Below are 57,671 nucleotides of genomic sequence, written 5' to 3'. Positions count from 1 at the left end.
TTCTTGTAGGGGACTTTGTAATTGTTATTTTTGCGAAATGCTTAAGCACCAAAAAAATACGCTTTTCATCCTTTGTGTTTTGACCTCAATATTACTTACTTCTTGCGAGGGCATGTTCAACAAGGTAGAAGAAAAGGAGCCATTGGCAAGGGTTGGGGACACGTTTTTGTACAAAGAGGACATTGCTTCTTTGATTCGAAATGACATGTCCGCCGAGGACAGTACGGTTTTTGTGACCAATTACATTAATAACTGGGCGTCGAAACAGTTGTTATTGTCCAAATCAAAGATCAACCTCCCTGAAGAAAAGCTGGCGGAGTATGATCGCTTGGTGGCTGATTACCGCGCTGACCTATACACACGGGCCTATATTGAAGCTTTGGTGAACCAATCCCAGGATACCGCCGTTACCAAGAATCAGCTCGAGGAATTCTACGAACGAGAAAAGGAAAATTTTAAACTGAACGAAAAACTGGTACAGCTGAGATTTGTGGGCATGTCGAACCAGTTTTTGGATCGTGATGGGGTGGAGGCCAAAATCAAAAATTGGGACGATTTGGACAAAACTTATTTGGACTCCATAGCAGTACAGTTCAAAAAAATACATTTTAACGATTCCATATGGGTGAGCGCATCACGTGTAATTGAAGAAATTCCACCCCTGACACAGGCAAATGAAGATGAGCACTTAAAAAAATCACAATTTTTTGAGCTACAAGATTCGTTAGAAGTATATTTGGGCTGGGTGACCAATGTGTTGGAAGTCAACGAAACAGCACCATTTGATTATGTTGAGCCGGATATTCGGCAATTGATTTTGAACAGGCGACGGTTGAACTACGTAAAAAGACTGGAAACCGAAATTATAGATGAAGCTATTAAGAAGAATGAATTTGAGGTTTATGACAAAGAAAATTAAAGGACTTTCCATTGCATTTTTTGCGATGTTGGGAATGGTCCAAGCACAAGAAGCGGACCAAGCATTGAGTGTGGATACGACCAGCAATACCAAAAAAGTGAAATTGGACGGGATTGCTGCAGTGGTAGGGGATTATGTGATCTTGGAATCCGACATTGATAAAACATTGATCGATCTTAAAAACCAGGGCGCATCCACCGAGGATGTTACCCGTTGTGGCCTTTTGGGCAAACTAATGGAAGACAGACTCTATGCCCACCAAGCCGTACAGGACAGTTTATTGGTGTCCGATGACATGGTGAATGCCCAAAGTGATAGACAAATCCAACAGCTGACACAACAGATCGGTAGTGTTGAAAAGATGCTCAGCTATTATAAAAAACCCGATATGGAAAGCTTTAGGGAAGAGCTTTTCGAAATCAATAAATTGAGAATGCTTTCCGAGAAAATGCAGAGCAAAATTGTGGAAGAAATTGAAGTGACCCCAGAAGAGGTGCGTCAATTTTTCTACAAAATACCTGAGGATGAAAGACCGGTTTTTGGAGCAGAGCTGGAAATTGCACAAATTGTGAAGCAGCCCGAGGCCCCAGAGGAGGAAAAGCAAAAGGTGATCAACCAGTTAAAGGAGATCCGTCAAGATGTTTTGGAGAACGATGCCAGTTTTAAGGTAAAGGCCATCCTGTACACTCAAGACGGCGCATCCAGGGCAAACGGTGGTCTGTATAGCATGACCAAGGAAACGCAATTTGTAAAAGAATTTAAAGATGTGGCTTTCAGTCTTCAGGAAGGTGAGATATCGGAGCCATTTGAGACCATTTTTGGTTATCATATCATTTTTGTGGAAAAAGTGAGAGGGCAGGAAAGAGATATCCGTCATATTCTTATGACTCCCGAGATTCCAAAAAGTTCGATTGATAAGGCGGTAAGCGAATTGGATACCATCCGTCAGCAAATATTGGATGGGAAATATACTTTCGCAGAGGCAGCATTGAATTTTTCTGAAGAAAAAGAAACAAAGTTTGACGGTGGATTGCTTCGAAATCCTGTAAATTTCGATTCCCGTTTTGAATTGACCAAAATGGACCCAACGCTTTACAATCAGGTTAGAGATTTAAAAGATGGCGAAATATCCAGACCGGTTCGTGAAGATGACCAAAGGGGGGGGGCTCCTAAATTCAAAATCATGAAAATTTCCAATCGTTACGATGAACATGTGGCCGACTTTGCGAAAGACTACATGAAAATCCAAGAACTTGCGTTGAGAGAAAAACAGTTCAGGGCCATAAAAGAATGGATGAACGAGCATATTGATGACACCTATATTCACGTAGATCCAGAAAATAGAGGCTGCAATTTTGCTAATAACTGGGTAAAGCAATAATTGTATGTCGGATGTAGTTGCGGTAGAAAATCTGGTAAAAAAACACCAAGAGTTAAAAAAGGAGATTGCCAAGGTCATTGTGGGCCAAGAAGAAGTGATCGAACAAATACTGCTATCCATTTACACTGGTGGCCATTCGCTTTTAATAGGGGTTCCCGGCTTGGCAAAGACCTTAATGGTGAACACTATTGCACAAACCTTGGGATTGGATTTTAAAAGAATTCAGTTTACACCCGATTTAATGCCCAGCGATATTTTGGGAAGCGAAGTACTGGACCAAAACCGAAACTTCAAATTTATCAAGGGCCCTGTTTTTGGGAACATTATTTTGGCGGACGAGATCAATAGGACTCCACCAAAAACACAGGCAGCTTTACTGGAAGCCATGCAGGAAAGAGCGGTCACCATTGCTGGAAAGCAATACAAGCTTGATCGACCCTATTTTGTTCTGGCTACCCAGAACCCAATTGAGCAAGAAGGAACCTATCCGTTACCAGAGGCCCAATTGGATCGCTTTATGTTTGCCATACAACTAAAATATCCCTCGATAGAAGAAGAAATACAAGTTGTTAAATCCACTACAACCGACGATGAAGTTCAAATAAAGTCACTCTTCAATGCCGATGAAATTATCGAAGTACAACACTTGATCAGGCGTATACCCGTGCCCGACAATGTTGTGGATTATGCCGTGCGGTTGGTCAACAGGACCAGACCGGGGCAAGAAGGCGCATCCGATTACGTGAAAAATTATATAGATTGGGGAGCTGGACCCAGGGCATCACAGAACCTCGTCTTGGCCGCTAAGGCCCATGCAGCCATTAATGGAAAGTTCTCTCCGGACATCGAGGATGTCAAAGCAGTTTCCTTGGGAATACTTCGTCACAGGATACTAAAAAACTATAAAGCTGAGGCAGAAGGCATCACCGAGGAAAAAATTATCACGGAATTGTTATAAAAAATAAGAAAGTCAACACTTATTTAATGCGATTCTAATTCCAAAATACTTCACGATTTAGTAAATTTACCGAATTACGAAAATCTTAAAAAACTCAATTGTATAATGGCATTTGATATAGACATGATTAAGGGAGTCTACACCACCATAGAGGAGCGCGTAGAAAAAGCCCGCGAGTTGGTGGGCAAACCCCTGACACTTTCCGAAAAAATATTATACTCTCATCTTTGGGACGGTAAACCAGAAAAAGCTTTTGTTAGGGGTAAGGATTACGTTGACTTTGCTCCTGACAGGATTGCTTGTCAAGATGCAACGGCCCAAATGGCCTTGTTGCAGTTTATGCAGGCAGGTAAGGATAAAGTGGCCGTGCCAACAACCGTTCACTGTGACCACTTGATTCAAGCTAAGGATGGTGCCGCGACAGATTTGAAGCACGCCAACGAGACCAGTAAAGAGGTTTTTGATTTTTTGGGATCTGTATCCAATAAATATGGTATCGGGTTTTGGAAACCAGGTGCAGGAATTATACACCAAGTGGTTTTGGAAAACTATGCCTTCCCTGGAGGTATGATGATCGGAACCGATTCCCATACTGTTAATGCAGGTGGACTTGGAATGGTAGCCATTGGTGTAGGTGGAGCAGATGCTGTGGATGTAATGGCAGGAATGGCCTGGGAACTTAAATTTCCTAAGTTGATCGGTGTAAAATTGACCGGCAAGCTATCTGGTTGGACTGCTCCAAAAGACGTTATTTTGAAAGTGGCCGAGATTCTTACGGTAAAAGGTGGAACCGGAGCTATTGTTGAATACTTTGGCCCTGGAGCAACTTCCATGTCCTGTACCGGTAAGGGAACCATTTGTAATATGGGTGCCGAAATTGGAGCGACCACTTCAACTTTTGGTTACGACGAGTCCATGGAGCGTTACCTTAGAGCTACGGATAGATCGGATGTAGCGGATGAAGCCAACAAGGTAAAAGAGCATTTGACCGCTGATCCTGAGGTGTACGCCAATCCAGAGCAGTATTTCGACCAAGTGATTGAAATCAACCTATCAGAATTGATGCCTTTATTGAACGGACCATTTACCCCGGACTTGGCAACCGAAGTTGGTACCATGAGGGAAAAGGCAGAAAAGAATGATTGGCCTTTGGCCGTTGAGTGGGGATTGATCGGTTCCTGTACCAACTCTTCCTATGAAGACTTGTCGAGAGCATCATCCATTGCACAACAGGCTTTGGATAAAAAATTGAAGACAAAAGCTGAATTTGGTATCAACCCTGGTTCGGAACAAGTAAGATATACCACAGAGCGTGACGGTATCCTTGATATATTCGAAAAATTGGATGCCAAGATTTTCACCAATGCTTGTGGACCATGTATTGGTCAATGGGGACGTTACGAAGACCCAAAGAATGCACCAAAGAACAGTATCGTCCATTCCTTTAACCGAAACTTTGCAAAACGTGCCGATGGTAACCCAAATACCCATGCATTTGTTGCATCACCGGAAATGACGGCTGCAATAGCCATTGCCGGTCGCTTGGACTTTAATCCGTTGACCGATAAATTGATCAATGAGGATGGAGAAGAAGTGATGTTGGACGAGCCAACAGGATGGGAATTGCCACCAAAAGGTTTTGAAGTAAAGGAGAACGGTTATGTTGAGCCTCGTGAAGACGGAAGCGGCGTAGATGTGATCGTGGCCGAAGGTTCGGAGCGTTTGCAGTTGTTGACACCCTTTGAGCCCATTAAAGCCAGTGATCTTCAAGGAATGAAACTTTTGATCAAGGCATTTGGTAAATGTACTACGGATCACATTTCCATGGCAGGACCCTGGTTGCGTTTTAGAGGACATTTGGACAACATTGCCAATAACACATTGATTGGAGCCGTAAACGCCTTCAACCAAAAAACCAACTTGGTAAAGAGCCAATTGACAGGTGAGTACGGAGGAGTTCCGGATACACAGCGTGAATACAAGAAAAAAGGAATCATGACAGTTGTTGTGGGTGACCATAACTACGGAGAAGGTTCTTCACGTGAGCATGCGGCCATGCAGCCAAGACATTTGGGAGTTGCCGTTGTATTGGTAAAATCCTTTGCAAGGATTCACGAGACCAACTTGAAGAAACAAGGTATGTTGGCCCTGACCTTTGCCAATGAGGATGATTACGATTTGATTCAAGAAGACGATACGTTCAACATTGTCGATGCTGCTGAGTTTGCACCGGACAAACCTTTGACCATCGAAGTTGTACATGCCGATGGAAGCAAGGATACCATCAAGGCAAACCACTCGTATAACCATGCTCAGATCAAGTGGTTCAACGAAGGTTCAGCCTTGAACTTGATCAAGAAACAGAATGCTTAATTGTATCTAATATAATCTGTAAAAACTCCTGATGTTGTAATAGATATCAGGAGTTTTTAATTTTTGAGAAATAATTCATGAAGATTAGTAAAAAGACCGTTCTCAATATTGTTCTAATTCTTTTTGTGCTATCATTTTTTGTAACGCCAATAGGGTACTACGGAAAGATATGGTTGAATAGACTGTTTGCGTTTTCCCCTTCGGTAATTGAAAAATCGGAGCAACAAAAAATCACCGATTACGATTGGAGACTAAAGGATGGGGAATGGAACTTTTTCAATTTTGAAGAGTCCAAGGGAAATGTAATTTTTGTCAATTTTTGGGCTTCTTGGAGATTACCTTCCGAAGCTGAACTTGCAAGTATTCAAGAATTGTACGACAAATACAAAGGCAAGATGGATTTCTATATCATCACCAATGAGGAGCAGGAACCTGTTGAAGCTTTTATGGAAGAGCATGGATTTACTTTTCCCGTTACTTATTTGATCATTGGGGATAAAATGGCGGTGGACGCAAGTAAAGTGCCCTCATCTTATTTAATCGATAAATCAGGGAACATTGTCATTCATGAAGAGGGTATATCGGATTGGAGCAATGGAAAAGTATACAAGTTATTGGATGAATTAATTGCAGAATGAAGTTAACAAAGGAACAGATCAGCAATGGTATATGGATTTTGGCCATATTGCTTATTCTTTTTACCCCAATAGGTTTTCATGTAAGGGTTTGGGTGAATAAGGTAGTTGCTACAGTGATCAGTCCGAGTACCGTGGATGAAGAAGAGCAAGCCACTTTGAACAATTACAACTGGAACTTGGTTGATTTGGAAGGTAGTTCGACCAACCTTCAATCTAAAAAAGGAGAGGTCGTTCTGGTAAATGTATGGGCCACATGGTGCCCTCCATGCGTTGCAGAACTGCCCGGGTTTGTGGAGCTATATGGGGATTACAAGGATAAGGTCACTTTTGCCTTTGTGGCCAATGATGATAAGGAGAAGGTAGTTGCCTTTTTAGAGAAAAAAGAATATGAATTGCCTGTATACTTTCAAGCTTCTGCCACCCCAATGGAATTAGAAAGCAGTAGTATTCCCGTTACCTATATCATCGACAAGGCTGGACATATTGTGGTCGAGAAAACAGGAGCCGCCAATTGGAATTCTGATAAGACCCGTAGCTTGCTGGATAAGTTGATAGCTGATTAATATTTCTTCTTGAAATATTTAAAGGGAACCAACAGCATACCAAAGCATTCCCCATCTTCTTTACCTAAATGCTTGTGATGTATCTTGTGGGCCCTACGAACCCCGCGGGCATACCAATTATTGGCATTTCGGAACATTTTAAATCGTTGGTGGATAAAGATGTCGTGCACCATAAAATAAGCGATACCATAGGCTAAAATACCAAAGCCCAATGGCCAGCCGTACCAAAAAGAGGTGTAACTGCCCAAATAAAAGAGCGTCATGCTTACCACAGCATAAAAAATGAAAAAGGCATCATTTCGCTCAAACCAAGAATCATGGTCCTTTTTATGGTGGTCTTTATGTAAACTCCATAAAAAACCGTGCATTACATATTTGTGGGTAAACCATGCCATAAACTCCATAAAGCAAAAGGTTGCCAAAAAAATCAATATCCAAAGTGCTACTTTCATTGTACCAATTGTAGTTTATAATTTACATAAGATTGTGCCAACAAACCAAATTTTTGGTAGTTGGGTACACGAATCCTGGTGTTCTTTATTTCCAGAGGTGGTGTGCTTTGCAATTTTTGAAGCAGTTTTTTATAATAGCGATAAGCAGTATACACCCCAAATTTTGCTTGCTCGGGCAATTGTACAATTCCGGAATAGCCCAATGCAAAATCCGCCTTTATCTCGTTTACGATGCGTCTTTTGGATTCCTCGTCCAGTTCCAATAGGTTGGTGTTCGGGAAATACGTACGATTCAAATCTTCGTAATCCGCCTTTAAATCCCGAAGGAAGTTCACCTTTTGGAAAGCAGAACCCAGAGCCATGGCGGATTCTTTTAACTCCTCATATTTTTCTTTATCACCTTTAACAAACACGCATAGGCACATTAACCCCACCACATCGGCAGAACCGTAAATGTACTCGCGGTATTCATCAAAAGTTTCGTAATTTTTCTTGGTAAGGTCCATTCGCATACTCTTCATAAAAGACGCTACCAAGTGATGTGGTATGTCATATTTATGATAGGTGTATTGAAAGGAGTTCAAAATAGGGTTTAAGCTGATCTTGTCCTCAATGGCCTGTTCCATGTCCTTTTCAAAGGCATCGAACAATTTGGCCTTGTCATAATCATGAAAGGTATCTACAATTTCGTCGGCAAAACGGACAAAACCATAAATATTATAAATGTCCGCCCTGATCGACGGTGCCAACATTTTGGTTGCCAAGGAGAAAGAAGTGCTGTAAGATTTTGTTACAACCTTGCTGCAGTCATAAGATACGTCGTCAAAAATAGTTTTCATTTTTTTACTTCTTTAATGATTAAATCAGCCACCAGTTTACCGGAAATCAGGGATGGTGGGACCCCTGGGCCGGGTACGGTCAACTGACCGGTAAAGAACAAGTTTTTTACCTTGCTACTTTTGAGGTTAGGTCTTAAAAAAGCTGTCTGGCGCAACGTGTTTGCCAAACCATAGGCATTTCCTTTATAGGAATTGTATTGCTCTATAAAATCGTTAACACAAAAACTCTCTTTAAAAATTACTGAATTTTTTACAGATTGATGGGTCAATTTTTCAAATCGGTCCATCACAATATCAAAATATTGAGTCCTGAGTTGTGGAGTATCTTCCAATCCGGGAGCAATCGGAACCAAAAAGAACCCAGTTTCTTGATCTTTTGGTGCCATAGATGCATCCGTTACGGATGGAAAATTGGCATAGAACAATGGATTGCTGGGCCATTGCGGGTTGTCATAGATTTCTTGTGCATGTTTTTCAAAATCGGTGTCGAAGAACAGATTATGGTGTTCAATGTTTTTCAATTTCTTGTCAAAACCGATATAAAACAACAACGAGGAAGGAGCATAGGTTTTTTTGTCCCAGTATTCCTCGGAGTACTGTCTGTATTTTTTGTCCAATAAGGTCTCGGAATGATGGTAATCCGCTCCACTTACCACATAATCCGCCAAATGGTTGGCTCCTTTGCTTCGAATGCCCAGAACTTCACTGTCCGACACCAAAATATGGGTTGCAGGGCTATTGGTATGGATGGTGACCCCCAATTCTTCTGCTACACTTTTCATGGCTTTGATAATTTCATACATACCCCCTTTGGGATGCCATGTGCCCAAACCAAAATCGGCAAAGTTCATAAAGTTATAAAAGGATGGTGTTTTGCTCGGTTTAGCACCTAAAAAAAGGACGGGAAATTCCAAGGTCGAGACCAACTTTGGATTTTTGAACCGTTTGCGGACCTGTTGGCTGATGGTCTTAAAGAATTGGTCCACTTTTAATACTGTTTCCTTGGTCACAAGTTCCAGCGGTGAAAGCCCAGGTCTGAGCACCACTTTGTTAATGGCTATATCATAATTTTCTTGGGCCTCACTGATAAATTGTCTCAGGTGCTCGCTGCTCCCCGATTCGATTCGCTCGAATTCCGCACAAATATTGTCCATGCAATCGCCAATGGTGATCGTATCATCCTCAAAGAAGATTTTATAGGCAGGATTCAGTTTGTCCAGCTGGTAGTAATCTGAGGTTTTTTTGTTGAAATCGGCAAAGAACTTATCAAAAATATCGGGCATCCAATACCAGCTTGGACCAATATCAAAAGTAAAGCCATCTTTTACCAATTGTCTGGCCCTACCCCCAACAGTATCGTTCTTCTCGAACATTTCTACCTCATACCCGGCTTTTGCCAGATAACACGAAGCGGAAAGTGATGAAAAACCAGAACCAATAACAATTACTTTTTTCATTTTGGGGCTAAAGAAAATCTACTAATTGATTAATGGATTTAAATATCTTAATGGGACCAAGTTGCTTTTCTTCTCCTATCTCTTGTATTTGATAGCCCATTACATAAAGTTTTGATCCAGGTGATTTTTTCAGCACTTCACCGAATCGATCAAAATAATCATCGATCTCATCCTTGGTCGGCGAAACAGTGAAGTACGAAACAAACCTTATGTTGGTGTAATATTTGAGCAAATCTTCCAAGCTTTCTATGGGCATGGTTTGTCCTAGATAAATGGTTTTGTAGCCGTGCAAGGCCAATTGGTAATTGACATACAACAGCCCTAGTTCGTGGATTTCGTTCTCGGGCAAAAAGAGAACATATACTTCATCCTTTTTGGTAGGAGCCTCAAATTGAAGCTTTTCCGTATGGATATAGATTTTTTGTTTGATCAAGTTGGAAATAAAATGTTCGTGGGCAGGACTTATGGTATTGGTCTGCCACAACAATCCAAGTTCGTTCAGTAATGGAATGAACACGTCATTGAAAATTTGAGTGAACGACTTTTCTTCCATTAGCCCATTATAGGTCTTCAAGAATAGCGATTGATCAAAATTGAGCATGGCCAACTTTAAAGAATTCAGTGCATGGCTTTTCTCGCTTTTTTCTGAAATAATTTCATTGACCAAGGCGGGAATTTTTTCCTCGCCCATTTTGGCAATCTTGGAAATCTTATACCCATTATTATAAAGGAGGGTAACGTTCAACAGCTTTTGCAGGCTTTCAAGATTATATGTACGAATATTGGTGTCTGTTCGTTCAGGGCTGAACAAATTGTATCTCTTTTCCCAAATTCGGATGGTATGGGCCTTAATACCTGAAAGGTTTTCCATATCCCGAATACTAAAAAAAGTTTTTACGTTGTTCATCTTTTTTATTTAAACGTTAAACAAATTTACGATTAAATAGATGCCATCCTAGTATTTTATCATAAAATTTAGATTCTTCTTTATAAATATCAGTGTTTTGGGAAAAGGTTTGAGGATTTCTCAAGGGGTGTTTAAATAAAAAAACCGCAATTGCTTGCGGTTTTTTTGTGCCCACGACTGGAGTCGAACCAGCACGTCCTTACGAACACTACCCCCTCAAGGTAGCGTGTCTACCAATTCCACCACGTGGGCCTACGGAATTTTAGGTGTGCAAATATAATTTTTTTGTCTAAAAGGGCAGGATTTAAATCGCATTTTATGATTGGTCCAATAGCTTTGTTTTTTAATGGATCTTTTAAAGTTTACATCCATTGTTCCTTTTATAAAATGATGATTTCCTTGTATTGGGAGGTGGATTAAATCTTGTAATTTTGTTTTTATGTTTATTGAACTGCAAACTGTGGAAAAAGATCTAGGTCGCTTACTATATAATTATTTGATAGAAACAGGAATGGCAGAGGGTTTGGCCTCTTACATCAACTTGTTTGTATTGGTTGTTGTAGTTCTTGTACTTGTTTTTTTTCTGGATGTTCTTCTTTGGAAGATATTACGTGCATTGTCTATAAAGTTGGCTAGAAAATCAAAAAATAATTTTGACAATTTTTTGGTGGCCCACCGAGTACCACGTTTTGTGGCACATGTAGTTCCGCTTTTAATTTTACTTGAGTTTGTTCCCGTTGCCTTTTCAGATTTTGATTATGCCGGTGGTATTGTGCTGAAAATGATTAAAATACTGTTCGTTTTTTTAACATTGATCATTTTCCGAAAGTTTTTCAAAAGTGTGAACGGATATCTGAAAACCCTTCCAAAATTCAAGGATAAGCCTATAGATAGTTATGTTCAGGTATTCATGATCTTTGCTTGGGTGGTTGGTATCTTAACCATTTTTGCCATTGTAACAGATACCACGGTATGGAAGTTTTTTACGGCGCTCGGTGCTGCATCGGCAGTAGTGCTGCTCATATTTAAAGACTCTATTTTGGGCCTTGTGGCCAGTATACAGGTTACTATCAATGATATGGTACGGATAGGGGATTGGATAACTTTTGAGAAGTATGGTGCCGATGGTGACGTAGTGGAGATAAGTTTGGCTACGGTTAAAGTTCAGAATTTTGATATGACCATAACCACGATTCCGACATATGCCTTGATTTCCGATTCTTTTAAAAATTGGCGGGGCATGCAGGTGTCCGGAGGTCGTCGAATAAAGCGGTCATTGATCGTAAGTCAAAAGAGTATTCGGTTTTTAACACCCGAAGAAGTCGAAAAGCTAAAAAAGATTCAGTTGGTAGAAGCATATATTGCCAATAGGAACGAGCAAATAAAAAGCTATAACGAATCCAACCAAATAAACAAGGAACTTTTGGTCAATGGGCGCAACCTGACCAATTTTGGTGTTTTTAGAAAATACGTTACGGACTATATAGAGCACCATTCTGCAATCAATACAGGGATGACCCTTATGGTAAGGCAATTGCAACCTACCTCTCAAGGGATTCCGTTGGAAATTTATGCGTTTAGCTCCGATAAACGTTGGGAGAACTATGAATATGTGATGGCCGATATTTTTGACCACTTATTAGCTGCTCTACCCTATTTTTCCCTTGAGGTTTTTGAATTGCCGGTTTCGTTGGAACCTACACAAAAGGGCTAAAATAATTTTCTTAGATTATTTGTTGGTAACAGTAATATTCTAAGCGGCCAATTATTTATGTCCAGTATTCCGTTAAAAATCCAAAGAATTCCTTTTTAAGATCGGCATAAATTCGACGTTGAGTTTCCATTTTTTTTCTGAATTCCACATGTTTTTTAACTAAGGAGACGTCCAGGGCATCCTCGCCCACTTTACTATGTTCGGCCATGTTGGACTCATGTTGCGCAATGGCTTCCTCTAGTTCTTCGATAACACTACCCTGTAAGATAAACTCATTCTGATAATGTTCCAGTTTCACAAGAACTATTTTGTCGTCGTAGCGAGTTATAAGTTCACTTAACCTGTGTTTAAATGTTTTTAATTCGTCTTTCCAGAAATCAAGCTCGCGTTCCCATTGTTTGTGTTCAAAATGGAGGTCTGAATCGTAAATTAATGTTTCCATGACATGTTGTTTTTATGTTCAAAAAGTCGGGGGGGTAACTTAATTGAACGGTTCTCTATATTTATTGTTTAGAATATTGAAATAATTTATCAGCAAGTTCGGATTGCTGGGCTTTTCAGTTTCCTTACCCAATATTTTTTCACCTCGCTTGCCCAAAAGCTCTTCAAGGTCATCTTTATCCACAACCTCTTTTTTTAGAAGCAATTGTGCCAAATTTTCCAGTTCTTTTTTATGTGCTAGCAATAATTTTTTGGTTCGTTCATAGGCGGACATAATCAAATTATGTACTTCATGATCAATTTGTTTGGCCATCTCCTCGCTATAAGGTTTTCCAAGTAAGCGTTCGTTATCGCCAGTGGAATCGTAAAAGCTGATGGGTCCTATCTCTTCATCCAAACCATAGTAGGAGACCATGGTATAGGCTTGTTTGGTCACTTTTTCAAGGTCGTCCAGTGCTCCGGATGAGATTTCGTTGAAAATAATTTCCTCTGCAGCCCGTCCACCAAGGGAAGCACACATTTGGTCAATAAATTGTGATTTGGTCACGATTTGACGTTCTTCCGGTAAATACCATGCAGCACCGAGTGATTTACCTCTTGGGATAATGGAGACCTTTACAAGGGAATCCACATGTTTTAAGTGCCAACTGGCAACGGCATGGCCGGCTTCATGATAAGCAACGATTTCCTTTTCCTTGGGGGAGATAATCTTGCTTTTCCGTTCCATTCCAACAATAACCCGATCTCTAGCAGCCATGAAATCCTCTTGTTCCACTTCGTCTTTCTTTTCTCGTGCTGCGATCAAAGCCGCCTCGTTACAGATATTGGCAATGTCTGCCCCAGAGAATCCCGGACTTAATTTGGCCAGAACATCGATGTCAACATTTTTTGAAAGTTTTAAGGAACGAACGTGTACCTTAAAGATCTCTGCCCGTTCCGTTTGGTTGGGGAGTTCCAAATAAATATGGCGATCAAACCTTCCAGGGCGTAAAAGAGCTTTGTCCAATACATCGGGACGGTTGGTTGCAGCCAAAACAATAACCCCGGTATTATCGCCAAATCCATCCAATTCGGTAAGTAATTGGTTCAAAGTGCTTTCGCGTTCATCATTCGCTTGGAAGGCATTTATTTTGCCTCGGGAGCGGCCAACGGCATCAATCTCATCAATAAAAATGATGCTTGGTGCTTTTGCCTTTGCTTTTTTGAAAAGGTCACGAACACGTGATGCGCCCACACCTACGAACATCTCCACGAACTCGGAACCCGACATGGAGAAAAAAGGCACTTGGGCCTCGCCGGCAACAGCTTTGGCCATTAAGGTTTTTCCGGTTCCTGGCGGACCAACAAGTAAAACGCCTTTGGGGATTTTTGCACCTAATCGGGTGTAATCCTCCGGGTTCTTTAAGAAGTCCACAACTTCCATTACCTCGGTCTTTGCTTCTTTAAGACCGGCAATATCTTTAAAGCTCACTTTGCTTTTGGTGCCTTTTTCCGTAAGTCTTGGCGTGGACTTACCAAAATTGAACATAGAGCTACCCCCTTTTCCACCGCCTATTCTGCGAAACATGAATACCCAGATAAAAATGAAAAAGGCTAGAGGCAATAGCCAAGATAAAATGGTGACAATATCTGTCCGGTTTTCATATCTAACATCAATTTTTTCAGAAATGCCTGCATCTTCCTGTGCACGTTGTAATTTATTCTCGAAACTTTCTACTGAACCAATGGTGATATAATATTGGGGTCCCGAGTTAGAGGAGAATAGCCCATCATTGTCATTTTTGAATTCGGGATCGTCCAAAACACTTTTTTTGACATAGATCTGCGCAACCTCTTTGTTGATGACAACAATCTTTTCAATAGCATTTTTGGCCAAAAGGTCATCCTCGAATTTAGACCAGGCAATTTCTTTGGACGTTCCAATGGTATTGGTGAAAAATGGAAAAACTATTAGGAAAATCAACACTATCCAATATACCCAACTTAGATTACTGCCTCCTTTGGGAGGTTTGGGTTTTTCGTTCTTGTTGTTCCCATTGGCATTATTGCCTTTATATTCGGATTCGGTAGACATTTTACATCATTTATTTCCCTAAGCCGTGATTTAACCATAGCTATGGATTATCTCAAATCTAGGTTACAATACCATCATTTAAAATGATTTAGGTCATTCAAATTACTTGTGAAACCATTGGTTTTTTAAGTGTGGGAGCCCTGTTGTTTCCGTACGGTGTTCCTGATTTAGGTCATAGGAGACCCTGATCCATAATTGTATTTTTAGAAATAGCAATTCGGATATTATGAACATTCTTCAGGACAAGAAATACGTTTCATTGGATATCCAGAATCCAATTTGGGATAGGATATTTACTGTTGCTCCTTTGGTTGTTGTTGGAACCAAAGAGAAAGATGGGTATGATCTTGCGCCAAAACATATGGCAACCCCGCTTGGGTTCGATAACTATTTTGGGTTCGTCTGTACCCCACGGCACTGTACGTATCAAAATGTAAAAAAAACAGGAGAGTTCACGGTCAGTTTTCCAACTCCCGACCAAGTGACCACCACTTCATTGAGCGCTTCTCCAAGATCAGATGCATTGACCAAGTCCCAACAGATTGTTGAAGCCTTGCCCTTGATCAAAGCAGCTTCCATGGACGCACCTTTGGTCAAAAACGCTTATTTGTACTTGGAATGTGAGTTGTTCAAGATTATTGATGGTTTTGGCGAGAACAGCATTATTACGGGGAGTATCAAGCATGCCTGCGTGCGTAATGAGTATTTACGTGTATCCGAAAAGGACGAACAGGCACAATTGAAAAATAACCCGTTGCTAGCATACATTTCTTATGGTCGTTTTGCCAAAATCGATGAAACTTACAACTTTCCTTTTCCTAAAGATTTTAAAAGATGACATCCAAGGTTACACATATGGCCGATGGTATCTTGAATCAACTCAAATCAAGTGAGGAAGAAATGTTGGATTTTTTGGGGAAGCTCGTATCGTTGGAATCACCTTCCCGTGACCCGAAGTCCCAATATCAGATTTTGAAATTTATAGGGGAAGCGTTACAAGAATTAGGTTTTTATACACTGCAGGTACCAGGAAAGGAAACAGGTGGCTTCCTATATGCAAGACCAAAAAACAGGGATAAAAACAAGGCTTTGCAATTAATGATCGGCCATTGTGATACCGTATGGGAGCGAGATACACTTAAAGAGATGCCATTGACAAAAGATGGCGCAATTATGAGCGGCCCCGGAATTTATGATATGAAAGCTGGGCTTACCCAGATCATATTTGCTTTAAAGGCCATTGACAAATTGAATTTGAGTTTGCCACTGACTCCTGTTATTCTGATCAATTCCGATGAAGAAATTGGAAGCAAGGAATCCAGAAAAGCCATTGAACGATTGGCCAAGGTCTGCGAACGAGCTTACGTCATGGAACCTCCGTTGGGATTGAAGGGTAAACTGAAAACCGCCAGAAAAGGCCTTGGCCGCTTTACGATCACTGTAAAAGGGAAAGCTGCCCATGCTGGACTGGACCCTCAAAAGGGGGCAAGTGCCATTGTAGAGTTGTCCCATCAAGTGCAGCAACTGTACGCTATGAACGATTTTGACAAGGGGATTACCGTAAATGTAGGGATGATAGAAGGCGGTGTTTCACCCAATGTAATTGCACCTGAAAGCAAAGCGGTCGTTGATGTTCGTGTATTGAACAAAAAAGATGGCGAACAGATAACAAAACGGATTCTTGCGCTCAAACCTACATTACCTGAGGTGGAGGTGCACATAGAAGGGGGAATAGGAAGACCTCCGATGGAGCATACACCAGGCAATAGGATGCTCTGGAAATTGGCAAAGGCCAACGGGGCCCTTTTAGGATTGGATTTGGAGGAGGCGACCGCAGGCGGGGGTTCGGATGGCAATACCACCAGTTTATATACCGCTACCTTGGATGGGTTGGGTACTACGGGGGATGGGGCCCATGCCCAACATGAACATATTTTATTGGACGAGTTTCCGGTTAGGACAGCATTGTTGGCCCTATTAATGTTGGCCGAAGTAGGGGACAATTAAACTTTGTATTATGGACCACAAATATATTTACGCGTCGTTGACCCGAATTTCCGATTTGGCGGAAAAAGGATTTCAAGTAAAGGAGTTGCCACAAGACCAATGGCAAACTGGTGATTATGTCGTTTGTGAAATTTTGAACGAAGGAGGGGAGAGCTTGAAGATAGAACTCCCAAACGGTAGGATGAGAGGAGTTATCGCTGGTGAGTTTATTGTAGGCGTATTGGGAGAACGTTATGCAACTCTGGAAGCGACAGGGAGTTGGAGAAACGTAACGGACGATTTAAAAATGACGGTACTAACAGGTGCCGGGCTTTTGGGAAAACTAACGTCCAAGTCCATGTTTATTCCTAAAATGATCAAGATTATTTACAAAGGTCATGCGGTTAGGGAAGGCAAAAAGGTAACCATGGAAGATTTTGTTGAGAATATCCCCAAAGTTCCATTCAATACTCCGGTAATCCTGTTTGTGGGTACCTCCATGTCCGCCGGTAAAACGACCTCTGCCCGAATAGTAACCAACATTTTTAAGCAGGCAGGCTATAAAGTGGTGGGTGCAAAACTTACAGGAGCTGGTCGATATAAGGATATTTTGGCCTTCAAGGATGTTGGAGCCGACAAGATAATGGATTTTGTGGATGTGGGACTTCCTTCGTCCATTTGCCCCACCGAGGTGTACAAGGAAAAACTTGATCAAATGCTCAGTAGAATTGCAACGGAAAATGCCGATGTTGCCATTATAGAAATTGGAGCGTCCCCTTTGGAACCTTATAATGGGGATGTTGCCATAAATGCGCTTAGGGAACATATTAAATGCACCATTTTGAGTGCTTCGGACCCTTATGCAGTTCATGGTTTGATGAAGGCTTTTGAACTGGTTCCCGATATTGTCACTGGGGTTGCTTCCAATACTTTGGCGGGAGCAAGAATGGTGAAGGAGTTGTGTGGTGTAAGAGCTTTAAACTTGATAGACTCCACCACTACCAAAGCATTAAAAGAAATTTTGACAGAGAAAACAGGGATGTCACTCAAAACAAAATGAAACTTTCCAAAAACGCCCTACAATTACTTAATGCCCGGTATTTGCTAAAGAATTCCGAAGATGAGGTAATTGAAACTCCGGAGCAACTTTTTAGTAGGGTAGCCAAATATGTGGCAAGTGCTGAAAATGAGGATAAAGAAAAGTGGGAGGATAGGTTTAATGACCTATTGACCCATCTCTATTTTTTACCGAACTCCCCAACATTGATGAATGCAGGATTGCCCAATGGGCAGCTGAGCGCTTGCTTTGTTCTACCCGTTGAAGATAGCCTGAGCAGCATATTTACCACCTTAAAAAACACAGCTATGATTCATCAGAGCGGGGGAGGAACGGGATATAACTTTTCTCAACTCCGACCTAAAGGCGACATGGTCTCATCCTCTGGAGGGGTATCATCGGGCCCTATGGCCTTCATCAAGATTTATGATACTGCAACGGAACATATAAGACAAGGAGGAAAACGGAGAGGGGCAAACATGGGTATATTAAATGTGGACCATCCAGATATCGAGGAGTTCATCCTTGCAAAAACAGCAGGAGATACTTTGCATAATTTTAATCTATCCGTGGGCATTACGGATGATTTTATGGAGACTGTACAACATGAAAGAGATTGGAAGTTGATGAACCCGAGAACAAAAAAGATTGCAAAAACCATCAAAGCCAAGAAGCTTTGGGACCAAATAGTTTCACAAGCTTGGGCAACGGGAGACCCAGGCCTTATTTTCTTGGATACGTTAAACAAACATAATACGGTGGCCGAAATTGGTAAAATCCAAAGTACCAACCCCTGTGGCGAAGTTCCACTGTTCGAATATGAAAGTTGTAACCTTGGCTCTATCAATCTATCCAAAATGGTCACATTAAAAGAACCGGAAGGGACGGCAGTGGATTGGAATAAGCTTGAACGTGCCATTGCGTCGGCCATTAGGTTTTTGGATAATATTGTATCTATAAATCATTATTTACTTCCGCAAATTGCAGCTATAACAAAAAACAATAGAAAAGTGGGGCTTGGTGTAATGGGCTGGGCGGAAATGTTGGCATTGCTCAATATACCTTATGCCTCTGAAAAGGCCATTTTACTGGGAGAAAGAATCATGCAATTTGTTCAATCAAAGAGTTATATGGCCTCAGCTGAATTGGCCAAGGAACGGGGCGATTTTCCCAATTGGAAAAAAAGCACTTTCCATCCAAACAAACACATGCGAAATGCTACTTGCAACAGTATAGCACCAACAGGGAGTATTTCGGTAATTGCGGATACTTCGTATTCCATTGAGCCCTTATATGCCTTGGCTTACAAACGTGTTGGTATATTGGATAATCAAACGCAAATGGAAGTGAATCCGATTTTTGTGGGTAAAATGCAAGCATTAGGATTATGGACAGATCAGGTGAAAAATGAAGTGCTCAATACCGGAAGTATACAACAGTTGGAGCATATACCTAAAAAGGTAAAAAAAGTGTTCGAAACAAGTTTGGAGATTCCATGGGAATACCACTTAAAACACCAACAGGCTTTCCAAAAATATACGGACAATGCCGTATCCAAAACGATTAACCTAATAAAAAGCACCCCCAAAGAAACCGTTTCGGATATTTACATGACGGCCTGGAAGTACGGGCTCAAGGGCATAACCATTTATAGGGATGGAAGCAAGGCCGATCAGGTTTTGCAGGCCTGCCATCTAAACAAAAGCGCCAATTGTTGAAAATGGCACTTAAGATATTGCAGCCGCGAGCGCAATTCGGACCATGTCCTTAAAAGTTGTTTCCCGTGCGTGGGCAGAAAGCCTTTCATCTGTTACCAAGGAATCGGAAATGGTTAAAATAGTCAAAGCCTTTACATTGTATTTTGCCGCAACGGTATAAAGCCCTGCGGTTTCCATTTCGACGCAAAGAACACCATATTGGGCCCAGAGTTTGTATTCTTCGGGGTCATCACCATAAAACTCATCAGATGAAAGCACATTTCCCGCCTTTATGGGAATGTTGTTTTTTTGGGCATAATCAACGGCTTTTATAAAAAGGTCAAAATCGGCGGTCGGAGAATAGTCCGAGTTGATGAACCTTGAGTTATTGATGCCTGAGGTGGTGGAAGCTGACATGGCCAATACCACATCATTGAGCTTTACATCTTCTTGGTACGATCCTGCGGACCCCACTCGGATAATGTTTTTAACTCCATAATCGTTGATGAGTTCGTGAAAATAGATCATTGCGGATGGCATTCCCATTCCACTGCCCTGAACGGAGACTCTTTTTCCTTTATAAGTGCCGGTATAGCCCAACATACCACGGATTTTGTTATAACATACTGGATTTTCCAGAAATGTTTCCGCAATCCATTTGGCCCTTAATGGGTCTCCTGGCATTAGAACGGTTTCGGCAATTTCACCGGGTTTAGCTTCTATATGGGTACTCATGGGGCTTCTTGTTTTAATAGTTTGGGACCAGAGGATGTGCCTATTCTTGATACACCGAGCTCAATATATTGTATAGCGGTTTCCCTATCCTTTACTCCACCGGAAGCTTTTATTTTTGCTTTTTCACCAACGATACTTTTCATCAGTTTTACATCCTCAAAAGTGGCACCACCGGTTCCAAATCCAGTGGAAGTTTTAACAAAATCGGCATGGGCCTCGATCGCCAGATCGCAAGCTTTTTCTTTTTCTGCATCAGTAAGGTAGCATGTTTCAATGATTACCTTAAGTATTTTATCCCCTATGGCCCGTTTAATAGCCTCGATCTCATCTCGAACAGCATCGTACATTTCTGATTTCATCCACCCGATATTGATGACCATGTCAATTTCTTCAGCACCATTTTCAATGCAGTCCACGGCCTCAAAAACCTTTGCTTTGGTGGACATGGCGCCCAATGGAAAACCAATTACGGCAGCTACTTTTACCGCAGTGTCTTTTAATGTTTCCTTAGCGATGGGCACATTACAACCATTTACACATACGGCATAAAAACCATAGGTTTTAGCCTCTTCACATAATTTTTGAATATCCGCAATATTGGCGGAGGGTCTTAAATTGGTATGGTCAATAAAGTCTGCTAATCCCATATTAGTGGTTAAAGAGCTGTTTGAGCTTAAATATAGTCAACATCTCCGATCTATTTTTTCCAGCAAAGGAACTTGCGATGGATTCAGCAGTTTCTACAATCAGCTTTTTGATGGTTTCAGGAAATTTTTCATGGTGTTCCATGTAGAACTCCTTAAACTCTTTAAAGTATTCTTCCCCGTCTTTTTCCTCGCCTTCCAACCAATCAAAAACAATCTCGATTTGATAGGCAGCATCGGTATGGAATTCATCTTCAAATTTGTCTACATCCAACCAATGTTGCCGCACATATTCCCTTAATCTTTTAACTTCTTTGGGTCGGACATTATTATCGGCCATGGCCACGGCATAAAATAATTTCCCAAGGCTTTGATAGAATTCGTTTCCTATTTTTTCAGAATTAAGCATACCATTATGTTTTAGTTCTTATTAAAAGTAGAACTAATGCTTCTTAATTTTTATGATATTACTCAACTATGGTTAGAGCAAAGCATGTTTAGTTATTTCTTCTAACACCACTTTTATTGCTGCGCCCTCTATTGCTGTTATTTTGATTATGGTAGCGCTCAATGTTATCATCGAAATAGTTGCGCACCCGTTCATATCTTGACCTGTTCAAGTTGTAGGAGCGGTAACGTGGGGGCAATACTTTATTTCGTCTCCATACGCCTCCATCCAAATAAATATAGGTTCTCGCCGAGAGATCGTAGTAGATGCTGAACTCTGGAAAAAATACATATCGAACCGTTTCCACCCTATGTGGATAGAACCATGGGGGTGGCGGATCAGCCAGTCTATGTGAAACAATCACTGGGCCACAGGCCTGAAATCCCGATAAAGCCAAGAATAATCCGAGGAATAAAATAGCCTTTTTCATAGTGTTACATTTTATTCGGTAAGGTAGTGTGATTGAAAAGTTCAGTAAATGACCTGAGTCATTTCTGATGCTCAGTGTAGGGTTTATGAAGAGCACAAAAATAGCTGGAAAATAGGTTTTGCTTAGCTGTGCATCTGATTGATTGAAAGCTTCTTAATGATATTGGTCATATGAAAGTAAGCACAACAAACTTATTTTTGATTAGGCCGAAATGCGATAAAATATGGCTATTGCAGTGCAAATGATCAATAAGACCAAGGAGTTTTTTATCGAAATAGGAGATGTTTCCTATTTCGCCGTTCGCTTTTTTAAACAAGCGGTAAAGCCCCCTTTTGAGTTTAAGGAATTGCTTAAGCAAAGTTACCAAGTTGGCAACAGATCTTTATTACTGGTAGCCACGACCGGATTTATCATCGGTTTGGTGTTAACGCTTCAGACCAGGCCAACCTTGATCGAGTTTGGGGCAGTTTCCTGGATGCCGAATATGGTCGGTATCTCCATAGTTAGGGAAGTTGGTCCAGTGATCACGGCATTGATCTGTTCTGGAAAAATTGCGTCTGGTTTTGGGGCCGAGTTGGGCTCTATGCGGGTAACCGAGCAAATAGATGCGATGGAGGTTTCCGGTACCAACCCGTTTAAATATTTAGTGGTCACGCGAATTTTAGCGGCTACGCTCATGCTCCCCCTGTTGGTGATATTTGGAGACTTAATAGCTCTTTTTGGTTCCTCTTTGGTCGAATTCATGAAAGGGAATGTGTCTTTTACCTTGTATTTTAATACGGTTTTTGATGCCTTGTCCTATGGGGATTTAGTGCCGGCCACCATAAAGTCCTTTTTCTTTGGGTTTGTTATTGGATTGACCGGTTGTTATAAGGGCTATAAGACGGGAAGGGGCACCGCCGGTGTCGGCATTGCGGCAAATACCGCTGTGGTAATGGCCTCCTTGCTATTGTTTGTGGTTGATTTTATTGCTGTTTTCGTATCAGATATTTTTTATGAACTGTGATGGATGTGAAAGAAAACATAGCGACACTTCAAAACAGCACAACTTCGGAAGAGGTTGTAGTCAGGATACAAGACCTGTACAAGAGTTTTGGCGATAACCATGTATTGAATGGTTTTAATATGATGTTGCGGAAGGGTGAAAATTTGGTGGTGATGGGGAAATCTGGATCGGGCAAATCGGTTATGATCAAGTGCCTCGTTGGATTAATGACCCCGGATAGCGGATTGGTAGAGGTTTTGGGAGAAGATATAGCTAGTTTGGATCAAGTGGATTTGGATGAATTGCGCTCGGATATCGGATTTCTTTTTCAGGGCAGTGCCCTGTACGATTCCATGACAGTAAGGGAAAACTTGGAGTTTCCCATGAGGCGGCACCGAAAAAAGTTTGAAGGGATTACCGATACCTTGCCACTGGTTCAAGAAGCTTTGGAAAATGTAGGTTTGGCCCATACCATGGATTTGATGCCCGAAGAACTGTCAGGAGGTATGAAAAGGCGTATTGCACTGGCCCGGGCCATTATTTTAAAACCCAAGCTGATATTGTACGATGAACCAACCAGTGGTTTGGATCCCATAACAGCTAAGGAAATTATTGGACTTATGAGGAGTATCCAAAAAAAATATGGGACATCTGCATTGATTATCACACATGATGTTGACTGTGCCAGGGTGATTTCCGAAAGAATGATTTTGTTGGTCGATGGAATCAACTATGCTGAAGGGACCTATGAAGAATTGGTGGCATCGACCGATCCTAAAATAAATGCCTTTTTTAAAAAATGATATGACAACAAAAACTCCAATGCAGAATCTAAAGCTGGGCATATTTGTGGTGCTTGGTACCTTGTTACTGATAATTGCAGCTTATCTTATCGGGAACGAGCAAAGTCTGTTTGTGAAGAAATTTACGGTCAATGCGGTCTTCAACAATGTAAATGGACTACAAGTTGGCAACAATGTACGCTTTTCAGGCATTGACATTGGTACTGTGGATAATATTGAAATGATAAACGATTCCACGATAATTGTTCATATGGCCATCAACAAAAAAATGAAGGGACATATTAGAGGTGATGCGATTGCAACCATAGGCTCTGATGGCCTGGTTGGCAGTATGTTGGTCAATATCGTGCCTGGAAAAGGAGATGCTTCTTTTATAGAAGATGGTTCCAGGTTGAGATCCTACAGTAAGATTTCATCCCAAGATATGCTCAATACACTAAGTGTAACCAATGAAAATGCTGCTTTGTTATCCTCGGACCTATTGAAAGTCACTCAATCCTTAACCACAGGAAAAGGTACATTGGGACGTTTGCTGAACGATACCTTGATGGCAAATGATCTAAAGGAAACCATCACCAACCTGAAGTTGAGCAGTAATCAGGTGAATAGAACTTTGAACGAACTTCAAACAACATTGAAAACCATTAATTCGGGAGATGGAATTGCGGGAGTTTTACTGTCGGACACTTTGTCCGCAGAAAGGATTAGAAACATTATACAAAACCTAGAAGTATCGAGCAATGAAATTACCAAGGTGACCACAGATTTGAACACCGTCATAGGAGAAATAAAAAATGGTGAGGGAGTCCTCAATAAGGTGGCGACCGATACCGTATTGGCCAATCAGTTAATGGAAACCATGAAGAACATTGAAGAGGGAACAGAAAAGTTCAATCAGAATATGGAGGCCCTTAAACACAATTTCTTGACCCGAAGGTATTTTAGAAAATTGGAACGAGAGCAAAAAAAGCAAGCGAATCAGAATTAATGATTTCAAGTTCCATGACTGATTATTATACCATCCTCCATTTCAATGATACGGTCCGTCCGCTTGGCAAAATCTTTATCGTGGGTCACCACTAAAAGCGATAGACCTTGCTCTTCCTTTAAATTTTTAAAGATATTGAACACATTTTCAGAATTGTGGCTGTCCAGATTTCCTGTAGGCTCATCACCCATTAAAATAGTGGGATCGTTGATCAGGGCCCTTGCGATGGCAACTCGCTGTTTTTCACCTCCCGAAATTCTAGAGGCTCGCTGATCGGCCAAATGGCCAATATGTAACATTTCAAGTTTTCGGTGTGCATCCTTCTCAATTTCCTCGGGGGACTTTTCCGCTAGTTTCTTGGCAGGCAGCATTACATTTTCCAATACACTGAATTCAGAAAGCAAATAATGAAACTGAAATACAAAGCCAATGTTTTTGTTTCTGATTCGCGACAGTTCTCTTTGTGACTTGCCTGTTACAAGTTCGTTATTGAGGTATAGTTCGCCGGTATAGTCGGTATCCATAGTGGAAAGAATGTACAACAAGGTGGATTTTCCAGAGCCTGATTTACCCATAATGGAGGCAAACTCCCCTTGCTTTACCTCAAATGAAATATTTTTGAGCACATGGAAATCCTTGGGCTTATGAAAATGTTTATTGATATTTTTTGCTTCTAAAACACGGTCCATACGCTCAGCTAAGTTCCTCTAATAATTTTTACAGGATCTATTTTTTTGGCTCTGTTGGAGGGTAAATATCCTGCAACAAAAGTTGAAATAAGTGCAAAGGCGATTCCAATAAAATAATAGGTTCCGTTGTAATTTACAGGGTATGTGGTAATGGTGGGCAAGGCATCTGTTTCAAAGGGAGTATTGTCAATAAGGTGAGAAAGACCGAACCCGATCAATAAACCCAAAAGACCTCCTAAAATTCCAATAAGTATGGCCTGTGCCATAAAAATGTATTGCACATCTTTACCCGAGAACCCTGTGGCCTTTAATATGGCAATATCCTTCATTTTTTCATAAATGAGCATGTTCAGAATATTGTAAATACCAAATCCCGCCACTATAAGAAGGGTTATGGAAACCGCATAGGTAATAAGGTTCCTTATGTTGGAGCCCGTTTCAAATTGGGCGTTGGCCTCATTAATGTCCACTGCCTTTATATTGAACTGTTTTTCCAAATTACGGGCCATGGACTCGGACTCTCCAATGTTCAATAATTTGATGTTGATGTCGGTCACGTAGTTTTCGGACTCGCCCAATATACGCTGCACGGTATTTAGGTTTGCAAAACTTTGTACATTGTCTATTTCCGCAATTCCACTTTGATAGATGCCCACAATTTTCAGAGGGAAAATATCCCCTGCTACCGTGCTTATTTGAACTCTGTCCCCAATGGAAAGAGACATTTTATCAGCTAGCCCCGCACCTAGTAAAATTCCGTTATTGGTGTTTTTTAAGGCTTCTGCGGAGCCTTCCACAATATTGTCCTTAATGTTGGAAAGTCGAGCTTCCTCCATAATATCAACTCCCACTAGATTGCCACCCAGTTCTATGGAACCGGATAGATAAAAGATTTGGGCCCTTAGTTGGGGGGTCGCTCCTTTTACATTGGGATGCTTTTTTAGATAGCCGAGAATAGGGAGTGCGTTATGAATTTTTTCTTGATTTTGTTTGGGTTTTATGGAGTGTACAAAATTCATGGCACCTTGGAACTCTTGGTAACGTGAAATGGGTTGGGTTTTGGAAGGACGAATCTCGTTGTACATGTGAATGTGCGGTGTTTGGTTCAGTACCAAATCATCTAACATGCCGTTGAGCCCTGTCATAAAACTTACCAAGGTGATATAGGCGCCAATTCCAAAAGTAACCCCAAGTGTTGCGGTTACCGTGGATTTCATCTTGGTAATAAGATGTGTTTTGGCAATGCCCAATATCACGTTCCAATTGATCATTGCTCCGGTTTATAAATTACGGTGTTTTCATCGATACCCTTCAAAATTTCCACCCTGTCCAAATTTTGAAGTCCTAGGGTAACCTCAATTTCACCATCGTCTGTAAGCACTTTGGATGCATCCATTAGGTATTCTTTTGGGATGGTGAGGGTTTGCTCTTTTTTGGAAATAACAATATTGCCTTCGCCAGATAGTCCGGGGTACAGCGTGCTGGGAGGGTCTTTAAATAAGGCCTCTACCTTAAAAGTCTGCGAACGTTCATCTTTTCTCGGGTATATTTTGTCCAATGTAGCCTCAAAAACCTCTGAGTTATAAGAATCCAGGGTGAGGAAGACCTGCTGTCCCGTTTTCAATTTTACAATATCCACTTCATCTACCAATAACTCAATTATAAAATCTTCACTTTTACCGATAGATGCCACAGGTTGTTGGGTATTTACTATTTCCCCAGGATTTTTATAAATAGCATAAACAGTTCCGTTTATCTTACTTTTTATGGTAAAGTCTTCGGAAGTGGTCAAAGATGTTCGGTAATTGTTTTCTGATTGCTTTAATTGGGTCTCGAGCTCGTTTTTTGTTTGCCTATACTTTCTTTTGAGCAGGTCCAAGTTGTTTCTGGAGAGTTCATAATTGAGTTTTCGGTTATCGTATTCCACCTTAGAGCCAATATTTTGGTCCCAGAGGTTTTTTTGTCTGAAGTAATTAACAGAATCATTTGTGAACTTTAGGGTTGCAGCATGAATTTCATCTTGAATGCTAGTAAGGACAGCTGCTCTGCCATTATAATTTTCACGAGCGAGTTGTAGCGATAATTTGGCGTTCTCCGCATTTAATTCCGGTGAAGTGTTCGTGATTTGAAGGATTGGGTCACCTTTTTTTACTTTATCACCTTCTTCGACCCAGGTTTTGTCCAAAATACCGATTACTATGGAATAGGCTTGATAAAGACTGTCCGGCTGAACTGTGGCAGAGGCATACACGGATTCTGTTAAAGGCATTAAAGTCGGGTAGACTTTCTCTTTGCTCTCGCTACAAGAGAAAAAACTGATTAAAACAATGCAGAATATTAAAGGATACTTCATTGGCCCGGTATGAATACAGATATCAAATTACCAATAAAAAACCGATTTGTAATATGAGTTAGATCAGTCAAAAAAAGCACCGGAAAAAAACTTATCAACTTTTACCGAATTATTTATGCGATGCTGACCCGCGTCATTGCATATAAAACATAGTCCTATTTCCTTTGTGGCAAAAAGCTAATGATACTGACCATTGTGATATTATTAGTTGTGCTCCTTGCCCTTGGGCTGTTATTTGTTCCAATTCAAATTTTTATTGACACGGATACAGGAAAGTATTATGCAGGCTTAAAGGGCTTGGCAAAGGCGAGTTTCGAACCCGATGAGAAAGAACTTTTACGAGTTCGGTTAAAAGTGCTTTTTTATGAACGCTGTTTCTATCCCTTGACAAAATCTTCAAAACCAAAACAACCGGCCAAAAAAAAGAGAACCAAACCCAAAAGGAGGATTACGTTAAGGAAGATGGTCCAATTGCTCAAATCGTTCGAGGTTAAACGGTTTGCATTGGATATGGATACCGGCGATTACGTGGCCAATGCAAAAATGTATCCTGTTTTTGTATTGCTAAATCGGTATGTAGCCTCGTTCCATATCAATTTTGAAGACCATAACAGATTGGTGTTGGACATTCGAAACAGGCCTTACAGAATTCTAAAAACATTTATTAATCATTAAAAATTTTAAGGTCATGGATTTACATTTTGAAGAATTATTGAACAAGGTAACTGACTTTATCAAGTCAGAGGCCAAGACAGACACCATTATTGGTGAACCCTTTCAGTTGGGTGAATTTAAGTGTGTACCTGTAATTAAAGTAGGTATGGGATTTGGCTCCGGAGGAGGCGAAGGCGTTGAAGGCAAAGCAAGAAAAGGGGAAGGAGCCGGTGCAGGTGCCGGTATCGGTATTCAACCTATCGGCTTTTTGGTGACCAAAGGAGATGAAATCTCATTTTTGGAAGCCGGCAAGACCCACGGATTAGCGGCCGCATTTGAAAAAGTACCCGATTTAATTGAAAAAATTGTTTCTGAAAGAAACAAAGAAGAAGTTGTTGCCTAACCGAGGACAACAATTAAAAAGAACTGGATTGCCCATCCCCTAAAGTGTGGACAATCCAGTTCGCTTGTTGAATGACCTGTAGGCTTTACGATTTGATTTAGAGGTCTATTTTTTTGATGTGCCAGAGGTTATCCTTTTCAACGGCTATCAAGTTTCCATTTAATATTTTAGAACGTATTTCTGGTATTTCATACCTTCTTTTTGTCATTTGAATATTATGCCTACGGTTTAGAAACTCATTGATATTGCCGTCTGCATCCATCAATACTTCATGGAATTTAAATTCATAAATATCCAGGTTGAATTCATTTTTGCCTCTAAACACTTTTTCGAAAATAATACCTGTTGTCCACCCATTATCAAATGGAGCAACATTCAAAAATTGATGTTCTATGACCAATTTGCCAGTAGTATCAATAAATCCAAATATTGGTATACCATCCACTATTTTTTGAACCACACATCTACCGCTCGAAAATTGAGGGTAGGCCATGGCTCTGATATCATTGTAAGATGTGTTGGCATCTGTGTTCCAATAAAGATCATCCCTAAAATCAATAGCGATGTTTCCAGTTTCATCAACAAAAGCCCACTTGTTTTCTTTTTGTATTGCTGCAAATCCTTCGTGGAACGGGCTCACAAAATCCAAATTGTCAGGAAGTTGGGCGCTAAGGCCCATATAGATAAAAGCAGCAATCAATGTTGTTGTTTTTTTCATGGCCATTGCTTTTTATCATCTTACTAAGATCCTGTGTATCGGGCGTATATCAAATGATCTGGGTCATATACCGTAAAGAACCGGGACACTTTATCTAAAGGGTACAATGGATATGTACCTTGTCGCATATGTGGAGCAACGTCCTCAATAAATTATGCCGATGGATGTAGGTTTCCGTTTCCTTTGTCCCATGTATAAAGTCAATAACCAGGTAGGAATTAAAAATAAAAAACCGTTAAGCATTTGCTTAACGGTTTTTAAGTGACCTGACTGGGTTCAGAACCTGCGTTCATTAGCCCAGTATTTATCAATATCCTGCGAAAGTTTACAATTCATGTTGACGATTTGTGAACTTTTATGGTTGAAATACTTTCGTTATTTCAAATATAATTAAAGCGTTATAAATGGTTGGAATTGAAACGATAAGTTATCCTTTATTTTGACTTTGATAACGGCTTGGGTATGGTGCGTGTCCCGAAGGGCATGAACTATACCCTTTGCTAGGTGCTGGATTTTTACTTTTCAATTTTCAACCATTTATTTGTTCCTCCACAAAGCCAAATTGCATTTAGTCCAAATTCTTTCAACAATTTTGCTCCGTCTGCTGAGCGTCCTCCACCTTTTCCACAAGCAATTACAAATTGAACATTCTTGTCAAGTTGGGAAATTTTGTATTTCAATTCTTGTAGTGAAATGTTCAATGAATTTGGAATGTGCGCTTGTTCATATTCTTCCTTGTTTCTTACGTCAATGATTTGAATCTTCTTGTTCGCTTTAATTGCCTTTTTTACTTCTTCAACTTCAATACATTCTTTGATGGATTTTATTTGTTCAGGCATGCGGAATTTAATGATGAGGGAGGAAATGATTGTTAAACCACCAATCAAAAATATGGCAAATGATATTCCGAGTAAGTCAGCTGTGATTCCAGATAAAATTGCACCAAATGCATACCCTAAATCCCTCCAAAGCCTAAAGGAACCAATGCTTTCAGCTCGTTGCCTTGGGCTTGTTGCAGAGGCAATTGTGGAAAGAAAAGTTGGATAAACCAAAGCTGTTCCTAAACCTAAAATTGCCGAAATCAATGACAATATATAAAAGCCACTACTGAATGGAATAAGTAAAATGGCTAAACCCTGTAAAAACATTCCCCAAAACAGCATTGCCTTTTTTGAGTAATGGTCAGACATTTTTCCTGTGAATAGCTGACCTATTCCCCAAACTGTTGGGTAAATAGCTGTAACAACACCTATATTTTCATTATTATAGTTCAGAGACATGAGAACAATAGGAAGCAATCCCCAAATCATACCATCATTCAGGTTATTGACAAGTCCTGCCTGTGTAACTGAACTCAAAGTCTTGTTTTTAAAAGTCGTCTCCCAAAATACATTGTCGAGCTGTGGGGTATTATCTGTAACACTTTCTTTATGTGCAAACACTCTTGTGTCCTTAACCCACAAGGCTGTCAAAATAAAACCGACAATAGAAATGAAAATTCCAATGTAAAATGGATAAGGGGTAATACCATAGGTGTTGGCAATATATCCTGTCAAAAAAGCGACGATTCCAACTGCAAAATAACCTGCAAATTCGTTTAACCCCATGGCAAAACCACGGTCTTTCTCGCCAACGAGGTCAATTTTCATCACTACAGTACTGCTCCAAGTTAAACCTTGACTAATTCCCAATAGCACATTTGCTAAAATCACGAAACTCCAATTGTGCGCGTAAATAAGCATAAACGGGATAGGAATTGCAATTAGCCAGCCAAATAGAAGTAAATTTTTACGTCCGAATTTATTGGCAAGTCGTCCTGTGTAATAATTGGCTATGGCTTTAGTAATTCCAAATGCTGTAATGAATGAAAGAATGGCTGTTTTAGAAGCAACACCAAACTCTAATTCTGCAAACTGTGGAAAGATGGAGCGTTCCATTCCGATCATTCCGCCCACAAATCCGTTCACTATTACCAAAAGTGTAAACTGTTTCCAATTCTCTTTAAGTCCGAGTTTAATGTTGTTTGTCATTTTTTCTTTTTAAAACTTTCACTTAACGGTTCGTAAATGAAGCGTAGTGAACGAATAGGAGCTATGATTTCATATACATTGTTGCGCTTTCGTTATTTTTCTATTCCGTCTCTTAATAAATTTAAGATCTCCAAAATTCTGAGGCGCAAAGCTTCAGATTGCAGATTTGCTCCTTTATTATTAGCAATAGATATTGAAATCATAGACTCCAATTTTTTACTTGTCAATATTTCATTTAGAGTTGCTCCAAGGCTGGAAGTTCCAATTTCTTCTTTGTATGCATTTATATTTTTATCTAATAGCCAATAATGGTCAATGTCGTTAATAAAACTATTATAGATATCTCTACCCAATCCCAAATCTGATATAATTGGATCAAATTGCTCATTCACTACTTTAGTCCAAACTACTTCGATTTCTGTCACTCCAACTACATCGGAAGACCAGTTGGATAGTAGGTGTTTCAATTTGCCATTTCGAATCAATCTTAAATTTTCCGAACTGATTAAGTCATTTTGTATAGGATCGAATGTCGGATCATTGCGCACCATAGCCAGGTCTTGAATTACACTATCTCGAACAATTCCAACAGGATTATCAAAAGCCCTTAACAATCTAAATGCCGAAGTAAGAACCTTTTCCCTTGTCTCTATTTTCTGTTCCAATTGTACAAGGTTAGCTTGATAGTCTTCTTGAAGTTGTTTAAGGATTACTTGTTCCTTTATTCTATCTTTTCTTCCCTCATTCCAATTATTAATCTGCAAGGCAATCAAAATTCCAATAACAACAAGGATTATCTCTCCAATAGCATATTTGAGATACTTTCCAGTCTTTCCTTCTGAAAGTAAGTTTTGGCGGATTTTCCGAAAGAAGTTAATCATTGGAGGTTGGTTTCTCTAAAGATATGTTTTTTATGTAATTAGGATAACTTATTGGAAAAGTGATGTTGAATTGATTGGAATCGTTTATTTGAACTTTAATTTCCCCTTCACTTTTTAGAACGAACTAATAAAAAATACTATCAACGTATTAAGCTAAAATGGCCTTGTTGAGAGTTTCCTCGATCAAACCTTACTCGAAACCAGTAATCACTGGCAGGCAATTTGCGATTGCGATAAGTACCGTCCCAAATTGGATCAGATGGACTCAATTCCTTCAATAATTTACCATACCGATCAAAGACATATACTTTGTAATCTTCATTTGTAATCCCTAAAAGTTGCCATGAATCATTATTGCCATCTGCATTTGGAGTGAAAAAACGAGGATAATCGAGAATGTAAACACTTTCAAACAAGACACCGCATCCATTTATTTCTTGAACTTCAATGGTGTGTTTGCCGGGAAACAAATTTTCAAAAACTGGATTCTGTTGAAAAATACCGCCGTCAAGGCTGTACAGATAATTGGATTCTGGTGTAATATTAATTACGATGGAATTCTGATTTGACCATCCAGATGCTTCTATCGTATAGTTTTGGATGGGGACAGCTTCGATTACTTCTATACTAATTGTGGAGGAAAATGTACCACAGGTTTCATCGGTAATGCTATAGGTATATAATCCAGGAGAATCCAATTGAGGGTCAAAAAAATGACCGCCACTTGACAGAGCGGGGGACCAATTACCAATATCTGACGGGCTACCGTCCATGCGTTCCAATAAATTGACCATACCTTCATTTCTACATATCATAAGAGAACCATCTTCACCAACACTTGAAGGTGAGGTCAATGTAACTCTCACTTCTGAATATACTTCACACTGTCCTTGTCCCAAGAGATAAGTATAGGTGCCTGGAGAATCCAAAGATGGGTCAAAGATTCCATTATCATTGTTAAGAGATGGAATCCATTCTCCACCGACATCGGGTGTTCCTCCCAAAACTTGGAAAAGGCTTATTGGATCGCCGTCATCGCACAGGGTAATTTCCCCATCGATGCCAGCATCCATTTGATTGGCAATTGAAACATATACGGTACTGGAAGTATCGCCACAAATTGAATTTGACACTGTGTATACATATTCACCCTCAAAATCAACCGATGGGTCGAAAATACCTGTTCCACTGCTTAGGGCGGGTGACCAAATGCCTCCCTCCTGAGGAGTGCCACCAATGATATTGAATAAGTCTATTGGAGCATCATCTGCACAAATCAAGAGATTGCTATCTTCTCCTGCATCGGAAGGTGACGAAATAGAAACCTGAACCATAGCGCTATTGGATTGGCATTCAATTCCGACCGTATAAATGTATTCCCCAGGTTCATCCACAGCAGGATCGAACCAGCCGCTTCCTGAGGAGAGCTCTGGGGACCAAACTCCACCAGGGTCGGGTTGACCATTTAAAAAATCAAAAAGGTTCCTTGTAGAAGTATTTGAACAAAAATCGGCAACCCCATCTTCACCTGCATCGGGTATCTCGGTAATAACACTTACTTCAATGCTTGCCGAGTCATTTGGGCATAGTCCGTTTTCAACTGTATAGGTGTATAATCCAGGTGTGTCCAACATGGGGTCAAATGTGCCGTTATCTGAAGTTAAGCTAGGAGACCAAGTGCCACCACTATCGGGGGTCCCCAATAAATAATCAAACAAGGAAACTGGGGACCCATTGGAACAAAGTTCCAATGAATTGTCCAGACCTGCCAGAAGCGCATCATTTAAAGTAACAGAAACTTCAGCATATGCACTGTTGCAATTCATGTCAACCAAAGTATATCGATAGGTGCCAGGCAAATCAACAGCTGGGTCAAAAATGCCGTTGCCACCGGACAAAGCCGGGGTCCATACCCCACCGCTAGATGGGTTCCCACCCAGCTGGGCAAAAAGATCGATCGGTGCATCACTCTTACATATCGAGACCATAGCGTCGGTTCCAGCTTCCGTTACTTGTTCCAGTTCTACAAATAACCTGACAATTTCAGATTGAACTGGTGTAGAACAAGTTGACGTGGGGTTAACTGCCAAAAGCCGATATAAATTCTTATTGAATGAAATAGGGGTGTTGGAAATGACCAGATGCTCAGACGAAGAACCCTGATAATAAAAATCATCAGAAATATTTGACCAAGAATCCCCATTATCTATACTTACCTGCCATTGAAACGAACCACCTTGTTGTACTGATACATCGAACATGGCTTGGTTTCCTGAAGAAATGGTAGTTGAAACCGGTTGATTGTTGAAAATTGGAGTTAAAAGTACTTCTTGAAAATCTGGTGGACCAATCCCATCCATATCCAGAGGTGCGGAATAACCATCAGGTTCTCCGGTTATTCGTCCCAAGTCATCCACACGATCCGGCAAGTTGCCTAAAGTACCGTTGCCGTCAGGGTCGGAAAATCCAGCTTCCAATACATCTTGGCATCCATCATTGTCACTATCCAGGTCTAAATGGTCAGGTATCAAATCACCGTCGGTGTCTAGGTCCGGCACCCCTCCATTTTCCTCCAGATCTAGGATACCATCATTATCATCATCTAAATCAATTGAATTCAGCACACCATCACCATCCGCATCGGCATTCGCAATAATTTCATCCCGGCTGCCGCAACCCATGGGATTCTGAAATATATCAACTTTATCAGGCAATTCTCCAAATTCCAGAAAAGTACTTATGGCACTGCAATCAGAAAGTGAATCGTTCAAAGTAATGACAACACGATTAACACCTGGCAATGTTGTCCCTGCTCGCATTAAACTACCCAAAAAATCAAGATTGGTCAAAAGTGGGTTTCCACTTATTTGAATATCCCAACCTATACTTTCAACCTTTTGCAATCCGTTGATATAAATCAACTTATTATTGGAGAAAATATCCAATTTCCCCTCTAAATGTTTGACATTTTGAAATGCATCTATGGTTACCAGTTGGTCATTATCGGCAATACGTATTTCACCTACGTCAACAAGTTTGTTAAAACCTGTTATTTCAGTAATTGCCACATTGAAAATATGAAGATGACGCTTTATATGGGTAATATTGGTAAATCCACGGATCCCCACCATGTTATGCTGGTACAACATGATATAGTCTGCCTCCAAGAGGGCGTCAAAAGAAGGGATGGTAACAGGATTTCCAGAACCATTGCCCATAAAATGTAATCCTTCTGTCCTAAAAAGATTGATAAAGCCAGAAATATTTTCCAAACGGCTATTGTAACTAATATAGAAATGACTCGTGCTGAGCAATGAATCAAATCCTGGAATGGCCGTTAATGAATCATTCCCATGTATTTGGAACATATCGGTACGTTGCAAGTTGTCAAAACCATCAAATGAAATCAATGATTCATTCTCTGTTATGCTGAACGCTCCCGTTGTCAAAAGATTTGGAAAAGTTGGAATGCTTAACAAGTTCCAATTGTTGCCAATTTGCAAAAAACCCACACATCGAACATCATTAAAACCCAGGATTGTTCTTAGTTCATCGTTACGAGATATTGATAGACCTCCTTGAAAAGAGTTGAGATTTCCAAAATCAACAAGTAGTAAATCGTCATTCGCTTCCACGATAATATTCCCACCCACACGTATAAGACCACTAAAAGCGGTGAGATTCTCCAAACTCGTATTTTCAACGATTAAATCTCCATCGATTTCCGTAAGTCCAGATAGTGTGGAAATATCCAAAATGTCCGATCCCCTCAGAATCAAATCCCCGTTAATGATTTCACAGGTGGGATAGGTAACCCGAAAATCATCAATATCAGTTTGAGATGATAGAGTGACATTTTCAGCGGGACATTGCCCCGCCAGTTTTAAAAACCCCAAAAAAAATAAAATTTGAAGTAGTAATTTCCCCCTCATTAATATTCCATTATTTGCTTTGAATAACGTAAATATTTAATCGATTTGCTGTATGTCCCAACTGTTTTCGACAAAATACCTGTTTGAAATCGTTTATTTGAACTTTATCCTCTTTTATTAAAATAGAATAACGTGTTGTTTGCTTTTGGTTTATAAATCAAGAACAGCAGCTAGATCCTTTCTGTATAGGTGGACATTTTACGGTTCCATAACTACAAAACACACAGCAATCTCCTTGTTTTGGTCTTAGGACTTGCTTACAATTTTCACATTCGTAAAAGAATTGGCATGCGTCCATGGGCATTGTTTCTTCTTTTTTGTGCCCACAATTTGGGCAAGTGATGGTTGATTGTAGAATGACTTCCATTTTAATTTTCAATTTTGTCAGTCACTGAATATCCTGTTCCATTGATTGCGGTTTCGATTTCCATGATGTCCGTTTTCGAATTATCAAACTCAATAATTGCGTTTCCATTCTCAAAGGAGGCAGTTGATTTAACAACACCTGAAAGTTTGTTCACTTTGTGGGTAACATGCTCTTCACAGCCTGCGCAGGTCATTCCACTGATTTTAAACTCAATGGTTTTTATTTTCGAGTTGTCAAACACCATTATCTGTTTTTCCGCTTTGGGATAAAAAACGTGGGCATATGATGGGAATGCAAGCATCACAATTGCAAACAATGTTACTATCCCTAAAAACTTTTTGCTCTGAATAAACCTTGGGTTTTCCTCATTTTCGCAATTACAGTCCACTTCTTTTGAGGGTTTCAATTTCTGATACCAAGCAAATCCAAGAACCAATACCGTAAATCCGATCAAATATGGTCTTAAGGGGTCTAGCCATGAGAAAGTCGAAGCAATTCCACTTGTTCCTGCCAATAAAGCCAAAACAGGGGTTATACAACAAAGCGAAGCGGTAATCGCTGTCAAAATGCCCAGTCCCAAAAGTTTGTTGTTTGATTTCATTCTTTCCAATTTTGTTCTTGATAGTTATTGTTTCATTTTCAACAACTTAGGTTGTTGGGATGTAAATTACATATATAAACCCCAAATTGAAATAAAATCGATGTATTGATTCATCTATTATACGATCTCAACTTTCCCGAAAGCCCCCTTGGCCTTAAATATTTGTAATAAGTGGCTCTTGAAATGTTCAATCGTTCGCATATTTCAGTTACCGTCACTATACCTTCATTGAAATACTCCTCACAAAGTACAGCTTTTTGTTGATTTTTCTTACTTAACCCCTTTGGGGCTCCCAAAATCTTCCCTCTTCGTCTTGCAGATTCCAACCCTGCTTTAGTCCTTTCTATAATGATGTCCCTTTCCAATTGTGCCAAGGCAGCAAATATGTTAATGATGAATTCTGAATGGGAAGACTTCTCCGTAGTATCTATGAAAGGTTCGGTAATGCTCCTAAATCGAACTCCCTTTTCCTTCAACTTTGCCATTAGATTGGTGAAATGGATCAAGCTCCTTGCCAACCGATCAAGTTTCCAGACCACAATGGTGTCTCCGTCCCTCACATATTTTAAAAGTTTGCTCAAGCTCTTCCGCACTTCCTTGGTGCTTGATACTTTATCTGTGTAAATGTTCTTTTGTGGAATCCCTTCTTTGAGCAGTGCATCCAATTTAAGGTCCAAACTTTGTTCCATGGTACTCACCCGTGCATATCCAAAAACCATAACCTGAAAGTTTAAATAAACGGTAGAATGTAAACTATTTATTTAGTACGGGGAAATGAACTTTAACATACCAGTGGACTCGTTTTACACTGAAAGTTCAATAAAACGGTGCCTTAAAATCGCCTGGTTCATAATGATATTCGAAACAAAGGCGAACGCAACGAAGTGGAGTGCTGCAAGCCCCAAATCTTACAAAAACTAATACTACTGAGCGAGGTAAAATTTGACCTGTAAGACTTCTTGAAACCCATTTTTCCATTAATAATTTGTCAGTTTTACTGGGCTGAACAGCTTTTTCCATTAAAAAGGCGATTGTTCCAAGAATCATTACAATCATAAATTAAGAAGAAAAGATACCTTCATTGAAAGCACCAAAGTTCAGTTTTTAAGCTAAAAATTCGTTGGTTTCATTGGGCTGAGAGCATTTTTAAGCTAAAAATGATTCAAACGACAATAACCGGCATTTTACAAAACCCCATAAATACGGGCTTTTCCAAAGGAAAATGAATCAATAGCGTTGCGTCAGCACGCTATCCTCTTGCTCTTCATATTTTCTTTGCAATGCAAAGAAAACATAAATAGCCGTGTTCAATAAGATGGAACATTAAAGTCTTTAATTATTGTAAATAGGTCATTGCACCCTATTTCAATTTTACTCCACGCTAATCTTCACGAACGCTATAAAATTGAAACAGGAACCACGCGCAAAAGTTGGGGTAAGATTTGGACTTGCGTTATTTTTATCCTGACACTTTTCTATTTTAGTTGGGTACTTTGATCTTTTAGTTTGGATCTAAGTAGTTGCATATCATTGCTTACTTTCTTTTCAATAACCCGCGCATAAATCTGAGTCGTGGCCAATTTGGTATGGCCGAGCATTTTTGATACTGTCTCAATGGGAACACCGTTAGATAACGTTACCGTTGTTGCAAAGGTATGACGAGCCATATGGAAAGTCAGATTTTTTTTGATTTTGCACAGGTCTGCTATTTCTTTTAGGTAACTGTTTAATTTTTGGTTGGATATTTTTGGCAGTAAAGTGCCCGTTGCTTTTGTTCTAGCATGTCCAAAGTATTTATTTATTAGTGAAAGAGGGATATCCAATAAGGGGAGTTCATAGGGAATCCCATTTTTGTTTCGCTTTGCCGTTATCCATTTGTTACCGTCAATCCCTATGACCAGATTTGTATGGGTAAGCTGTATGATATCCCCATAGGGGATTCCGGTGTAGCAACTAAAAATGAAAAGGTCTTTTACGATTTCAAGTCGCTCGCAAGTGACTTTCAATTGAACAATTTTCTGAAGATCTTCCTCGGTCAAAAATTCCCTTTGCCTTTTTTCCATTTTAGGCTTGAATTTTTTAAAAGGGTCATCTTTCAGCCAATCCAGTTCAACGGCCAACTTTATTTGTTTTCTAAAACGCTGGATATGTTTCATCACCGCATTGTTGGCAATGGACTTCCTGTAATGCTTTTTAGGATCGTAGGAACGCAGGAAGCTTTCCAATCTCAAGATGAAAGGATAGTCAAGTTCATGTAACGGATAATCGTTTTTATGGTATTGTTCCTTGATGAACTCGAGAACATATTTTTGATTGGTCCTATAGTGGCAAAGAGTTTTGGGAGCCAATTTTTCCTTGTTGGTCTCATTGTGGAAATCAAAGACCTCGCTCAAGTAATATATCTTTTTGTTTTCACCTAGATAATGGGACTTTATTTTTTCGACCGTTACCAGGCCATGGGCCGCTTTCAGTTCTCGGTACAGTTGGAAAATTTCCATTCTGACCTCTTCGAGGTATTCGTTCAAGTACCTGGCGGATGTTTTGGTGCCTTTGGCCCGTTGTTTTTTGGAATCCCATTGGCTGACATCCAGTTTTTTCTTAAGGCTGATATTGGCCTTTTTGCCGTTGAGGCTGATTCGTGCATAAAGATTGGCCTGATTATTGGCGTCCGCTCGTTGGGCGTATTGCCAAAAAAGGATGGAAAATGTGCTGGTCGATCTCATAGAGAAAGGTTTTTGGTTAAACAATCTGCTACGAAAGTCAAATCAACCATACAGTCAAATCGTCCGATTTTAAATGCCAAAATTTCATGTTGACGATTTAAAAATCCTATGTTGACGATTTGTGAACTCTTTTAAACCATTTTATATCAAATTAAATGATATGCCAAAAAATGCAAAATCCTGTAAATCAGTTAGATTACAGGATTTTGATATCATATGGTTTCTTAAAAAGTGACCTGACTGGGGCTCGAACCCAGGACCCTCTCCTTAAAAGGGAGATGCTCTACCAACTGAGCTATCAGGTCTCCACTTTGTGCTTAGCTGTTTGGCTAAGCGGGTGCAAATATAACATCAATAATCTATTTTCCAAGGTGAATTAATGATAAATTTGTGTTTTTTTGAAATCGGATAAAATTCTCAAAGATGAAAATTGTTTTAGTAGGATATATGGCAAGTGGGAAGTCAACTGTTGGACGATTGTTGGCCAGGCAATTAGGGATTCGGTTTATCGATTTGGATGATTATATAGAGGAGCATCAAAAAAAATCCATCAAAACCATATTTTCAGAAAAAGGTGAAATTTTTTTCAGAAAGTTGGAGCATCAAATGCTAAATGAGGTGCTGGGAAAAGAAGAATCACTTGTGATTTCCACAGGAGGGGGGACGCCATGTTACGGAACCAATATGACTATAATATTGGACGAAGCCGATCATTCTATTTATCTGGATTTAAGTATCCCGAATTTATTGGACCGAATTTCAAAGGAGAAAGAAAATCGTCCTTTGGTGAAAAACATTTCCGATAAGGAATTACCAGAGTTCATAGGAAAACACCTTTTTGAGCGTAGACCATACTATATGCAGGCAAAACATATATTGGACTGCAACGGAACAGATGCCGAAACCGTTGTTGAAAAAATAAAGGAGTTACTCTAGGTACACCGCATTGTTCTTCGGTTCAAAATCCACCTTAATATGTTCGCTTAACGATGTTGACAGCGATATTCCTTTAAAATCGGCTTTAATGGGGTACTTTTTATGATTTCTATTTACCAGTACCGCCGTTTTTAATTGTTTTATCGGGGATTTAAGAAAGTGATGGGTGCCATAGATCAATGTGGTTCCCGAATTCAACACATCGTCTACCAATACAATGGATTTGTTTTCATAGTCCTCCCTCGAAAGAGAGGTTTTTACCCCACTTTCCAAAGGATTCTTCTTGTCCATATCCACTTTGCACAAAATAATCTCGGCGTCTGTAATTTTTTTTAAAACCGTAATTATCTTCTTGGCAAAGCTTTCTCCACTTCCTTTTATTCCAGCAACCACAATTTCCTTTTCGTCCACATTGGTCTCATAGATTTGGTAAGCGATTCGCTTGGCAATGTGCTGTATTTGGTCGTGGGTAAGAATGCGGTTTATCATAGTTTTAGATGCTTGCTTCAAAGATATAAAAACAGTTTATTCCGGTTCGTCCAAATAATCGTCCAAATCACGACGATCTTTCTTTGTAGGCCGTCCCAACCCTTTTTTCCGATAATGCTTTTTGGCATACTGTAGCAACTCGGTATGTTCAAAGGCTTCCTTGGGGGTCGTGTCTTTTCTGTAGATATCCACCAATTTTGCCCCTACGCGGCTTTCTGGAATGTCCAAAACGGTTAGTTGGTATTCAATTTGGTTTTTTCGAACCATTATTTTGTCCATGGGATATACATCACGTGAAGGTTTAACAGCACTTCCATTTACTTTCACATGTCCTTTTTTTACCGCATTGGATGCAATGCTCCGAGTTTTAAAGTATCTGATGCACCAAAGGTACTTGTCTATTCGCATGGTCTTCGCAATTCTTTGTTAATGGACAAAGCAAAAATAACGGAAAATTGTATCTTGCGCGCCTAAATATCAGACTTGATGAGGTACGGAATTTTAGTTTTTTTATGTTTTGCGGTCACACTCTTATCGTGTAAAAAGGATGATGACAACGATGTTGTTGTGATACCACCAAGCTTATTGAGCGATGTGGCACCAGAAGACGATGCTACGATCAAAGAGTTTTTAAATACGCATTTTTATAATTATGAAGACTTTGCAAACCTTCCTGAAGGTTTTGACTATAAGATTGTTATCGATACCATAGCAGGTGATAATGCGGACAAAAGACCTATGATGGAAGATGCTGTTCCTGTTACCTTGAACGTGTCTTCAGCTTATTTGAATCTGGAAGCGGGAGAGGAAGACATAGCCCATACCTACTATTATATTGAGGTTAAAGAAGGTGGGGGAGGTAGCCCGACCATTGGGGATTCCACTTTGGTAAGATATCAAGGTTCTTTATTGGATGGAACATTGTTTGATGAAAGCCAAGACTTTACATGGCAAGAGCTTCCTTTCACGGTGCGTGGATACGGTAGCGGAATTTCTAAACTAAAAGCGGGAACTTCGGACCAAGTAGTGGAAAATGCGGACGGGACCTATAGTGTGACCAATAGTGGAATGGGAATTATTGTGATACCATCAGGTTTAGGTTATTTTAATAGTTCGGGGTCTGCACTGATACCCTCTTACTCTCCTTTATTGTTTAAAGTGGAGTTAGGCCTTTATGTTGAAAACACAGATAGGGACAATGATGGGATTCCTTCCATTGAAGAGGATTTAAACGGAAATGAATACTTGTTTGATGATAATACCGATTTGGAAGAGGAACCTTTTAACCCGCTCGCAAACTTTAGGGACGCCGATGATGATGGAGATGGGGTTTCTACAAGAAATGAAATATCCGATGATAACGGAAATATAATCACCCCTTTTCCTGATTCAGATGGTGATGGTATTCCTGATTATTTGGACCCTGATTCCAATTAGAAAAAAAACATAGATAAAAAAAGCCCAGCTACACTAGTAGCTGGGCTTTTTTATTTGTTATGATCAAAAGCTTATAATTTAAGCGAAAGTGCAAATATAATTTGCGAAGGTCGCGAATCCACCCTTCCTTCAACATTGGCGACATTGGTATCGATAAATTCGGCTTCGTTCTCCGAGAAACCTCTTTCATATCTTACGTCCAAACCTAATTTACCAAGGTTGACACCTACACCTGCATTAAGACCTACCGTAAAGTCGTTCTTCACATCTTCGACCTGTAGATCGCCCAAATCATTGTTCAAGGTATACTGAAAAGCAGGACCTGCAAAAATGTGCAGAGGCCCAATAAGCTTATATCCTAAAAGTACGGGCATATCCAATTTGGAAACATCGTAATCCTGTGAGTCGCCTTCTATATCGTAGGAACTTTTGGTTTTGGAATACACCAATTCAGGTCTTAGATAAATTTTGGGGAAGTCCAATTTGCCCCAAAAACCAAAATGGTAACCTGTTTTACCTTCGGCTCCTTTGGTAATATCACTTCCACCTTCGCTGACTGATTGGATCAGATCACCGTTCTTGTTGTACGATAGACCGGCCTTTACACCGAAACCAGAACCACTTTGGGCCATTGCTGCAGCACCGATCAAGGCAAATACAGCTACTAGAAAAGTTTTTTTCATAAGTGTTGTTTTTTTAAAAGATTGCAAAATATCCCTAAGGGATATTTTATCGAAACTATTTACGTTTCAACACTTTTAAAACGGCCTCTTCAATGGCTTTATTGTTCAGGCCGTACTTCTCCATAAGTTGCTCTGGGGTTCCGCTTTCACCAAAAGTGTCTTTTGTTGCCACAAACTCTTGAGGGGTAGGGTGGTGGGTGGCCAGTACACGGGCCACGCTTTCACCTAGTCCTCCTAAGTAATTGTGTTCTTCTGCGGTTACCACACATCCTGTTTTCTTCACAGAATCCAAAATGGCCTTACTATCCAAAGGTTTAATGGTATGGATATCGATTACTTCTGCTGAAATACCTTGGTTTTCCAAACTTTCCGCGGCCAAGAGGGCCTGCCATACCAAATGACCTGTGGCCAAAATGGTTACATCAGTACCTTTATTGAGCATAAGGGCCTTACCAATTTCAAATTTTTGGTCTACCGGAGTAAAATTGGCCACTTTAGGTCTTCCAAAACGCAAATAAACCGGACCATGGTGCTCGGCTATGGCCAATGTTGCGGCTTTGGTCTGGTTAAAGTCACATGTGTTGATGACCGTCATTCCTGGTAACATTTTCATTAAACCGATATCTTCCAAGATTTGGTGTGTGGCACCGTCTTCTCCAAGAGTTAAACCAGAGTGGGAGGCACATATTTTCACGTTTTTATCGGAATACGCAATGGATTGACGAATTTGATCGTAAACACGCCCAGTTGCAAAGTTTGCAAAAGTTGATGCAAACGGGATTTTCCCACCAATGGTCAGACCGGCAGCAATGCCCATCATATTGGCTTCTGCAATACCAACTTGAAAGAAACGCTCGGGGTTTTCTTCAATAAAAGTGTCAATCTTTAAGGAGCCTACCAAGTCGGCACAAAGCGACACTACATTAGGGTTGGTCCTCCCCAATTCCGTCATTCCTGCGCCATATCCGCTTCGAGTATCTTGTTTTCCTTGATCTGTATATTTTGTCATTTTCTCTTTTTCTATGATTAGTAATCGCCTAAAGTCTCTGGATTTTGCTCCAATGCAGTGGCCAATTGCTCATCGCTTGGGGCTTTACCGTGCCATGCGTGGGTATGCATCATAAAGTCTACACCATTGCCCATTTCGGTCTTCATGATGATACAAACAGGTTTTCCTTTGCCTGTTCTGCTCTTGGCTTCATTTAAACCGGCAATTACCTGTTCCAAATCGTTACCGTCCTCAATTTCCAGAACATCCCATCCAAATACCTTAAATTTTTCGCCTACATCACCAAGAGGAAGCACATCTTTTGTTGCACCATCGATTTGTTGGCCATTTCTGTCCACAGTGGCGATCAAATTGTCCACATTGTTACCAGCCGCATACATTATGGCCTCCCAGTTTTGTCCCTCTTGTAATTCACCATCTCCATGGAGACTGAATACTAAATGATCATCTCCGTTCAATTTTTTGGCAAGGGCAGCACCAATCGCAACGGACATTCCTTGTCCCAAAGAACCGGAAGCCACTCGAACTCCTGGCAATCCTTCGTGGGTGGTCGGGTGTCCCTGTAACCTGGAATCGATCAGCCTAAACGTGTTCAGCTCTTCGATCGGGAAATATCCTTTTCTCGCTAAAACACTGTAAAATACAGGAGAAATATGGCCATTGGAAAGGAAAAAGAGGTCTTCCCCAATTCCATCCATGTCAAACCCATCCTTTAAATCCATGATCTCGTTGTAGAGTGCTACAAAGAACTCGGTACAACCCAAGGAGCCCCCTGGATGCCCCGAATTAACCTTGTGGACCATTCGTAAAATGTCCCTTCTTACCTGTACTACCAGGTCTTGTAATTCTTGCGTGTTCGGCATTGTGTGTCTAATTTAGATATCAAATGTAATTGCATTATTGTTCGAAAACAAGTGTTAAATATACATTTATTAAATGATTTAACATTGGAAACTTTATTTTTTTGTTAAGGATCAACGAAACAGAGTTGGTTATATTTGCGGTTCTAAAACGAACAATTGGATTTTACCTTAGTACAAAAGGATAGTAAAAGTAAGGCTAGGGCGGGGGAGCTAACCACCGACCATGGCACTGTACAGACCCCTATATTTATGCCGGTTGGCACAGTAGCTTCCGTAAAAGGGGTGCACCAAAGAGAGTTGAGGGATGAGATTGACCCGGACATTATTCTGGGCAATACATACCACCTGTTTTTAAGACCAAAAACGGGAATCTTACAGGAGGCCGGTGGATTACATAAATTCATGAATTGGGACCGTCCTATTTTGACAGACAGTGGCGGTTATCAGGTATACTCCCTTTCGGATAACAGAAAGATCAAGGAGGAGGGAGTAAGGTTTAAATCCCATATCGATGGGTCCCGTCATCTTTTCACACCAGAAAATGTAATGGAGGTTCAGCGCACAATAGGTGCTGATATTATTATGGCCTTTGATGAGTGTACGCCTTATCCATGCGACTACCAATATGCAAAGCGTTCCATGCACATGACGCATCGATGGTTGGACCGATGTATCAATCATTTGGAAAAACTGCCGTATACCTATGATTATTCACAAAGTTTCTTCCCGATCGTACAAGGCTCTACATATAAGGATTTGAGAAAACAATCCGCAGAATATATAGCATCTGTAGAAGCTGAGGGTAATGCCATTGGCGGCCTATCGGTAGGAGAGCCAGCAGAGGAAATGTACGAAATGGCAGAATTGGTCTGTGATATTCTACCGGAGGATAAACCAAGGTATTTAATGGGCGTTGGCACACCAATCAATATTTTGGAAAATATAGCGTTGGGTGTGGATATGTTCGATTGTGTAATGCCCACCCGTAATGCAAGAAATGGAATGTTGTTTACGGCACACGGGACCATCAACATTAAAAACAAAAAATGGGAAAACGATTTTTCCCCAATAGATGAGATGGGGATTACCTTTGTGGATACAGAATATTCCAAGGCTTATTTGCGACATTTGTTTGCTGCCAATGAATATTTGGGCAAGCAAATTGCCACCATTCACAACCTAGGTTTTTATTTATGGTTGGTGCGTACGGCAAGAGAACGTATTTTAGCCGGAGATTTTTTGGAGTGGAAGACCAGAATGGTCAGCCAGATGGATAAAAGACTGTAATGTTCACCATACTCGATAGATACATCCTAAAACGCTACCTGATCACCTTTATGGGGATGCTATTGTTGTTCGTGCCTATTGGGATCATGGCCAACTTGGCGGAAAAAATCGGGAAAATCATTGACAACGAGGCCCCATTGGCCGAGGTAATTGTCTTTTACGGTAACTTTACTTTGGTGATCGGTAATTTATTGTTGCCCATTTTCCTTTTCCTATCCATTATATTTTTTACTTCTAAACTGGCCAGCAATACCGAAATTGTTGCCATTTTGAGTTCAGGTGTTTCCTTTGGGCGTTTCTTACGTCCCTATTTTGTTGGGGCCACCATGGTAGCCATACTTATTTTTATGATGGGGATGTTTATAGTGCCCCATGCCAGTATTGGTTTTAACGAGTTTGAGTACAAATATTTTAAAAAAGGTAAACAAACCAGGGTTACCGAGAATATCTTTAATCAATTGAACGAGCGGGATTATATCTATGTGAGCAGTTTTGATCCCAATCGTCAGATCGGTTACAACTTTACCTACGAACATTTCGACTCTATCGGTAAACTGGATTATAAGATTACTGCCAGTAACATAAGGTGGGTAGAAGATGACAGCATTTATAGGCTTACCAACTATAAAAAACGCGAGGTCATAAATGAGACCGAGTACATCAATGCAAAGCGTAGGTTGGATACTGTTTTCTCATTTCAAATAGATGATCTTACCCCGGTTTCCTATGTGGCAGAGACCAAGAACCTATTTGAGCTCAACGATTTTATCGAAGATCAACGTAGAAAAGGTGCATCAAATATAAACGCCTACGTACTTGTAAAATATAAAAGATGGGCCTTGCCCATAGCAGCATTTATACTTACCGTAATAGCGGTAGCCGTATCTTCCGTAAAGCGGAGGGGAGGTATGGGGCTCAATTTGGCCTTTGGTATTGGAGTGGCCTTTGTCTATATCTTTTTTGACAAGGTTTTTGGAACCTTGGCCGAGCAATCAGGATTTTCACCTTTGCTGGCCGTGGTGATTCCCAATCTCATTTTTGGTGTTTTTGCCGTTTATATGCTTATGAAGGCCAAGCGATGATTCATTACATACAGCGTATATTGTTGAAGTTAAAAGACTTGTATATTTCATGTGAGTATTCCATAATGTTATATATTTGTCCCCATTGTTTTTCGTGAAAATAAAAGACTTCCCATGGAATATCTAGAATTTGAACTCCCCATCAAAGAACTTGAAGATCAACTTCAAAAATGTATGGTGATCGGGGAAGAAAGTGATGTAGACGTTACAGAAACGTGCTCTCAAATCGAGAAAAAACTGGATCAGACCCGAAAGGATATCTATAAAAACCTTACCGCTTGGCAAAGAGTACAGTTGTCGAGACACCCCAGTAGACCTTATACCATGGATTACATCAATGCTATCTGTGGAGACACCTTTCTTGAGCTCCACGGTGATAGAAATGTAAAAGATGATAAGGCCATGGTCGGCGGATTGGGTAAGATTGGTGACCAAAGCTATATGTTCATTGGTCAGCAAAAAGGATATAATACGAAGACCCGTCAGTACCGAAATTTTGGTATGGCCAATCCGGAAGGTTACCGTAAAGCACTTCGGTTGATGAAGTCTGCCGAAAAATTTAAGATTCCCGTAGTATGCTTTGTGGATACTCCAGGGGCTTACCCGGGCATTGAAGCCGAGGAACGTGGACAAGGAGAGGCCATTGCCCGTAATATTTTGGAAATGACCCGTCTCAAAGTCCCTATTATCGTAATTATTATTGGAGAAGGAGCTTCAGGTGGTGCATTGGGTATTGGAGTAGGGGATAAGGTATTGATGTTGGAAAACACATGGTACTCTGTTATTTCTCCAGAATCCTGCTCATCTATTCTTTGGAGAAGTTGGGAATACAAGGAACAAGCCGCCGAATCCTTAAAATTGACCGCTACCGATATGAAAAAGCAAGGTTTGGTCGATGAAATCGTTAAGGAACCTTTGGGTGGTGCTCATTCCAACAGAGAAAAAACATTCGAAACCGTCGCTAACAAAATTTCTTCCCATTTTGAAGAACTCAAAAAGTTATCACCAAAGGAATTGGTGAAATCCCGCATGGAAAAATATGCGAATATGGGTGTTTTCAGTGAATAATTCTTGTTTTTTGGGGGCTCACCTTTTTTGTTAGGTTATATCCCGGATTTTTTTTATGTTATTAACAGGTAATTAAAGTTATTAACAATAAAATTGTTGAGTACCTGTGGAAATCGTGTTCGTCTAAATTAAAGTTAACTAAAGGTTAATTAGCTACTTTCGTATTCATGGAAAAACCTAGCCCCATTGCTGGACATCGAGTGGACAAATCTGCACTTATCAACCTGGAGAAAGGTAAAATACCGCCTCAAGCCGTTGATTTAGAGGAGGTTGTGTTGGGTGCTATGATGATTGACAAAAAAGGCGTTGATGAAGTGATCGATATTCTTCACCCAGACGTTTTTTACAAGGATTCCCATAAATATATTTACGAAGCCATCTTTAAATTGTTCGAATCTTCCGAACCAGTGGATTTATTAACTGTTTCGTCCCAATTAAAGAAAGATGGGAAGCTGGAAGCTGTAGGAGGTGATTTTTATTTGATAAAGCTCACCCAAAAAGTGGCTTCTTCGGCGCATATTGAGTTTCACGCAAGAATCATACTCCAAAAATACATTCAGCGTAGCTTGATCAAAATATCCAACGATATTATTGAGGAAGCTTATAGTGATGCAACCGACGTATTTGACCTTTTGGACAATGCAGAGGCAAAATTATACGAAGTAACACAAGGAAATTTAAAGCGTTCTGCTGAGACTGCCCAAAATTTGGTGATTCAGGCCAAAAAACGCATTGAGGAAATTTCCAATAAAGAGGGCTTGAGTGGAATTCCTTCCGGTTTTGATAAGTTGGACAAACTTACCTCTGGTTGGCAGCCCAGTGATTTGATCATCGTGGCGGCACGTCCGGGTATGGGTAAAACCGCACTGACCCTTTCCATGGCACGTAACATCGCTGTAAACTCCGAAATTCCCGTTGCCTTTTTCTCCCTGGAAATGTCATCTGTACAGTTGATTACCCGTTTGATTTCTTCAGAAACAGGCTTGTCCTCGGAAAAATTAAGAACAGGTAAACTGGAAAAGCACGAGTGGGAACAGTTGAATGTTAAAGTAAAAACTTTGGAAAAGGCGCCTTTGTTTATTGATGATACGCCTTCCCTTTCAATTTTTGACCTTCGGGCCAAAGCAAGACGTTTAGCCTCACAACACGACATTAAGCTCATTGTGATTGATTATTTGCAGCTTATGACTGCTGGGGGAAGTCAAAAAGGAGGGAATCGTGAACAGGAGATTTCAACTATTTCAAGGAACCTAAAAGCATTGGCCAAGGAACTCAATGTTCCTGTAATTGCACTGTCCCAGTTATCGAGGGCTGTGGAGACCCGTGGAGGCAGTAAGCGACCTATTCTTTCGGATTTGAGGGAATCAGGGGCCATTGAGCAGGATGCGGATATCGTATCTTTCATTTACAGACCCGAATATTATAAAATTGATGAGTGGGACGATGAAGAACGCACCCCCACCCAAGGTCAAGCAGAGTTCATTGTGGCCAAACACCGTAATGGAGGTTTGGAAAATATTAGGTTAAAATTTGTGGGTGCTCTGGGTAAATTTGATAACTTGGATGACTTTGATTCCCCATTCGAATTCCAATCGAAGATGAATGCGGACGAAGAAAATCCCTTTGCGACACCAAATCTTCCGAGTACGGACGATGCATTTGGTAGCGCAATGAACAGTGACGATGACCCAGATGATAATGACGTGCCTTTCTAAAACAATTGCTTTTTTATCACCTCGAACAGAAATCAGAGGTGTGCTTTTAGCATTTTTTTTACTACTTACTTTTCAATCTTTTGCTTCAGTTATCCTAATCCCAATGGATGCCGAGGGGCAGAAAAACCATTTAAAAGCTTACGGAATAACCTATTGGGTGCTCTCCAAACAGCAAAAGGTGCAATGGCTGCTCAACTATCGAGGAGGCTCTTTTATATTGCCCGATGGAGAGGCCATTCGCAAGGAGTGCCAAATACGGGGTGTTTCGTTTGAAGTACTTTCCGACGGACAGGCGACTCAAATACTGGACGAAATCAGTAGTCCATCCCAAAACCAAGATGCCGTCATACTAGAAAAAGCACCAAAGATTGCGGTGTATTCCCCAAAAGGAAACCAGCCTTGGGACGATGCCGTGACCATGGTGCTTACCTATGCGGAGATTCCCTATACTACCATTTATGATACCGAAGTACTGGGCGATAAGTTGGCCTTGTATGATTGGCTGCATCTCCATCATGAAGATTTCACTGGACAATATGGGCGCTTCTATGGACATTACAGAGCAGCTCCATGGTACATTGAGGAAAAGGCCAATGCAGAGGAGTTGGCTCAAAGCTTGGGGTATGACAAGGTTTCCGAAGAGAAGCTTGCCGTAGCCCTAAAAATCAGGAATTATGTAATTGGTGGTGGGTTTATGTTTGCCATGTGTTCCGCTACCGATAGTTTTGATATTGCATTGGCTGCCGAAGATGTGGATATCTGCGAGCCAATGTTCGATGGTGACCCTTCCGATGCGAATTATCAGGCCAAATTGGATTTTAGCAATACATTCGCTTTTACCAATTTCACCTTGGAAAGAAATCCCATCCGCTATGAGTTTTCGTCCATCGATATGACCAATAAAAGGGCCAATGTGCCCAAAGAATCCGATTATTTCTCTTTGATGGAATTTTCGGCCAAATGGGACCCTGTACCCACTATGTTGACACAAAACCATACCAGTTTGGTGAAGGGGTTTATGGGTCAGACCACAGCATACACACGAAGCCAAGTAAAACCAACGGTAATGGTGCTTGGTGAGAATAAAATCAACGGGGAGGCAAGGTACATACATGGCATTAAAGGCAAAGGATTCTTTACCTTTTATGGAGGTCATGACCCCGAGGATTATCAGCATAGGGTAGGAGACCCTAAAACGGAATTGGAACTCCACCCCACTTCACCTGGGTACCGATTGATCTTGAACAATGTGTTGTTTCCTGCTGCCCGTAAAAAGAAACAGAAGACCTAACTCAAGTGCTCCTTAAAGAAATCTATAGTCCTTTTCCAAGCCAAATCGGCTGAGGCCTTATCAAAACGGGGGGTTGTATTATTGTGGAACCCATGGTTGACATCTGGATAAAAATGCACTTCATAATCCTTGTCGAGTTCGTTCAGTTTAGTTTTATAATCTTCCCAACCAGCATTAACTCTTTCATCCAATCCCGCATAGTGAATTAATAAAGGGGCATTGATCTGTGCTACTTCATCATCTGCGGGTTGACTACCATAAAACGGAACTGCTGCTGCTAAATCTGGAACTTTTACGGCCATCATGTTCGATATCCATCCACCAAAACAGAAACCTACAACACCTACTTTACCGTTACAATCCTCATGGTTTTTGAGATAATTGTAGGCAGCAATGAAATCTTCCAACATCTCGTTACGATCTCGTTTCCGCTGCATTGTTCTGCCGTCATCATCGTTTCCAGGGTATCCTCCAAGTGGTGTAAGTGCATCTGGAGCCAAGGAAATGAATCCTGCTTTGGCCGCTCTACGCCCAACATCTTCAATGTAAGGATTAAGGCCCCGATTTTCATGTACTACTACAATACCGCCCATTTTACCTGTGCTGTTTTTTGGTTTGGACAGCAAGCCTTTGATTTCACCACCACCTTTTGGAGAGTTGTATGTGATGAATTTGGAGTCCAGTTCCGGGTCATTGGGCGATACGGTGAGTGTATCCTTGTAATTGGGCATAATAAAGCTCATCAACGAAGCCATAGTAATGCCGCCAACGGCATACACGGAAAGCTTTTCCATAAACTCCCTACGGTCTATCTGGTTGTGGGCATATTTATCATAAAGGTCAAAGACCTCTTGTTTAATGTCTTCTTTTTTTAAAGGTGCCATAGTGTTGCTTTTATAGTTTGTCCTTTAAGGTACAAATTTTACGAAAGCAAATTACTCAGGGGATAGGTATGGAATATTGTTTCGAAACTAAAGCAACTTTTCCAATATTCGTTCCACACCAAATTCATCGTTGCTGCGGGTGGTGTATTTGGCGGTTTTCAGCACATTGGGGTGCGCGTTGGCCATGGCAAAACTGTAATCGGACAGCTCTAGCATTTCCAGATCGTTGTTGTAATCCCCAAAGACCATAATCTCATGCGATGCAATCTGAAATTCGTCCATCACTTTTTTTAGGGCGTATCCTTTATGCGCATTCAAATCGGATACATCAACCCAATTGGCCCCTGATACTTTTACTTTTAGGTCACCTTCCAGGTGTTTCACGTTGGGATAAATGTGTTTTTCAGAATTTTCAAAATGGTAAATGGCTATTTTGAGCACCTCCGCATCCACTTGCTTTTGATCTTCAACGATCTCGAATTCGGAATAGTATTCTTTAAGCATATCAATAAACTCATTGGAGTCCCCGCCTACAAATGCATTGTTTTGGCAGCACAATACAGGATGTACATTTTCCAGTGGACGCACAGTGTCCAAAATTCGATGCACCTCGGATGTATTGATAGGGGTTGTAAGTAAGGTTTCCTCTTGTTTCTTGATCAGGGCACCGTTCTCCGCAATGACCAAAATCTCATTTTTGATGGACTCCAATTTGTCCACCATGCTGTGGTACTGTCTTCCACTGGCGGCAACAAAGGCAATGTTTTTCTTTTTGAGTTCTTCGTAGATTTCAAAAAATCGGGAGCTTACTTCATGTTTGGAATTCAAAAGTGTTCCATCCATATCGGTAACCACCATTTTTATTTGTGATAGGTCCATTCCAACTAATTAAGCTGCAAAGTTATTTGTTATTCATGGAAATGGTTCCTTGTTTTGGTAAACTTTATATTAATTTGAGGTCAAAGAATGTTTTTTACATGAATTTTTATCAGAAAGAAATACAATTACGGTCGTACTCCAGAGGGTTCCATTTGATTACAGATACTGTTTTGGATGCGATGCCAGAACTCCGAAAGATGAATACAGGCTTTTTACAGGTGTTTATTAAGCATACTTCGGCCAGTTTAACGATCAATGAAAATGCCGATCCAACGGTGAGAACGGATTTCGAGAGCCACATTAACAAAATGGTGCCTGAAGATGCGCCCTATTATGTGCATAACTATGAAGGGCCGGATGATATGCCCGCCCATATAAAAGCTTCGTTGATGGGTGCTTCTGTTCAGATACCCATAACAAAGGGGAAATTGAACATGGGAATATGGCAAGGTATTTACCTGTGCGAACATAGAAACCATGCCTCGGGAAGAAAGTTGGTGTTAACCGCTTATGGTCAATAGTGGAAAAGTCGTAAGCTAGAGATCAGTTGTAAATTTACATCCTTGAAGACCCTAAAATAAAAGATCCCGCACAAGGCGGGATCCAAATAAGCGGGGTAAGTTTATATTAGCTTTTTACTTTACTTTCTCAACAATTGCTTTAAAAGCATCTGGATGGTTCATGGCCAAATCGGCGAGAACTTTTCTGTTAAGTTCAATTCCATTGGCTTTTACCTTCCCCATAAATTGAGAGTAAGACATTCCGTGCATCCTGGCTCCAGCATTAATACGGGTAATCCATAAAGAGCGGAAAGTACGCTTTTTGTTTCTTCTATCGCGGTAAGCATAAAGCATTGCTTTTTCTACCGCATTTTTGGCTACTGTCCAAACGTTTTTACGTCTTCCAAAGTAACCTTTGGCTTGCTTCATCACTTTTTTTCTTCTAGCTCTTGAAGCAACTGAATTTACTGATCTTGGCATAATGTGTCATTTTTTTGTAGCAGGCGTCTCAATTATTGAGAACTTTTATGAGCCCGACTCCATGGTTAATAAATAATGTACCGGTGAACAATTATTTTAAACGCAATTGTTCTTTGATGTTGTCCTCATCCGCCTTGTGAACCAAAGTGGAATGTGTCAACTTTAGCTTACGCTTTTTAGACTTTTTTGTCAGAATGTGACTCTTAAAAGCGTGCTTTCTTTTGATTTTACCAGTTCCTGTAAGCTTAAAACGCTTTTTGGCACTGGATTTTGTTTTCATCTTAGGCATTTTCCTAGTATTTAACTCCGCTTATTATACCGAACCAGGGTTCAGTTTTTATTTTTTATTTGTCTTGGGTGCGATGAACATGGTCATACGCTTGCCTTCCAATTTAGGCATCTGTTCAACTTTCCCTAGCTCTTCGAGCTCTTGGGCCAGTCTTAACAGTAATATTTCGCCTTGATCTTTGTAAACGATAGATCGTCCCTTAAAGAACACATAGGCTTTAAGTTTGGCACCATCTTTCAAGAATTTCTCTGCATGTCTTTTCTTGAATTCATAATCATGGTCATCAGTTTGTGGTCCAAACCTTATTTCCTTTACGACAACTTTACTCGCCTTGGCCTTCATGGCCTTGTCACGTTTCTTTTGTTCGTAAAGAAACTTTTTATAATCCATCACCTTGCAAACAGGTGGATCGGCTTTTGGGGAAATTTCCACCAAATCCAACTCCTGTTCGTTGGCTATATCCCTTGCTTTGGAAATGGGATAAACACCCATTTCAACATTATCGCCGACAAGCCTTACTTCTCGGGCTTTTATTTTCTCATTGATGTTGTGAGGGTTTTTATTTTCCCTCCTTGGTTGGGGTCTAAATCTTCTTCTAATTGCTATGACGTAAACTTTTTAATTAAACTTAATTTCTTAGAACGACTTTAAGGTACTATTTATTTCAGTAGTTACCAAGTCTGAAAATGCATCTACGCTTAAACTGCCCAAATCTTCACCTCCATGTCGCCTTACAGAAATGGTCGCAGACTCTTCTTCCTGTTCCCCGACAATAATCATGAAAGGGATTTTCTTGAGTTCTGCCTCACGGATTTTTTTCCCTACCGTCTCGTTCCTCTTATCAATGAGCGCGCGAATTTCGTGATTTTCTAACGAATTCAAAACTTTTTCCGCATATTTTTCGTGTTTCTCACTGACGGGCAGAACGATAGCCTGGGTTGGAATCAACCACAATGGGAAGTTCCCGCCAGTATGCTCCAATAATAAAGCCACGAATCGTTCCATGCTTCCAAAAGGCGCACGGTGAATCATCACGGGCCTGTGCAGCTCATTGTCACTTCCTTTATAGGTGAGGTCGAAACGCTTGGGTAGGTTGTAATCCACCTGAATGGTTCCCAATTGCCAGTTTCTTCCAAGGGCATCCTTGATCATAAAATCCAACTTGGGGCCGTAAAAAGCAGCCTCACCACTCTCAACCACGTAGTTCAAGCATTTTTCTTCAGCAGCGTTTATGATGGCCTGCTCGGCTTTTTCCCAGTCGTCCGTGTTGCCAATGTATTTGTCAGGGTTTTCCAAATCCCTTACAGATACCTGGGCAGTAAAATCTTCAAAGCCTAGCGAGTTCAATACATATAGTGTAAGGTCAATTACATTTTTGAACTCGTCGTTCAATTGTTCCGTGGTGCAAAAAATGTGGGCATCGTCTTGAGTGAATCCTCTTACTCTGGTAAGACCATGTAACTCTCCACTTTGTTCATATCTGTATACGGTACCGAATTCAGCATATCGCTTTGGTAAATCTTTATAGCTGAACGGATGACTGTTGTATATCTCGCAATGGTGCGGACAGTTCATAGGTTTCAACAGGAACTCTTCGTCCTCTTTGGGCGTGTGGATGGGCTGAAAGCTATCTTCTCCGTATTTGGCATAGTGGCCCGAGGTAACGTATAGTTCCTTTTGACCAATGTGGGGGGTAACCACCATTTCGTAGCCTGCTTTCTTCTGTGCTTTCTTTAGGAATTGTTCCAAGCGCTCTCGTAGAGCGGCACCATTGGGCAACCACAAAGGAAGACCTTGTCCTACTTTTTGCGAGAAAGTGAAAAGCTCTAATTCCTTGCCCAGTTTTCTATGGTCTCTTTTCTTGGCCTCTTCCAAAAGCTGCAAGTATTCGGTGAGTTCCTTTTGTTTTGGAAAGGAAATGCCATAAACACGCGTCAACTGTGTATTGTTTTCGTCACCTCTCCAGTAGGCACCGGCAACACTCAACAATTTGATAGCTTTTATGATTCCCGTGTTTGGAATGTGTCCACCACGGCATAGATCGGTAAAAGTGCTGTGGTCGCAAAAGGTAATGGTACCGTCATCAAGGTTTTCGATGAGTTCAACCTTATATTCATTGCCTTGTTCCTTATAATAGGAAAGCGCATCGGCTTTTGAAACACTTCGCATATTGTAGTCATGTTTGCCGCGAGCGATCTCCAAAGCTTTTTTCTCAATTTTTGGAAAATCCTTTTCGGAAATGGACTGGTCTCCAAAATCAACATCATAATAAAAACCGTTCTCAATGGCGGGGCCAATAGTGAGTTTAATTCCAGGATAGAGTTCCTCCAATGCCTGTGCCACTACATGCGAAGTCGAGTGCCAAAAAGCTTTTTTGCCTTCATCATCTTTCCAAGTATATAAGGTAAGGGTACCGTTCTCCTTTAAAGGTGTAACAGTTTCAACGGTGGTGTCGTTGAATTTTGCCGAAATAACATTTCTAGCTAAACCTTCACTGATGCTTTTAGCAACCTCCATGGGTGTAGTTCCTTCTGGAACTTTCTTTACTGCGCCATCTGGCAATGTAATATGAATCATTTACGCTCCTTTATTTTGGATGGTGCCAAAGATACTATCTTGATTTGATGCTTACAATAGGAAGTGGTTGTATTTGTAAGTTCTAATCAATCAGGGTCTTATATATATGTATAAAATATTTTTGATGGTTCTTTGGCTCGATTTAAAATTATTCCTATATTAAAAGTCTGTAAATCAATGAAATGTAATTTTTTTAAAAAAAATTGCAAAATTGTTTTGTGAGATCATTTAAACCTCTCTATATTTGCACCCGCTTAGCTGATAAGGCAGGGCGCTTCCGAGGGGCCGAGAGGATGATTTCGGAAGTAAAATATAAGAGAAGAAGTTCATATACATATTGTAACGACAGCGTAGAATTAATA

56 protein-coding genes and 2 tRNA genes are annotated in these 57,671 nt (G+C 40.5%); 24 read left to right on the top strand and 34 right to left on the bottom strand.

Translation table 11 applies throughout. The features are described from left to right. Positions 1–79: 79 nt before the first annotated feature. The 6 genes from J0X13_RS15310 (at position 80) to J0X13_RS15285 (ending at position 6,832) form a co-directional block, all read left to right on the top strand. Positions 80–919 (top strand): peptidyl-prolyl cis-trans isomerase, encoded by an 840-nt coding sequence (locus J0X13_RS15310; RefSeq protein WP_313786736.1) that lies wholly within the window; start codon positions 80–82, stop codon positions 917–919. Next, the gene (locus J0X13_RS15305; protein ID WP_242535760.1) at positions 903–2,300 is read left to right on the top strand and encodes a peptidylprolyl isomerase; all 1,398 of its coding nucleotides are present in this window, start codon (positions 903–905) and stop codon (positions 2,298–2,300) included. Before J0X13_RS15310 ends, J0X13_RS15305 begins: the two co-directional genes overlap by 17 nt. A 4-nt stretch (positions 2,301–2,304) precedes the next feature. Then, the gene (locus tag J0X13_RS15300; protein ID WP_207072257.1) at positions 2,305–3,258 is read left to right on the top strand and encodes an AAA family ATPase; all 954 of its coding nucleotides are present in this window, start codon (positions 2,305–2,307) and stop codon (positions 3,256–3,258) included. Between the two features lie 105 nt (positions 3,259–3,363). Next, positions 3,364–5,631, top strand: a complete 2,268-nt coding sequence (locus tag J0X13_RS15295; protein ID WP_207072256.1) for an aconitate hydratase — start codon at positions 3,364–3,366, stop codon at positions 5,629–5,631. A gap of 77 nt (positions 5,632–5,708) precedes the next feature. Continuing rightward, a complete protein-coding gene (locus J0X13_RS15290; protein ID WP_207072255.1) occupies positions 5,709–6,269 on the top strand; it encodes a TlpA family protein disulfide reductase in 561 nt (186 codons plus the stop codon). Further along, complete coding sequence (locus J0X13_RS15285) at positions 6,266–6,832, top strand: TlpA family protein disulfide reductase (RefSeq protein WP_207072254.1); 567 nt, start codon at positions 6,266–6,268, stop codon at positions 6,830–6,832. Before J0X13_RS15290 ends, J0X13_RS15285 begins: the two co-directional genes overlap by 4 nt. Here the strand turns inward: J0X13_RS15285 and J0X13_RS15280 are convergent. The 5 genes from J0X13_RS15280 to J0X13_RS15260 all read right to left on the bottom strand — a co-directional run bounded on the left by J0X13_RS15280 (position 6,829) and on the right by J0X13_RS15260 (position 10,739). Then, positions 6,829–7,284, bottom strand: a complete 456-nt coding sequence (locus tag J0X13_RS15280; RefSeq protein ID WP_207072253.1) for a sterol desaturase family protein — start codon at positions 7,282–7,284, stop codon at positions 6,829–6,831. The two genes, J0X13_RS15285 and J0X13_RS15280, sit on opposite strands and share 4 nt — an antisense overlap. Further along, a complete protein-coding gene (locus J0X13_RS15275; protein WP_207072252.1) occupies positions 7,281–8,123 on the bottom strand; it encodes a phytoene/squalene synthase family protein in 843 nt (280 codons plus the stop codon). The genes J0X13_RS15280 and J0X13_RS15275 overlap by 4 nt, the downstream gene beginning before the upstream one ends. Next, positions 8,120–9,580, bottom strand: a complete 1,461-nt coding sequence (gene crtID / locus J0X13_RS15270) for a bifunctional phytoene desaturase/3,4-desaturase (RefSeq protein ID WP_207072251.1) — start codon at positions 9,578–9,580, stop codon at positions 8,120–8,122. The genes J0X13_RS15275 and crtID overlap by 4 nt, the downstream gene beginning before the upstream one ends. Before the next feature lie 7 nt (positions 9,581–9,587). Then, positions 9,588–10,487, bottom strand: a complete 900-nt coding sequence (locus J0X13_RS15265; protein WP_207072250.1) for a MerR family transcriptional regulator — start codon at positions 10,485–10,487, stop codon at positions 9,588–9,590. Between the two features lie 168 nt (positions 10,488–10,655). Further along, positions 10,656–10,739: transfer RNA gene (locus J0X13_RS15260), tRNA-Leu, on the bottom strand. Positions 10,740–10,926: 187 nt separating this feature from the next. Here J0X13_RS15260 and J0X13_RS15255 point away from each other — a divergent pair. Continuing rightward, positions 10,927–12,201, top strand: a complete 1,275-nt coding sequence (locus J0X13_RS15255; RefSeq protein ID WP_207072249.1) for a mechanosensitive ion channel family protein — start codon at positions 10,927–10,929, stop codon at positions 12,199–12,201. Positions 12,202–12,256: 55 nt separating this feature from the next. On the opposite strand, the gene J0X13_RS15250 is transcribed toward J0X13_RS15255, so the two are convergent. Both J0X13_RS15250 and ftsH read right to left on the bottom strand, forming a co-directional pair. Continuing rightward, on the bottom strand, positions 12,257–12,643 hold the full coding sequence (locus tag J0X13_RS15250; protein ID WP_207072248.1) for a hypothetical protein: 387 nt from the start codon (positions 12,641–12,643) through the stop codon (positions 12,257–12,259). A 39-nt stretch (positions 12,644–12,682) separates the two neighbouring features. Continuing rightward, on the bottom strand, positions 12,683–14,716 hold the full coding sequence (gene ftsH, locus J0X13_RS15245) for an ATP-dependent zinc metalloprotease FtsH (protein WP_207072247.1): 2,034 nt from the start codon (positions 14,714–14,716) through the stop codon (positions 12,683–12,685). A 226-nt stretch (positions 14,717–14,942) separates the two neighbouring features. On the opposite strand from ftsH, the gene J0X13_RS15240 reads away from it, so the two are divergent. From J0X13_RS15240 to J0X13_RS15225, 4 genes are read left to right on the top strand one after another with little or no spacing between them, the layout of a single operon-like run. Beyond that, positions 14,943–15,554, top strand: a complete 612-nt coding sequence (locus tag J0X13_RS15240; protein ID WP_207072246.1) for a flavin reductase — start codon at positions 14,943–14,945, stop codon at positions 15,552–15,554. Then, positions 15,551–16,723: a M20 family metallopeptidase gene (locus tag J0X13_RS15235; protein ID WP_207072245.1), complete on the top strand. Its 1,173-nt coding sequence runs from the start codon at positions 15,551–15,553 to the stop codon at positions 16,721–16,723. Before J0X13_RS15240 ends, J0X13_RS15235 begins: the two co-directional genes overlap by 4 nt. 10 nt (positions 16,724–16,733) lie before the next feature. After that, positions 16,734–17,762: a hypothetical protein gene (locus J0X13_RS15230; RefSeq protein WP_207072244.1), complete on the top strand. Its 1,029-nt coding sequence runs from the start codon at positions 16,734–16,736 to the stop codon at positions 17,760–17,762. After that, on the top strand, positions 17,759–19,477 hold the full coding sequence (locus J0X13_RS15225; RefSeq protein ID WP_207072243.1) for an adenosylcobalamin-dependent ribonucleoside-diphosphate reductase: 1,719 nt from the start codon (positions 17,759–17,761) through the stop codon (positions 19,475–19,477). Before J0X13_RS15230 ends, J0X13_RS15225 begins: the two co-directional genes overlap by 4 nt. Positions 19,478–19,486: 9 nt before the next feature. Here J0X13_RS15225 and deoD read toward each other — a convergent pair whose 3' ends face one another. The 4 genes from deoD to J0X13_RS15205 all read right to left on the bottom strand — a co-directional run bounded on the left by deoD (position 19,487) and on the right by J0X13_RS15205 (position 21,713). Beyond that, positions 19,487–20,191 carry a purine-nucleoside phosphorylase gene (deoD, locus tag J0X13_RS15220; RefSeq protein WP_207072242.1) on the bottom strand — a complete coding sequence of 235 codons (705 nt, stop codon included), beginning with the start codon at positions 20,189–20,191 and terminating at the stop codon, positions 19,487–19,489. Continuing rightward, the gene (gene deoC / locus J0X13_RS15215; protein WP_207072241.1) at positions 20,188–20,838 is read right to left on the bottom strand and encodes a deoxyribose-phosphate aldolase; all 651 of its coding nucleotides are present in this window, start codon (positions 20,836–20,838) and stop codon (positions 20,188–20,190) included. The genes deoD and deoC overlap by 4 nt, the downstream gene beginning before the upstream one ends. A 1-nt stretch (position 20,839) precedes the next feature. Beyond that, complete coding sequence (locus tag J0X13_RS15210) at positions 20,840–21,244, bottom strand: hypothetical protein (protein ID WP_207072240.1); 405 nt, start codon at positions 21,242–21,244, stop codon at positions 20,840–20,842. 88 nt (positions 21,245–21,332) lie between these two features. Beyond that, positions 21,333–21,713 (bottom strand): hypothetical protein, encoded by a 381-nt coding sequence (locus tag J0X13_RS15205; RefSeq protein ID WP_207072239.1) that lies wholly within the window; start codon positions 21,711–21,713, stop codon positions 21,333–21,335. Between the two features lie 223 nt (positions 21,714–21,936). Between J0X13_RS15205 and J0X13_RS15200 the strand changes: the two genes are divergently transcribed. Genes J0X13_RS15200 through J0X13_RS15190 form a run of 3 tightly spaced genes read left to right on the top strand, consistent with a single transcriptional unit; the run spans position 21,937 to position 24,489 of the window. After that, on the top strand, positions 21,937–22,719 hold the full coding sequence (locus J0X13_RS15200; protein WP_207072238.1) for an MlaE family ABC transporter permease: 783 nt from the start codon (positions 21,937–21,939) through the stop codon (positions 22,717–22,719). Further along, complete coding sequence (locus J0X13_RS15195) at positions 22,719–23,501, top strand: ABC transporter ATP-binding protein (protein WP_207072237.1); 783 nt, start codon at positions 22,719–22,721, stop codon at positions 23,499–23,501. The genes J0X13_RS15200 and J0X13_RS15195 overlap by 1 nt, the downstream gene beginning before the upstream one ends. 1 nt (position 23,502) lies before the next feature. Continuing rightward, the gene (locus J0X13_RS15190) at positions 23,503–24,489 is read left to right on the top strand and encodes an MlaD family protein (RefSeq protein ID WP_207072236.1); all 987 of its coding nucleotides are present in this window, start codon (positions 23,503–23,505) and stop codon (positions 24,487–24,489) included. A gap of 5 nt (positions 24,490–24,494) precedes the next feature. On the opposite strand, the gene J0X13_RS15185 is transcribed toward J0X13_RS15190, so the two are convergent. Genes J0X13_RS15185 through J0X13_RS15175 form a run of 3 tightly spaced genes read right to left on the bottom strand, consistent with a single transcriptional unit; the run spans position 24,495 to position 27,531 of the window. Next, entirely contained in the window at positions 24,495–25,178 is a 684-nt protein-coding gene (locus tag J0X13_RS15185; protein ID WP_207072235.1) for an ABC transporter ATP-binding protein, read from the bottom strand. An 8-nt stretch (positions 25,179–25,186) separates the two neighbouring features. Continuing rightward, positions 25,187–26,449 carry an ABC transporter permease gene (locus J0X13_RS15180; protein ID WP_207072234.1) on the bottom strand — a complete coding sequence of 421 codons (1,263 nt, stop codon included), beginning with the start codon at positions 26,447–26,449 and terminating at the stop codon, positions 25,187–25,189. Then, the gene (locus tag J0X13_RS15175) at positions 26,446–27,531 is read right to left on the bottom strand and encodes an efflux RND transporter periplasmic adaptor subunit (RefSeq protein ID WP_207072233.1); all 1,086 of its coding nucleotides are present in this window, start codon (positions 27,529–27,531) and stop codon (positions 26,446–26,448) included. Before J0X13_RS15175 ends, J0X13_RS15180 begins: the two co-directional genes overlap by 4 nt. A gap of 180 nt (positions 27,532–27,711) precedes the next feature. Here J0X13_RS15175 and J0X13_RS15170 point away from each other — a divergent pair, with 180 nt between their 5' ends. Together J0X13_RS15170 and J0X13_RS15165 are read left to right on the top strand one after the other, a co-directional pair. After that, positions 27,712–28,206 (top strand): hypothetical protein, encoded by a 495-nt coding sequence (locus J0X13_RS15170; RefSeq protein WP_207072232.1) that lies wholly within the window; start codon positions 27,712–27,714, stop codon positions 28,204–28,206. A 13-nt stretch (positions 28,207–28,219) separates the two neighbouring features. Next, a complete protein-coding gene (locus J0X13_RS15165) occupies positions 28,220–28,588 on the top strand; it encodes a GerW family sporulation protein (protein ID WP_207072231.1) in 369 nt (122 codons plus the stop codon). Between the two features lie 97 nt (positions 28,589–28,685). On the opposite strand, the gene J0X13_RS15160 is transcribed toward J0X13_RS15165, so the two are convergent. The 9 genes from J0X13_RS15160 to J0X13_RS15125 form a co-directional block, all read right to left on the bottom strand. Then, positions 28,686–29,306: a WG repeat-containing protein gene (locus J0X13_RS15160; protein ID WP_207072230.1), complete on the bottom strand. Its 621-nt coding sequence runs from the start codon at positions 29,304–29,306 to the stop codon at positions 28,686–28,688. A 515-nt stretch (positions 29,307–29,821) separates the two neighbouring features. Further along, the gene (locus J0X13_RS15155) at positions 29,822–31,336 is read right to left on the bottom strand and encodes an MFS transporter (protein WP_207072229.1); all 1,515 of its coding nucleotides are present in this window, start codon (positions 31,334–31,336) and stop codon (positions 29,822–29,824) included. A 92-nt stretch (positions 31,337–31,428) separates the two neighbouring features. Further along, entirely contained in the window at positions 31,429–32,217 is a 789-nt protein-coding gene (locus J0X13_RS15150; RefSeq protein WP_207072228.1) for a DUF6090 family protein, read from the bottom strand. Between the two features lie 140 nt (positions 32,218–32,357). Continuing rightward, positions 32,358–36,113, bottom strand: a complete 3,756-nt coding sequence (locus J0X13_RS15145; RefSeq protein ID WP_207072227.1) for a T9SS type B sorting domain-containing protein — start codon at positions 36,111–36,113, stop codon at positions 32,358–32,360. A gap of 193 nt (positions 36,114–36,306) precedes the next feature. Further along, positions 36,307–36,516 carry a GDCCVxC domain-containing (seleno)protein gene (locus J0X13_RS15645; RefSeq protein ID WP_242535759.1) on the bottom strand — a complete coding sequence of 70 codons (210 nt, stop codon included), beginning with the start codon at positions 36,514–36,516 and terminating at the stop codon, positions 36,307–36,309. Between the two features lies 1 nt (position 36,517). Continuing rightward, complete coding sequence (merTP, locus tag J0X13_RS15140) at positions 36,518–37,117, bottom strand: mercuric transport protein MerTP (RefSeq protein WP_207072226.1); 600 nt, start codon at positions 37,115–37,117, stop codon at positions 36,518–36,520. A gap of 110 nt (positions 37,118–37,227) precedes the next feature. Continuing rightward, on the bottom strand, positions 37,228–37,836 hold the full coding sequence (locus J0X13_RS15135; RefSeq protein WP_207072225.1) for a recombinase family protein: 609 nt from the start codon (positions 37,834–37,836) through the stop codon (positions 37,228–37,230). A 756-nt stretch (positions 37,837–38,592) separates the two neighbouring features. Beyond that, the gene (locus tag J0X13_RS15130; protein ID WP_207072224.1) at positions 38,593–39,840 is read right to left on the bottom strand and encodes a site-specific integrase; all 1,248 of its coding nucleotides are present in this window, start codon (positions 39,838–39,840) and stop codon (positions 38,593–38,595) included. Positions 39,841–40,072: 232 nt separating this feature from the next. Continuing rightward, positions 40,073–40,145, bottom strand: a tRNA-Lys gene (locus J0X13_RS15125). A gap of 118 nt (positions 40,146–40,263) precedes the next feature. Between J0X13_RS15125 and J0X13_RS15120 the strand changes: the two genes are divergently transcribed. Further along, positions 40,264–40,776, top strand: a complete 513-nt coding sequence (locus tag J0X13_RS15120) for a shikimate kinase (RefSeq protein WP_207072223.1) — start codon at positions 40,264–40,266, stop codon at positions 40,774–40,776. Here J0X13_RS15120 and J0X13_RS15115 read toward each other — a convergent pair. After that, positions 40,768–41,265: a phosphoribosyltransferase family protein gene (locus J0X13_RS15115; protein ID WP_207072222.1), complete on the bottom strand. Its 498-nt coding sequence runs from the start codon at positions 41,263–41,265 to the stop codon at positions 40,768–40,770. The genes J0X13_RS15120 and J0X13_RS15115 overlap by 9 nt on opposite strands. Before the next feature lie 36 nt (positions 41,266–41,301). Beyond that, entirely contained in the window at positions 41,302–41,673 is a 372-nt protein-coding gene (locus tag J0X13_RS15110; protein WP_207072221.1) for an RNA-binding S4 domain-containing protein, read from the bottom strand. A 78-nt stretch (positions 41,674–41,751) separates the two neighbouring features. Between J0X13_RS15110 and J0X13_RS15105 the strand changes: the two genes are divergently transcribed. Further along, on the top strand, positions 41,752–42,702 hold the full coding sequence (locus J0X13_RS15105) for an FKBP-type peptidyl-prolyl cis-trans isomerase (protein WP_207072220.1): 951 nt from the start codon (positions 41,752–41,754) through the stop codon (positions 42,700–42,702). 71 nt (positions 42,703–42,773) lie between these two features. Here the strand turns inward: J0X13_RS15105 and J0X13_RS15100 are convergent, their stop codons facing one another. The 3 genes from J0X13_RS15100 to J0X13_RS15090 are packed head-to-tail and all read right to left on the bottom strand — an operon-like array spanning position 42,774 to position 45,257. Further along, a complete protein-coding gene (locus J0X13_RS15100) occupies positions 42,774–43,385 on the bottom strand; it encodes an outer membrane beta-barrel protein (protein WP_207072219.1) in 612 nt (203 codons plus the stop codon). 55 nt (positions 43,386–43,440) lie between these two features. Further along, entirely contained in the window at positions 43,441–44,394 is a 954-nt protein-coding gene (locus tag J0X13_RS15095) for a transketolase family protein (RefSeq protein WP_207072218.1), read from the bottom strand. A 17-nt stretch (positions 44,395–44,411) separates the two neighbouring features. Further along, positions 44,412–45,257, bottom strand: coding sequence for a transketolase (locus tag J0X13_RS15090; protein WP_207072217.1), 846 nt, complete (start codon positions 45,255–45,257; stop codon positions 44,412–44,414). A 156-nt stretch (positions 45,258–45,413) separates the two neighbouring features. On the opposite strand from J0X13_RS15090, the gene tgt reads away from it, so the two are divergent. From tgt to J0X13_RS15065, 5 genes are all read left to right on the top strand, one after another. After that, complete coding sequence (gene tgt / locus J0X13_RS15085; protein WP_207072216.1) at positions 45,414–46,544, top strand: tRNA guanosine(34) transglycosylase Tgt; 1,131 nt, start codon at positions 45,414–45,416, stop codon at positions 46,542–46,544. Beyond that, the gene (locus J0X13_RS15080; RefSeq protein ID WP_207072215.1) at positions 46,544–47,626 is read left to right on the top strand and encodes an LptF/LptG family permease; all 1,083 of its coding nucleotides are present in this window, start codon (positions 46,544–46,546) and stop codon (positions 47,624–47,626) included. Before tgt ends, J0X13_RS15080 begins: the two co-directional genes overlap by 1 nt. Positions 47,627–47,740: 114 nt before the next feature. Beyond that, positions 47,741–48,694, top strand: a complete 954-nt coding sequence (locus tag J0X13_RS15075; protein ID WP_207072214.1) for an acetyl-CoA carboxylase carboxyltransferase subunit alpha — start codon at positions 47,741–47,743, stop codon at positions 48,692–48,694. 167 nt (positions 48,695–48,861) lie between these two features. Next, complete coding sequence (gene dnaB, locus J0X13_RS15070) at positions 48,862–50,409, top strand: replicative DNA helicase (RefSeq protein WP_207029633.1); 1,548 nt, start codon at positions 48,862–48,864, stop codon at positions 50,407–50,409. Then, positions 50,393–51,700, top strand: coding sequence for an asparagine synthetase B (locus tag J0X13_RS15065; RefSeq protein ID WP_242535758.1), 1,308 nt, complete (start codon positions 50,393–50,395; stop codon positions 51,698–51,700). Before dnaB ends, J0X13_RS15065 begins: the two co-directional genes overlap by 17 nt. On the opposite strand, the gene J0X13_RS15060 is transcribed toward J0X13_RS15065, so the two are convergent. Continuing rightward, positions 51,697–52,584 (bottom strand): dienelactone hydrolase family protein, encoded by an 888-nt coding sequence (locus J0X13_RS15060; protein ID WP_207072212.1) that lies wholly within the window; start codon positions 52,582–52,584, stop codon positions 51,697–51,699. The two genes, J0X13_RS15065 and J0X13_RS15060, sit on opposite strands and share 4 nt — an antisense overlap. A gap of 87 nt (positions 52,585–52,671) precedes the next feature. Further along, entirely contained in the window at positions 52,672–53,463 is a 792-nt protein-coding gene (locus J0X13_RS15055; RefSeq protein ID WP_207072211.1) for an HAD family hydrolase, read from the bottom strand. Between the two features lie 98 nt (positions 53,464–53,561). Between J0X13_RS15055 and J0X13_RS15050 the strand changes: the two genes are divergently transcribed. Continuing rightward, positions 53,562–53,984, top strand: coding sequence for a secondary thiamine-phosphate synthase enzyme YjbQ (locus tag J0X13_RS15050; RefSeq protein ID WP_207072210.1), 423 nt, complete (start codon positions 53,562–53,564; stop codon positions 53,982–53,984). A 114-nt stretch (positions 53,985–54,098) separates the two neighbouring features. Here the strand turns inward: J0X13_RS15050 and rplT are convergent, their stop codons facing one another. From rplT to thrS, 4 genes are all read right to left on the bottom strand, one after another. Next, positions 54,099–54,443 carry a 50S ribosomal protein L20 gene (gene rplT, locus J0X13_RS15045; RefSeq protein ID WP_014033571.1) on the bottom strand — a complete coding sequence of 115 codons (345 nt, stop codon included), beginning with the start codon at positions 54,441–54,443 and terminating at the stop codon, positions 54,099–54,101. A 91-nt stretch (positions 54,444–54,534) separates the two neighbouring features. Next, positions 54,535–54,732, bottom strand: coding sequence for a 50S ribosomal protein L35 (gene rpmI / locus J0X13_RS15040; RefSeq protein WP_014033572.1), 198 nt, complete (start codon positions 54,730–54,732; stop codon positions 54,535–54,537). A gap of 48 nt (positions 54,733–54,780) precedes the next feature. After that, complete coding sequence (infC, locus tag J0X13_RS15035) at positions 54,781–55,332, bottom strand: translation initiation factor IF-3 (RefSeq protein ID WP_313786738.1); 552 nt, start codon at positions 55,330–55,332, stop codon at positions 54,781–54,783. 36 nt (positions 55,333–55,368) lie between these two features. After that, positions 55,369–57,309: a threonine--tRNA ligase gene (gene thrS, locus J0X13_RS15030; protein ID WP_207072209.1), complete on the bottom strand. Its 1,941-nt coding sequence runs from the start codon at positions 57,307–57,309 to the stop codon at positions 55,369–55,371. Positions 57,310–57,671: the final 362 nt, after the last annotated feature.

Origin of the sequence: [Muricauda] lutisoli (nom. illeg.) (assembly GCF_017313105.1) — a bacterium.
GTDB classification, from domain to species: domain Bacteria; phylum Bacteroidota; class Bacteroidia; order Flavobacteriales; family Flavobacteriaceae; genus Flagellimonas; species Flagellimonas lutisoli.
This window is presented reverse-complemented; position numbering and strand designations above follow the sequence as displayed.

Bases quoted from the DNA above. Each gene is read 5' to 3' on its own strand.
- J0X13_RS15175 (WP_207072233.1), bottom strand. From the start codon at position 27,531: ATGAAGTATCCTTTAATATTCTGCATTGTTTTAATCAGTTTTTTCTCT.
- deoC (WP_207072241.1), bottom strand. From the start codon at position 20,838: ATGGGATTAGCAGACTTTATTGACCATACCAATTTAAGACCCTCCGCC.
- J0X13_RS15205 (WP_207072239.1), bottom strand. From the start codon at position 21,713: ATGAAAAAGGCTATTTTATTCCTCGGATTATTCTTGGCTTTATCGGGA.
- J0X13_RS15290 (WP_207072255.1), top strand. From the start codon at position 5,709: ATGAAGATTAGTAAAAAGACCGTTCTCAATATTGTTCTAATTCTTTTT.
- J0X13_RS15100 (WP_207072219.1), bottom strand. From the start codon at position 43,385: ATGAAAAAAACTTTTCTAGTAGCTGTATTTGCCTTGATCGGTGCTGCA.
- J0X13_RS15060 (WP_207072212.1), bottom strand. From the start codon at position 52,584: ATGGCACCTTTAAAAAAAGAAGACATTAAACAAGAGGTCTTTGACCTT.
- deoD (WP_207072242.1), bottom strand. From the start codon at position 20,191: ATGAGTACCCATATAGAAGCTAAACCCGGTGAAATTGCCGAAACCGTT.
- J0X13_RS15150 (WP_207072228.1), bottom strand. From the start codon at position 32,217: ATGATTAACTTCTTTCGGAAAATCCGCCAAAACTTACTTTCAGAAGGA.
- J0X13_RS15105 (WP_207072220.1), top strand. From the start codon at position 41,752: ATGAGGTACGGAATTTTAGTTTTTTTATGTTTTGCGGTCACACTCTTA.
- dnaB (WP_207029633.1), top strand. From the start codon at position 48,862: ATGGAAAAACCTAGCCCCATTGCTGGACATCGAGTGGACAAATCTGCA.
- J0X13_RS15170 (WP_207072232.1), top strand. From the start codon at position 27,712: ATGATACTGACCATTGTGATATTATTAGTTGTGCTCCTTGCCCTTGGG.
- J0X13_RS15065 (WP_242535758.1), top strand. From the start codon at position 50,393: ATGACGTGCCTTTCTAAAACAATTGCTTTTTTATCACCTCGAACAGAA.
- J0X13_RS15200 (WP_207072238.1), top strand. From the start codon at position 21,937: ATGGCTATTGCAGTGCAAATGATCAATAAGACCAAGGAGTTTTTTATC.
- J0X13_RS15190 (WP_207072236.1), top strand. From the start codon at position 23,503: ATGACAACAAAAACTCCAATGCAGAATCTAAAGCTGGGCATATTTGTG.
- J0X13_RS15050 (WP_207072210.1), top strand. From the start codon at position 53,562: ATGAATTTTTATCAGAAAGAAATACAATTACGGTCGTACTCCAGAGGG.
- J0X13_RS15210 (WP_207072240.1), bottom strand. From the start codon at position 21,244: ATGCTTAATTCTGAAAAAATAGGAAACGAATTCTATCAAAGCCTTGGG.
- J0X13_RS15130 (WP_207072224.1), bottom strand. From the start codon at position 39,840: ATGAGATCGACCAGCACATTTTCCATCCTTTTTTGGCAATACGCCCAA.
- J0X13_RS15185 (WP_207072235.1), bottom strand. From the start codon at position 25,178: ATGGACCGTGTTTTAGAAGCAAAAAATATCAATAAACATTTTCATAAG.
- J0X13_RS15120 (WP_207072223.1), top strand. From the start codon at position 40,264: ATGAAAATTGTTTTAGTAGGATATATGGCAAGTGGGAAGTCAACTGTT.
- J0X13_RS15265 (WP_207072250.1), bottom strand. From the start codon at position 10,487: ATGAACAACGTAAAAACTTTTTTTAGTATTCGGGATATGGAAAACCTT.
- J0X13_RS15155 (WP_207072229.1), bottom strand. From the start codon at position 31,336: ATGACAAACAACATTAAACTCGGACTTAAAGAGAATTGGAAACAGTTT.
- rplT (WP_014033571.1), bottom strand. From the start codon at position 54,443: ATGCCAAGATCAGTAAATTCAGTTGCTTCAAGAGCTAGAAGAAAAAAA.
- J0X13_RS15235 (WP_207072245.1), top strand. From the start codon at position 15,551: ATGACATCCAAGGTTACACATATGGCCGATGGTATCTTGAATCAACTC.
- merTP (WP_207072226.1), bottom strand. From the start codon at position 37,117: ATGAAATCAAACAACAAACTTTTGGGACTGGGCATTTTGACAGCGATT.
- J0X13_RS15055 (WP_207072211.1), bottom strand. From the start codon at position 53,463: ATGGACCTATCACAAATAAAAATGGTGGTTACCGATATGGATGGAACA.
- J0X13_RS15295 (WP_207072256.1), top strand. From the start codon at position 3,364: ATGGCATTTGATATAGACATGATTAAGGGAGTCTACACCACCATAGAG.
- J0X13_RS15075 (WP_207072214.1), top strand. From the start codon at position 47,741: ATGGAATATCTAGAATTTGAACTCCCCATCAAAGAACTTGAAGATCAA.
- ftsH (WP_207072247.1), bottom strand. From the start codon at position 14,716: ATGTCTACCGAATCCGAATATAAAGGCAATAATGCCAATGGGAACAAC.
- J0X13_RS15080 (WP_207072215.1), top strand. From the start codon at position 46,544: ATGTTCACCATACTCGATAGATACATCCTAAAACGCTACCTGATCACC.
- J0X13_RS15090 (WP_207072217.1), bottom strand. From the start codon at position 45,257: ATGCCGAACACGCAAGAATTACAAGACCTGGTAGTACAGGTAAGAAGG.
- J0X13_RS15180 (WP_207072234.1), bottom strand. From the start codon at position 26,449: ATGATCAATTGGAACGTGATATTGGGCATTGCCAAAACACATCTTATT.
- J0X13_RS15160 (WP_207072230.1), bottom strand. From the start codon at position 29,306: ATGAAAAAAACAACAACATTGATTGCTGCTTTTATCTATATGGGCCTT.
- J0X13_RS15275 (WP_207072252.1), bottom strand. From the start codon at position 8,123: ATGAAAACTATTTTTGACGACGTATCTTATGACTGCAGCAAGGTTGTA.
- J0X13_RS15250 (WP_207072248.1), bottom strand. From the start codon at position 12,643: ATGGAAACATTAATTTACGATTCAGACCTCCATTTTGAACACAAACAA.
- J0X13_RS15305 (WP_242535760.1), top strand. From the start codon at position 903: ATGACAAAGAAAATTAAAGGACTTTCCATTGCATTTTTTGCGATGTTG.
- J0X13_RS15225 (WP_207072243.1), top strand. From the start codon at position 17,759: ATGAAACTTTCCAAAAACGCCCTACAATTACTTAATGCCCGGTATTTG.
- J0X13_RS15645 (WP_242535759.1), bottom strand. From the start codon at position 36,516: ATGGAAGTCATTCTACAATCAACCATCACTTGCCCAAATTGTGGGCAC.
- crtID (WP_207072251.1), bottom strand. From the start codon at position 9,580: ATGAAAAAAGTAATTGTTATTGGTTCTGGTTTTTCATCACTTTCCGCT.
- J0X13_RS15115 (WP_207072222.1), bottom strand. From the start codon at position 41,265: ATGATAAACCGCATTCTTACCCACGACCAAATACAGCACATTGCCAAG.
- J0X13_RS15195 (WP_207072237.1), top strand. From the start codon at position 22,719: ATGGATGTGAAAGAAAACATAGCGACACTTCAAAACAGCACAACTTCG.
- rpmI (WP_014033572.1), bottom strand. From the start codon at position 54,732: ATGCCTAAGATGAAAACAAAATCCAGTGCCAAAAAGCGTTTTAAGCTT.
- J0X13_RS15280 (WP_207072253.1), bottom strand. From the start codon at position 7,284: ATGAAAGTAGCACTTTGGATATTGATTTTTTTGGCAACCTTTTGCTTT.
- J0X13_RS15240 (WP_207072246.1), top strand. From the start codon at position 14,943: ATGAACATTCTTCAGGACAAGAAATACGTTTCATTGGATATCCAGAAT.
- J0X13_RS15095 (WP_207072218.1), bottom strand. From the start codon at position 44,394: ATGACAAAATATACAGATCAAGGAAAACAAGATACTCGAAGCGGATAT.
- J0X13_RS15230 (WP_207072244.1), top strand. From the start codon at position 16,734: ATGGACCACAAATATATTTACGCGTCGTTGACCCGAATTTCCGATTTG.
- J0X13_RS15135 (WP_207072225.1), bottom strand. From the start codon at position 37,836: ATGGTTTTTGGATATGCACGGGTGAGTACCATGGAACAAAGTTTGGAC.
- J0X13_RS15255 (WP_207072249.1), top strand. From the start codon at position 10,927: ATGTTTATTGAACTGCAAACTGTGGAAAAAGATCTAGGTCGCTTACTA.
- J0X13_RS15300 (WP_207072257.1), top strand. From the start codon at position 2,305: ATGTCGGATGTAGTTGCGGTAGAAAATCTGGTAAAAAAACACCAAGAG.
- thrS (WP_207072209.1), bottom strand. From the start codon at position 57,309: ATGATTCATATTACATTGCCAGATGGCGCAGTAAAGAAAGTTCCAGAA.
- J0X13_RS15165 (WP_207072231.1), top strand. From the start codon at position 28,220: ATGGATTTACATTTTGAAGAATTATTGAACAAGGTAACTGACTTTATC.
- J0X13_RS15285 (WP_207072254.1), top strand. From the start codon at position 6,266: ATGAAGTTAACAAAGGAACAGATCAGCAATGGTATATGGATTTTGGCC.
- J0X13_RS15110 (WP_207072221.1), bottom strand. From the start codon at position 41,673: ATGCGAATAGACAAGTACCTTTGGTGCATCAGATACTTTAAAACTCGG.